54 protein-coding genes and 1 pseudogene (2 of these 55 running past the window's edge) are annotated in these 56,946 nt (G+C 61.6%); 23 read left to right on the plus strand and 32 right to left on the minus strand.

Features of this window, described 5'->3' with window-relative positions; genetic code table 11:
• Positions 1–332, minus strand: partial view of a cytochrome ubiquinol oxidase subunit I gene (locus tag V8689_RS25070; RefSeq protein WP_044268827.1) — the 5' end (the start) only. It extends 1,108 nt beyond the left edge of the window; the window shows 332 of its 1,440 coding nt (coding positions 1–332); the start codon lies at positions 330–332; its stop codon lies off the left edge, out of view.
• A 316-nt stretch (positions 333–648) separates the two neighbouring features.
• Between V8689_RS25070 and V8689_RS25075 the strand changes: the two genes are divergently transcribed.
• The gene (locus tag V8689_RS25075) at positions 649–1,887 is read left to right on the plus strand and encodes an MFS transporter (protein WP_056792022.1); all 1,239 of its coding nucleotides are present in this window, start codon (positions 649–651) and stop codon (positions 1,885–1,887) included.
• A 136-nt stretch (positions 1,888–2,023) separates the two neighbouring features.
• Here the strand turns inward: V8689_RS25075 and V8689_RS25080 are convergent, their stop codons facing one another.
• The 4 genes from V8689_RS25080 to V8689_RS25095 all read right to left on the minus strand — a co-directional run bounded on the left by V8689_RS25080 (position 2,024) and on the right by V8689_RS25095 (position 6,257).
• Positions 2,024–4,207, minus strand: a complete 2,184-nt coding sequence (locus tag V8689_RS25080) for a xanthine dehydrogenase family protein molybdopterin-binding subunit (RefSeq protein ID WP_056792020.1) — start codon at positions 4,205–4,207, stop codon at positions 2,024–2,026.
• Positions 4,204–5,193, minus strand: coding sequence for an FAD binding domain-containing protein (locus V8689_RS25085; RefSeq protein WP_056792019.1), 990 nt, complete (start codon positions 5,191–5,193; stop codon positions 4,204–4,206). Before V8689_RS25085 ends, V8689_RS25080 begins: the two co-directional genes overlap by 4 nt.
• Positions 5,190–5,714, minus strand: coding sequence for a (2Fe-2S)-binding protein (locus V8689_RS25090; protein WP_032895224.1), 525 nt, complete (start codon positions 5,712–5,714; stop codon positions 5,190–5,192). The genes V8689_RS25085 and V8689_RS25090 overlap by 4 nt, the downstream gene beginning before the upstream one ends.
• 96 nt (positions 5,715–5,810) lie before the next feature.
• Entirely contained in the window at positions 5,811–6,257 is a 447-nt protein-coding gene (locus V8689_RS25095; RefSeq protein ID WP_056792080.1) for a DUF4879 domain-containing protein, read from the minus strand.
• Positions 6,258–6,445: 188 nt separating this feature from the next.
• Between V8689_RS25095 and V8689_RS25100 the strand changes: the two genes are divergently transcribed.
• The gene (locus V8689_RS25100; protein ID WP_003194342.1) at positions 6,446–7,741 is read left to right on the plus strand and encodes an NCS2 family permease; all 1,296 of its coding nucleotides are present in this window, start codon (positions 6,446–6,448) and stop codon (positions 7,739–7,741) included.
• On the plus strand, positions 7,738–8,817 hold the full coding sequence (trmA, locus tag V8689_RS25105) for a tRNA (uridine(54)-C5)-methyltransferase TrmA (RefSeq protein ID WP_056792017.1): 1,080 nt from the start codon (positions 7,738–7,740) through the stop codon (positions 8,815–8,817). Before V8689_RS25100 ends, trmA begins: the two co-directional genes overlap by 4 nt.
• Positions 8,818–8,931: 114 nt before the next feature.
• Here trmA and V8689_RS25110 read toward each other — a convergent pair whose 3' ends face one another.
• The 9 genes and pseudogenes from V8689_RS25110 to V8689_RS25150 form a co-directional block, all read right to left on the minus strand.
• Positions 8,932–9,396: a DUF2442 domain-containing protein gene (locus tag V8689_RS25110; RefSeq protein ID WP_056792016.1), complete on the minus strand. Its 465-nt coding sequence runs from the start codon at positions 9,394–9,396 to the stop codon at positions 8,932–8,934.
• Positions 9,393–9,635, minus strand: a pseudogene (locus V8689_RS25115) (DUF4160 domain-containing protein); the annotation flags it as partial. The gene V8689_RS25110 and the pseudogene V8689_RS25115, both read right to left, overlap by 4 nt.
• Before the next feature lie 136 nt (positions 9,636–9,771).
• A complete protein-coding gene (locus tag V8689_RS25120) occupies positions 9,772–11,100 on the minus strand; it encodes a TolC family outer membrane protein (RefSeq protein WP_056792014.1) in 1,329 nt (442 codons plus the stop codon).
• Entirely contained in the window at positions 11,097–12,419 is a 1,323-nt protein-coding gene (locus V8689_RS25125) for an HlyD family type I secretion periplasmic adaptor subunit (protein WP_056792013.1), read from the minus strand. Before V8689_RS25125 ends, V8689_RS25120 begins: the two co-directional genes overlap by 4 nt.
• The gene (locus V8689_RS25130; RefSeq protein WP_056792078.1) at positions 12,416–14,164 is read right to left on the minus strand and encodes a type I secretion system permease/ATPase; all 1,749 of its coding nucleotides are present in this window, start codon (positions 14,162–14,164) and stop codon (positions 12,416–12,418) included. Before V8689_RS25130 ends, V8689_RS25125 begins: the two co-directional genes overlap by 4 nt.
• 170 nt (positions 14,165–14,334) lie before the next feature.
• On the minus strand, positions 14,335–14,955 hold the full coding sequence (locus tag V8689_RS25135) for a heme acquisition protein HasA (protein ID WP_032895212.1): 621 nt from the start codon (positions 14,953–14,955) through the stop codon (positions 14,335–14,337).
• Between the two features lie 81 nt (positions 14,956–15,036).
• Complete coding sequence (locus V8689_RS25140; protein WP_056792011.1) at positions 15,037–17,691, minus strand: TonB-dependent receptor; 2,655 nt, start codon at positions 17,689–17,691, stop codon at positions 15,037–15,039.
• A 200-nt stretch (positions 17,692–17,891) separates the two neighbouring features.
• Entirely contained in the window at positions 17,892–18,890 is a 999-nt protein-coding gene (locus V8689_RS25145; RefSeq protein ID WP_056792009.1) for a FecR family protein, read from the minus strand.
• 63 nt (positions 18,891–18,953) lie between these two features.
• Positions 18,954–19,475 carry an RNA polymerase sigma factor gene (locus V8689_RS25150; protein ID WP_056792007.1) on the minus strand — a complete coding sequence of 174 codons (522 nt, stop codon included), beginning with the start codon at positions 19,473–19,475 and terminating at the stop codon, positions 18,954–18,956.
• Between the two features lie 206 nt (positions 19,476–19,681).
• Here V8689_RS25150 and aroQ point away from each other — a divergent pair, with 206 nt between their 5' ends.
• Both aroQ and V8689_RS25160 read left to right on the plus strand, forming a co-directional pair.
• The gene (aroQ, locus tag V8689_RS25155) at positions 19,682–20,128 is read left to right on the plus strand and encodes a type II 3-dehydroquinate dehydratase (RefSeq protein WP_003194361.1); all 447 of its coding nucleotides are present in this window, start codon (positions 19,682–19,684) and stop codon (positions 20,126–20,128) included.
• The gene (locus tag V8689_RS25160) at positions 20,128–20,976 is read left to right on the plus strand and encodes a shikimate dehydrogenase (protein WP_056792005.1); all 849 of its coding nucleotides are present in this window, start codon (positions 20,128–20,130) and stop codon (positions 20,974–20,976) included. The genes aroQ and V8689_RS25160 overlap by 1 nt, the downstream gene beginning before the upstream one ends.
• 135 nt (positions 20,977–21,111) lie before the next feature.
• Here V8689_RS25160 and V8689_RS25165 read toward each other — a convergent pair whose 3' ends face one another.
• Complete coding sequence (locus V8689_RS25165; RefSeq protein WP_032895207.1) at positions 21,112–21,777, minus strand: TetR/AcrR family transcriptional regulator; 666 nt, start codon at positions 21,775–21,777, stop codon at positions 21,112–21,114.
• A 77-nt stretch (positions 21,778–21,854) separates the two neighbouring features.
• Complete coding sequence (gene quiC, locus V8689_RS25170; RefSeq protein WP_056792003.1) at positions 21,855–23,756, minus strand: 3-dehydroshikimate dehydratase QuiC; 1,902 nt, start codon at positions 23,754–23,756, stop codon at positions 21,855–21,857.
• Positions 23,757–23,982: 226 nt separating this feature from the next.
• Here quiC and V8689_RS25175 point away from each other — a divergent pair, with 226 nt between their 5' ends.
• Positions 23,983–25,317: an MFS transporter gene (locus tag V8689_RS25175; protein WP_056792002.1), complete on the plus strand. Its 1,335-nt coding sequence runs from the start codon at positions 23,983–23,985 to the stop codon at positions 25,315–25,317.
• On the opposite strand, the gene V8689_RS25180 is transcribed toward V8689_RS25175, so the two are convergent.
• On the minus strand, positions 25,318–26,196 hold the full coding sequence (locus V8689_RS25180; protein ID WP_056792000.1) for a DMT family transporter: 879 nt from the start codon (positions 26,194–26,196) through the stop codon (positions 25,318–25,320).
• Positions 26,197–26,395: 199 nt separating this feature from the next.
• Here V8689_RS25180 and V8689_RS25185 point away from each other — a divergent pair, with 199 nt between their 5' ends.
• Genes V8689_RS25185 through V8689_RS25195 form a run of 3 tightly spaced genes read left to right on the plus strand, consistent with a single transcriptional unit; the run spans position 26,396 to position 28,717 of the window.
• Positions 26,396–26,809: a lipoprotein gene (locus tag V8689_RS25185; RefSeq protein ID WP_056791998.1), complete on the plus strand. Its 414-nt coding sequence runs from the start codon at positions 26,396–26,398 to the stop codon at positions 26,807–26,809.
• Positions 26,810–26,854: 45 nt separating this feature from the next.
• The gene (gene ypfJ / locus V8689_RS25190) at positions 26,855–27,742 is read left to right on the plus strand and encodes a KPN_02809 family neutral zinc metallopeptidase (protein ID WP_056791996.1); all 888 of its coding nucleotides are present in this window, start codon (positions 26,855–26,857) and stop codon (positions 27,740–27,742) included.
• Positions 27,743–28,717, plus strand: coding sequence for a hypothetical protein (locus tag V8689_RS25195; RefSeq protein WP_056791994.1), 975 nt, complete (start codon positions 27,743–27,745; stop codon positions 28,715–28,717).
• A gap of 133 nt (positions 28,718–28,850) precedes the next feature.
• Here the strand turns inward: V8689_RS25195 and V8689_RS25200 are convergent, their stop codons facing one another.
• The 3 genes from V8689_RS25200 to V8689_RS25210 form a co-directional block, all read right to left on the minus strand.
• Positions 28,851–29,438, minus strand: coding sequence for an HAD family hydrolase (locus V8689_RS25200; protein ID WP_056791993.1), 588 nt, complete (start codon positions 29,436–29,438; stop codon positions 28,851–28,853).
• Positions 29,435–30,304 (minus strand): acyl-CoA thioesterase II, encoded by an 870-nt coding sequence (gene tesB, locus V8689_RS25205; protein WP_032895201.1) that lies wholly within the window; start codon positions 30,302–30,304, stop codon positions 29,435–29,437. Before tesB ends, V8689_RS25200 begins: the two co-directional genes overlap by 4 nt.
• Before the next feature lie 160 nt (positions 30,305–30,464).
• A complete protein-coding gene (locus tag V8689_RS25210) occupies positions 30,465–31,034 on the minus strand; it encodes a GNAT family N-acetyltransferase (protein ID WP_056791991.1) in 570 nt (189 codons plus the stop codon).
• 76 nt (positions 31,035–31,110) lie between these two features.
• Here V8689_RS25210 and V8689_RS25215 point away from each other — a divergent pair, with 76 nt between their 5' ends.
• Positions 31,111–32,037 (plus strand): histone deacetylase family protein, encoded by a 927-nt coding sequence (locus tag V8689_RS25215; RefSeq protein WP_056791988.1) that lies wholly within the window; start codon positions 31,111–31,113, stop codon positions 32,035–32,037.
• A gap of 164 nt (positions 32,038–32,201) precedes the next feature.
• Positions 32,202–33,428 carry a TIGR03862 family flavoprotein gene (locus tag V8689_RS25220; protein ID WP_056791985.1) on the plus strand — a complete coding sequence of 409 codons (1,227 nt, stop codon included), beginning with the start codon at positions 32,202–32,204 and terminating at the stop codon, positions 33,426–33,428.
• Between the two features lie 113 nt (positions 33,429–33,541).
• Here V8689_RS25220 and V8689_RS25225 read toward each other — a convergent pair whose 3' ends face one another.
• Positions 33,542–34,876, minus strand: a complete 1,335-nt coding sequence (locus tag V8689_RS25225; RefSeq protein ID WP_056791984.1) for a DEAD/DEAH box helicase — start codon at positions 34,874–34,876, stop codon at positions 33,542–33,544.
• Between the two features lie 48 nt (positions 34,877–34,924).
• A complete protein-coding gene (gene yedA, locus V8689_RS25230; RefSeq protein ID WP_003194388.1) occupies positions 34,925–35,821 on the minus strand; it encodes a drug/metabolite exporter YedA in 897 nt (298 codons plus the stop codon).
• A 160-nt stretch (positions 35,822–35,981) separates the two neighbouring features.
• Here yedA and V8689_RS25235 point away from each other — a divergent pair, with 160 nt between their 5' ends.
• Positions 35,982–36,443 (plus strand): Lrp/AsnC family transcriptional regulator, encoded by a 462-nt coding sequence (locus V8689_RS25235; protein WP_056791982.1) that lies wholly within the window; start codon positions 35,982–35,984, stop codon positions 36,441–36,443.
• A 227-nt stretch (positions 36,444–36,670) separates the two neighbouring features.
• Here the strand turns inward: V8689_RS25235 and V8689_RS25240 are convergent, their stop codons facing one another.
• From V8689_RS25240 to V8689_RS25255, 4 genes are all read right to left on the minus strand, one after another.
• Entirely contained in the window at positions 36,671–36,937 is a 267-nt protein-coding gene (locus tag V8689_RS25240; protein ID WP_056791981.1) for a hypothetical protein, read from the minus strand.
• Positions 36,938–37,594: 657 nt separating this feature from the next.
• A complete protein-coding gene (locus V8689_RS25245) occupies positions 37,595–38,206 on the minus strand; it encodes a 3'-5' exonuclease (RefSeq protein ID WP_054896175.1) in 612 nt (203 codons plus the stop codon).
• Between the two features lie 25 nt (positions 38,207–38,231).
• Positions 38,232–38,708 (minus strand): NYN domain-containing protein, encoded by a 477-nt coding sequence (locus V8689_RS25250; protein ID WP_003194396.1) that lies wholly within the window; start codon positions 38,706–38,708, stop codon positions 38,232–38,234.
• A 119-nt stretch (positions 38,709–38,827) separates the two neighbouring features.
• On the minus strand, positions 38,828–39,541 hold the full coding sequence (locus tag V8689_RS25255) for a DUF2076 domain-containing protein (protein WP_056791979.1): 714 nt from the start codon (positions 39,539–39,541) through the stop codon (positions 38,828–38,830).
• Between the two features lie 180 nt (positions 39,542–39,721).
• On the opposite strand from V8689_RS25255, the gene V8689_RS25260 reads away from it, so the two are divergent.
• Positions 39,722–40,381, plus strand: coding sequence for a YciC family protein (locus V8689_RS25260; RefSeq protein ID WP_034133780.1), 660 nt, complete (start codon positions 39,722–39,724; stop codon positions 40,379–40,381).
• Between the two features lie 41 nt (positions 40,382–40,422).
• Positions 40,423–41,511, plus strand: a complete 1,089-nt coding sequence (locus tag V8689_RS25265; RefSeq protein WP_056791977.1) for an endonuclease/exonuclease/phosphatase family protein — start codon at positions 40,423–40,425, stop codon at positions 41,509–41,511.
• A 3-nt stretch (positions 41,512–41,514) separates the two neighbouring features.
• Here V8689_RS25265 and V8689_RS25270 read toward each other — a convergent pair whose 3' ends face one another.
• Positions 41,515–42,270 carry a hydroxypyruvate isomerase family protein gene (locus V8689_RS25270; protein ID WP_056791976.1) on the minus strand — a complete coding sequence of 252 codons (756 nt, stop codon included), beginning with the start codon at positions 42,268–42,270 and terminating at the stop codon, positions 41,515–41,517.
• 190 nt (positions 42,271–42,460) lie between these two features.
• Here V8689_RS25270 and V8689_RS25275 point away from each other — a divergent pair, with 190 nt between their 5' ends.
• The 5 genes from V8689_RS25275 to V8689_RS25295 all read left to right on the plus strand — a co-directional run bounded on the left by V8689_RS25275 (position 42,461) and on the right by V8689_RS25295 (position 48,077).
• The gene (locus V8689_RS25275; RefSeq protein ID WP_032895190.1) at positions 42,461–43,363 is read left to right on the plus strand and encodes a GntR family transcriptional regulator; all 903 of its coding nucleotides are present in this window, start codon (positions 42,461–42,463) and stop codon (positions 43,361–43,363) included.
• Positions 43,364–43,749: 386 nt separating this feature from the next.
• The gene (locus tag V8689_RS25280) at positions 43,750–46,206 is read left to right on the plus strand and encodes a membrane-bound PQQ-dependent dehydrogenase, glucose/quinate/shikimate family (protein WP_434520643.1); all 2,457 of its coding nucleotides are present in this window, start codon (positions 43,750–43,752) and stop codon (positions 46,204–46,206) included.
• Positions 46,207–46,502: 296 nt separating this feature from the next.
• Positions 46,503–47,240 carry a TSUP family transporter gene (locus tag V8689_RS25285; protein ID WP_056791972.1) on the plus strand — a complete coding sequence of 246 codons (738 nt, stop codon included), beginning with the start codon at positions 46,503–46,505 and terminating at the stop codon, positions 47,238–47,240.
• Positions 47,241–47,271: 31 nt separating this feature from the next.
• A complete protein-coding gene (locus tag V8689_RS25290) occupies positions 47,272–47,706 on the plus strand; it encodes a hypothetical protein (protein ID WP_223816891.1) in 435 nt (144 codons plus the stop codon).
• Positions 47,604–48,077 (plus strand): TauD/TfdA family dioxygenase, encoded by a 474-nt coding sequence (locus V8689_RS25295; protein WP_223816893.1) that lies wholly within the window; start codon positions 47,604–47,606, stop codon positions 48,075–48,077. Before V8689_RS25290 ends, V8689_RS25295 begins: the two co-directional genes overlap by 103 nt.
• A gap of 85 nt (positions 48,078–48,162) precedes the next feature.
• On the opposite strand, the gene hrpB is transcribed toward V8689_RS25295, so the two are convergent.
• Positions 48,163–50,673 (minus strand): ATP-dependent helicase HrpB, encoded by a 2,511-nt coding sequence (gene hrpB / locus V8689_RS25300; RefSeq protein ID WP_056791970.1) that lies wholly within the window; start codon positions 50,671–50,673, stop codon positions 48,163–48,165.
• Between the two features lie 253 nt (positions 50,674–50,926).
• Between hrpB and V8689_RS25305 the strand changes: the two genes are divergently transcribed.
• Both V8689_RS25305 and V8689_RS25310 read left to right on the plus strand, forming a co-directional pair.
• On the plus strand, positions 50,927–51,346 hold the full coding sequence (locus V8689_RS25305; protein ID WP_003194410.1) for a hypothetical protein: 420 nt from the start codon (positions 50,927–50,929) through the stop codon (positions 51,344–51,346).
• Between the two features lie 9 nt (positions 51,347–51,355).
• A complete protein-coding gene (locus V8689_RS25310; RefSeq protein WP_056791968.1) occupies positions 51,356–52,249 on the plus strand; it encodes a cation diffusion facilitator family transporter in 894 nt (297 codons plus the stop codon).
• On the opposite strand, the gene V8689_RS25315 is transcribed toward V8689_RS25310, so the two are convergent.
• Complete coding sequence (locus V8689_RS25315) at positions 52,246–53,127, minus strand: DUF6515 family protein (RefSeq protein WP_056791966.1); 882 nt, start codon at positions 53,125–53,127, stop codon at positions 52,246–52,248. The genes V8689_RS25310 and V8689_RS25315 overlap by 4 nt on opposite strands.
• A 427-nt stretch (positions 53,128–53,554) precedes the next feature.
• On the opposite strand from V8689_RS25315, the gene V8689_RS25320 reads away from it, so the two are divergent.
• Both V8689_RS25320 and V8689_RS25325 read left to right on the plus strand, forming a co-directional pair.
• On the plus strand, positions 53,555–54,034 hold the full coding sequence (locus V8689_RS25320) for an Lrp/AsnC family transcriptional regulator (protein ID WP_003194418.1): 480 nt from the start codon (positions 53,555–53,557) through the stop codon (positions 54,032–54,034).
• 227 nt (positions 54,035–54,261) lie between these two features.
• Entirely contained in the window at positions 54,262–54,471 is a 210-nt protein-coding gene (locus V8689_RS25325; RefSeq protein WP_016773053.1) for a DUF2788 domain-containing protein, read from the plus strand.
• Here the strand turns inward: V8689_RS25325 and V8689_RS25330 are convergent.
• From V8689_RS25330 to V8689_RS25340, 3 genes are all read right to left on the minus strand, one after another.
• Positions 54,466–55,101 (minus strand): pseudouridine synthase, encoded by a 636-nt coding sequence (locus V8689_RS25330; RefSeq protein ID WP_056791964.1) that lies wholly within the window; start codon positions 55,099–55,101, stop codon positions 54,466–54,468. The genes V8689_RS25325 and V8689_RS25330 overlap by 6 nt on opposite strands.
• Before the next feature lie 71 nt (positions 55,102–55,172).
• Entirely contained in the window at positions 55,173–56,645 is a 1,473-nt protein-coding gene (gene amn, locus V8689_RS25335) for an AMP nucleosidase (protein ID WP_153475217.1), read from the minus strand.
• Positions 56,646–56,827: 182 nt separating this feature from the next.
• Positions 56,828–56,946 carry the end of an acyl-CoA dehydrogenase family protein gene (locus V8689_RS25340; RefSeq protein WP_056791962.1) on the minus strand. Its footprint extends 1,534 nt past the window's final position, so the window shows 119 of its 1,653 coding nt (coding positions 1,535–1,653); its start codon lies beyond the right edge, outside the window; its stop codon occupies positions 56,828–56,830.

The following is a 56,946-nucleotide window of genomic DNA, read 5'->3' on the forward strand; positions in this document are numbered from 1 at the left end:
CCAGCCTCGAGGAAGAAGGCCGTGAGCACTTCGTACGTCAGCAACGGCCCGGTGACGGAGCCGGCGAAGTCCGAGAAGCGGCTCCAATTGGTGCCAAACTGGTAGGCCATGACCAGGCCCGACACCACACCCATGCCGAAGTTGACGGCAAAGATCTTCGACCAGAAATGGTAGAGGTCACGGTAGGTGTCGTTGTGGGTCTTGAGCCACAAGCCCTCCAGCACCGCAAGGTAACTGGCCAGGCCGATGGTGATCGCCGGGAACAGGATGTGGAATGAGATGGTGAACGCGAATTGAATTCGGGCGAGATCTAGCGCCTCCAAACCGAACATAAGTCTTCCTCTGTCAGGTAATACCGGCTGCTGGCTGGGAGCCTGCACCCACTGCCCCCACGGATATGGAGTGTGGCGAATTTCAATTCGTTTCTTTTATTACCCATCGCGTGGGGAATCTGGCCTTGCGGCCGCCAGAACAATCCCGGGGCAGGTTTTGATCTGGATCAAGCATCGTTGAAAGAGTAGTCCCATTTTTGCTGTAGGACTGTGTGGTCTTTTGCCGCGTGACAGCTTGCCTCAGCTCAGTTCTTGCAACTATTTGTTACAGCTTGATGCTAATCTCGCCATTCTCCCGTTGCCGACCTGATTGCCGATGCCCAGTGAACCTGCGTTGCTGTTACGTCACCACCGCCCTTTCATCGCGTTCTGGCTGGCGCGGATCTTTACCGCCAGCGGCTTCCAGATGCTCACCGTGGCGATCGGCTGGAACCTCTACCAACTGACCGGCAACGTCTTGGACCTGGGCCTGGTCGGCCTGGTGGAGTTCGTGCCGCGCGTGCTGTTCATGCTGCACACCGGGCACGTGGCGGATCGCTATGAACGCCGCCGGGTCGCCGCTATCTGCCAGACCTTGCAGGCGCTGATTGCCTTGTCCCTGGCCATCGGTGGCCTGACCGGCAACGTGACCCGCGAGATGATCTTTATCCTCGCCTTCCTGCTGGGCGCCGCGCGATCGTTTGAAATGCCCACCACCCAGGCGCTCTTGCCCAGCATCGTGCCCAGCGCGCTGTTCCCCCGCGCTGTGGCCGCCTCGCAATCGGCCCAGCAACTGGCGACCATCGTCGCACCGGCCGTGGGCGGTTTGCTTTACGCGTTTGGCAGCGTGTGGGTGTACGGCCCCACCGTGGCGCTGTACCTGATCGCCTGCGTACTGACCCTGAACCTGCCCGCACGCCAGACCCCGCTGAACAAAGCCAAGGCCACCCTGGACTCGCTGCTGGCCGGCATTCGTTTTATTCGCAGCCGCCCGGACATTCTCGGCGCCATCTCCCTGGACCTGTTTGCCGTGCTGCTGGGCGGCGCCACCGCGCTGTTGCCGGTGTTCGCCAAGGACATCCTGCTGACCGGCGCCTGGGGCCTGGGCCTGCTGCGGTCGGCGCCGGCCGTGGGCGCGTTGCTGATGTCGTTATGGCTGGCGCGCTTTTCGGTGGACCGCCAGGTGGGCCGCGTGATGTTCACTGCCGTTGGCGTGTTCGGGGTGGCAACCATCGCCTTCGGCCTGTCGACCTCGTTCTGGTTTTCCCTGGCGGTGCTGGTGGTATTGGGCGCGGCGGACATGATCAGCATGGTGATCCGTGCGTCGTTCGTGCAGTTGGAAACGCCAGATGAAATGCGCGGGCGGGTGAGTGCGGTCAATGGCCTGTTTATCGGTGCGTCCAATCAATTGGGCGAGTTCGAATCCGGGATTACCGCCCACTGGTTTGGGACGGTGCCTGCGGTGGTGATGGGCGGGGTTGGCACGCTGGTGGTGACCGGAGTGTGGATCAAGCTGTTCCCGACTCTGGCCAACCGGGATCGCATGCATGTGCCGGTGGAAGAAGCCAAGTTATAGGCTTCACCGCCATACCCTGTGGGAGCCGGGCTTGCCCGCGATAGCGGTGTATCAGGCAACTTTCTGGTGGCTGATACACCGCTATCGCAGGCAAGCCAGCTCCCACCTTGGAACTTCATTGGTCTGACGGTTTGCGCTACAGCACCTTATCCAAGGTAATCGGAAACTCCCGCACCCGCTTGCCGGTGGCATGGTAAACCGCATTCGCCACCGCCGCCGCCACCCCGACAATGCCGATTTCCCCCACGCCCTTGGAGCCGAGTGCATTGACGATCTCGTCGTGCTCTTGGACAAACAGCACGTCAATCTCGCCGATGTCCGCGTTCACCGGGATGTGGTACTCGGCCAGGCTGTGGTTCATGTAGCGCCCCAGTTCATGATCCACTTGGGTCTCTTCATGCAGCGCCATGCCAATGCCCCACACCACGCCGCCGAGGATCTGGCTGCGGGCCATCTTGGGGTTGACCACGCGTCCGGCGGCAATGGCGCTGACCACACGGCTGACCTTGATGGTGCCCAGGTCTTCGTCGACCCGCACTTCGACGAACACCGCCGAGTGAGTAGCGCTGGCATAACCCTCGCGCTTCTTGTCGGGCTGGCTGTCGACCTGTACCTCCAGGGCTTCTTCACCGCTGTCCTTGACCAATTGCGCCAACGACACGCTCACATCACCGCTGTGTAGTTGGCCATCTTCAAACCGCACCGCTTCGGCGTCCTTGAACACCGGGTAGGTCTGCCGGGCGACCTGGAGCAACTTGGCATTCAGCGCTTCGCACGCTTGCTGCACCGCCGTACCCACCGAGGACACGGTAAACGAGCCGCCCTGCAACGGCGCGGTGGGCAATGACGAATCGCCCAGCACAAAACGCACGTCGTCCATGGCCACCCCACTGACCTGGGCGGCGATCTGGGTCATCACCGTATAAGTGCCGGTGCCAATATCGGTGGTGGCGCTGCTGACGGTGAGCTTGCCGTCCGCATCGAGGCGCGCCTTGGCGCTGGCCTTCATCTGCATGGCCTCCCACACGCCGCCAGCCATGCCCCAGCCGATCAACTGGCGGCCGTCACGCATGCTGCGCGGTTCCGGGTTGCGCTGGCTCCAGCCGAAGCGTTCGGCGCCTTCGCTGTAGCACTCGCGCAGGGCCTTGCTCGACCAGGGTTTGTCTTCGTTCTGGTTACGTTCGGCGTAATTGATCAGGCGCAATTGCACCGGGTCGATGGCCAGGGCGCAGGCCAGCTCGTCCATGGCGCACTCCAGGCCAAGCACACCTAGCGCGGCGCCGGGGGCGCGCATATCCAGCGGGGTAAACACGTCCAACGGCGCCAGCTTGTAGGTCAGTTGCACGTTGTCGCAGTGATAGAGCATGCCGCTCCACTCCACCACGTGCTCGCTGAAATCCTCGAAGCGCGACGTCTGGCCAATCGCGGTATGCCCCAGGGCCAGCAAGCGCCCATTGGCGGCGGCGCCCATCTGCAAACGCTGCAAGGTGCGCGGGCGATAACCGAAGGTGAACATCTGCTGGCGGGTCAGGGTGACGCGCACCGAGCGCTTGAGCGCCATGGCCGCCATCACCGCGAGCGGCAACTGGTATTGCGGGCGCAGGCCCGAACCGAAGGCGCCCCCAACAAAGGCAGCAAAGATGCGCACCTGATGCTTGTCCAAGCCGAAGACTTTTTGCACGTAGGCCTGGCAGTTCTGCGGGCCCTGGGTCTTGTCATGGATATGCAGGGTGCCGTCGGGCTGATACAGCACGGTGCTGGCGTGGGGCTCCATCGGGTTGTGATGCTCGATAGGCGTGCTGTAGTGCAAGTCCAGACTGATCGCGGCACCGGCCCATTCAGCCTCGAAGTTGCCTCGCGGTTTGGGTGGGGTCTGGGGCGACGGGTGCGCCGCCGCTTGCTGGGTGAGCAGGTCGGTTTCGAAGGCTTCAGGCGCGTAGTCGATCTGCACCAGCGAGCCGGCGTGCCGCGCCAGTTCGAGGTTATCGGCGATCACCAGGGCCAGGGGCTGGCCGCTGTAGAGCACGCGGTCGTTATACAGCGGGCGAAAGGGCGAGCCATCGGCCGCATCGGCATCGGCGAACGCCTCATCATAGCTGGCGATGTTCGGCCGATTGAGGTGATGGATCACGTCCACTACACCGGGCAAGGCCAACGCCTTGGACGCATCGATGCGCAGCACCCGGCCTTTGGCGATCGAACTCGACACCACGCTGCCATGCAGCAGGCCGTCCTCGGGAAATTCACCGGCGTAACGCGCTTGGCCGGTGACCTTGAGCAGACCGTCGACGCGGTCCAGGGGTTTGCCGATGGCGCTCATGGCTGTTCTCCTGCGACGGCGGCGTCGCTCAGGGCACGAATGATTGCCCGCCGGGCCAGCTTGACCTTGAAGCCGTTGTGTTCCAACGGCTCGGCGTCTTGCAGCAGGGCGTCGGCGGCGGCGCTGAAGGTTTCGCGGCTGACCGTGCGGCCTATCAGCAAGGCTTCCACTGCGCGGTCACGCCAGGGTTTATGCGCCACACCGCCCAAGGCCAGGCGGGCGTCGATGATTTCATCGCCGTCCAGTTCCAAGGCGGCGGCCACCGACACCAGGGCGAAGGCATAGGAGGCACGGTCGCGGATCTTCAGGTAATGGCTGTGGCGGGCCAGGTGATCGGCGGGCAGTTCAATGGCAGTGATCAGCTCATCGTCGGCCAATTGGTTGTCGCGTTGCGGCGCATCGCCTGGTAAGCGGTGGAAGTCAGCGAACTCGATCACCCGCGCGCCGCCACGGCCTTCCACATGCACCCGCGCCTGGAGTGCCGCCAGGGCCACGCACATGTCCGAAGGATGGGTGGCCACGCACTGTTCACTGGCGCCGAGGATCGCATGGATACGGTTCAAACCGTTGCGCGCCGGGCAGCCGCTGCCGGGCTGGCGCTTGTTGCACGGCACCGCGGCATCGTAGAAGTAATAGCAACGGGTGCGCTGCAACAGGTTGCCGCCGGTACTGGCCATGTTGCGCAACTGCGGCGACGCCCCGGCGAGGATGGCCTGGGACAGCAACGGGTAACGCTGCTCGATCAGCGGGTGCCAGGCCAGGTCGGCGTTGCTCACCAGCGCACCGATACGCAGGCCACCCTCGGCGGTCTCTTGAATGTCATGCAGCGGCAAGCCGGTGATGTCGATCAGGTGCTCGGGATGGCTGATGTTTTCCTTCATCAGGTCCAGCAGGTTGGTGCCACCGGCGATAAAGCGCGAGGCGGCGCTGCTCATCTGCACGGCCTGCTGCACATCGGTCGGCCTGCTGTAGTGGAAGGGGTTCATGACTCACCTCCCTGGCGACGGCAGGCCGGCAGCGCGTCTTCGATGGCATCGCGGATATTGTTGTAGGCACCGCAGCGGCACAGGTTGCCGCTCATCAACTCCTGGATCTGCGCACGGTCGTGGGCGCGGCCTTCATTGGCCAGGCCCACGGCAGAACAGATCTGGCCGGGGGTGCAATAGCCGCATTGGAACGCGTCGTGCTGGATAAAGGCCTGTTGCATGGGGTGCAGTTGGTCACCGTCGGCCAGGCCTTCGATGGTGGTCAACTCGGCGCCGTCGCACATCACGGCCAGGGTCAGGCAGGCATTCACGCGTTTGCCGTCTCGCAACACGGTGCAGGCGCCGCACTGGCCGTGGTCGCAGCCTTTTTTGCTGCCCACCAGGTCCAACTGTTCGCGCAGCAAGTCCAGCAAGGTGGTCCAGGGCAACACGTTCAGTTGGCGAGCCTGGCCGTTGAGTGTCAGGCGTATCGGGTGGGCGACGAACGGCTGGGCCGCCGCGCCATTGGGGGTCGCGCTCATAAACACCTCACGGGTTGGTGTACGTCCGCGGCGTTCAGGAAAATCGCCGTCTTAGGGGTACGACTTCCCGGGGTTTTGAGCGTTCAAGATGATTGATCAGCGGATATTGAGCTGGGCTTTCAGGGTGTTTTGCGGTGGGTTGATCGAGGTATTGGTGAATTCGAACCAGCCCTGGGCCTGGACGTTCAGGTCGAACACATAGATGTAGCCCATCAAGGTGCCCACGCCGTTGCACGCCTCACTGATGTTGCCGACCTGGCACACCGCGGTGCGTTGCCCATTCAACTCTGCGCCGTTGAAGCGGCCCATGGGGCTGTTGCCCAGGCCGACTTCCATCACCGAGACCTTGGTGGGCCCACGGTGCTCGCACATCTGGGTGGTGTTGACCCGTTCCTGGATCGCTTCGCTGCACTTGGCTGATTCCACCTTGAACACCCGCACCTCGCTCAAGGCCGGTGCAGTCGCGCCCCATGCCGGTGCCGCGCCCAGCCACAGGCTGATACTGGCGATCAGAGCTAGACTCCACGGGTTGGCTTTTTTCATGCTGTCGATGACCGGCTGTTGAACGTCGGCGCAGTATGCCTCAAGCCCATGCGCCACACAGCCTCGGCTGCTGGTATGATGCGCCGCTTTTTCCGATCCTCTCTGAATCCACAAGCGCTTGGCGCAGTTTGTGCTTTGACTTAGAGGTCAACAAATCACGACGCACACTAGCGTCACAGGGAGCCGGCATGCTGGAAAAGCTGTTTCAACTCAAAGCCCACAATACGAATGTGCGCACCGAGATTCTCGCGGGGATCACCACCTTCCTGGCCATGGCCTACATCCTGTTCGTGAACCCGAGCATCCTCGGCGAGACCGGCATGGACAAGGGCGCGGTGTTTGTCGCCACCTGCCTGGCGGCGGCCATTGGTTCGACCGTGATGGGCCTGATCGCCAACTACCCGATTGCCCTGGCACCGGGCATGGGCCTCAACGCCTTCTTCACCTACACCGTGGTTCTGCACATGGGCCACACCTGGCAGGTGGCGCTGGGCGCGGTGTTCATTTCGGCGGTGCTGTTTTTCCTGCTGTCGATCTTCCGCATTCGTGAGTGGATCATCAACGCCATCCCCCTGCCGCTGCGCTCGGCGATTGCCGCTGGCATCGGCCTGTTCCTGGCGCTGATCGCCCTGCATAACGCCGGTATCGTGGTGAGCAACCCGGCCACCATGGTGGGCCTGGGCGACCTGAAACAACCGGCACCGATCCTGGCCACCCTGGGTTTCGTGCTGATCGTCGCGCTGGAAGCCCTGGCCGTACGCGGCGCGGTGCTGATCGGCATCCTGGCGGTGACCGTCGCCTCCATCGTCCTGGGCTTCACGCCGTTCATCGGCGTGACCTCGGTACCGCCGTCTCTGGCCCCGACCTTCCTGCAGTTGGATATCAAGGGCGCGCTGGACATCGGCCTGGTCAGCGTGATCTTCGCCTTCCTGTTCGTTGACCTGTTCGACAACTCCGGCACCCTGATCGGCGTCGCCAAGCGCGCCGGCCTGATGGGCAAGGACGGCCACATGCCGAAAATGGGCCGTGCGCTGATTGCCGACAGTACCGCTGCCATGGCCGGTTCCCTGCTGGGTACCTCGACCACCACCAGCTACATCGAATCGGCCGCAGGCGTGAGCGCCGGTGGCCGTACTGGCTTGACCGCCATCGTGGTCGCGATCCTGTTTTTGCTGGCGTTGTTCTTCTCGCCACTGGCCGCCAGCGTACCGGCCTATGCCACCGCGCCAGCCTTGCTGTTTGTGGCGGTGTTGATGAGCCAAGGCCTGGCCGAAATCGACTGGGACGACATTACGGTGGCAGCGCCGGTGGTGATCACCGCCCTGGCGATGCCCTTCACTTACTCCATTGCCAACGGCATCGCCTTCGGTTTCATCGCCTGGACCGCCATCAAGCTGCTTTCGGGCCGCTACCGTGAGCTGAACCCGGCGCTGGTGATCCTGTCGATCCTGTTTGTGATCAAGCTGGGCTGGTTCAACGCATGACTTTTGACGCCGCAAGCTACACCGCTCAACTGCAAGACAAGGTCACGCGCCTGCGTGACCTGCTGGCACCGTTCGACGCACCCGAGCCGCAGGTCTTTGACTCGCCGCTGCAGCACTTTCGCCTGCGTGCGGAGTTCCGCCTGTGGCGCGAAGGCGGCGAGCGCCACTACGCGATGTTCTCCCAGGAGGACAAGCGCACGCCGATCCTCATCGAAGAATTCCCCATCGCCAGCCAGCGCATCAACCAGTTGATGCCGCAACTCAAGGCCGCCTGGCAAGCCAGCGCTGCCCTGAGCCACAAGCTGTTCCAGGTGGAGTTCCTCACCACCCTGGCCGGCGACGCGATGATCACCCTGTGTTATCACCGCCCGCTGGATGAGCACTGGCACGCCGCCGCAAACAAACTGGCCGCTGAGCTGAATGTGAGCATCATCGGCCGCTCCAAGGGCAAGCGCGATGTGATCGGCCATGACTACGTGGTGGAAAAACTCGACGTCGGTGGCCGCACCTTCAGCTACCGCCAACCCGAAGGCGCGTTCACCCAGCCCAACGGCACGGTGAACCAGAAGATGCTCAACTGGGCCTATGAAGCCCTGGGCGACCGCCCGGACGATTTGCTGGAGCTGTATTGCGGCAACGGCAACTTCACCCTGCCGCTGGCGACCCGCGTGCGCAAGGTGCTGGCCACCGAGATCAGCAAGACCTCGGTGAATGCGGCCCTGAGCAACCTGGATGAGAATGGCGTGGATAACGTCACCCTGGTGCGCCTCTCTGCCGAAGAACTTACCCAAGCCCTGAATGAAGTGCGCCCATTCCGCCGCCTGCACGGCATCGACTTGAAAAGCTACGAGTTCGGTAGCGTCTTCGTCGACCCGCCCCGCGCCGGCATGGACCCGGACACTTGCGAGCTGACCCGGCGCTTCGACAACATCCTGTACATCTCCTGCAACCCGGAGACGCTGGCGGCGAACATCGCGCAACTGCATGACACGCACCGGATCACCCAGTGTGCAATGTTTGACCAGTTCCCGTGGACGCACCATATGGAATCGGGTGTGTTGCTGACCCGCCGATAAACCTGCAGGGTAGGCGCGAGCTTGCTCGCGAAAAACGTCAACGATAACGCGTGCTTCCTGGATGAACGCGGTGCCTGTGGGTTTTGCGCGAGCAAGCTCGCTCCTACCGTTTATTCAAGTGTCTGTTGTCTCTGGGGGCTGCGGGACTTCCTTGCGTGGCCGCCCACCCTTCTTGCCATTGGCCCGGGCCGCTGCGGTTTTGGCCGCGCTGCTTTTGCGGCCATTGCGCGATGCCACCAGGCTGGTTGCCAGGTCCATCAGCGGCTTGCTTGTAGCAATCAGGCCAGTGATGGAAACATCCAGGTCCTGCGCCTCACAGCTAATCGCCTTGCCACCGAACGTCACTTCCAACTGCTGGAAATCCTCCGCTGAAAACCCTTCGAACTCCGGCAGGCCAGCCACCGGCAACACGACGCGGCTGCCATCGCTGAAGCCAATGGAGAGGCAGTCGTCTTCATACCGTACGTTGCTGGCGTTGGCGTACAGGCGTTTCAACTTGCGCCCACGGGCGATTGCCTTGTCAACGTCGGCTTCAGTGAGAGGTACATAAGGTGTGACTTTGGCTTTTATGATTTTCATAAATTAATCCCCACGCAATCTGGCGCTCTTACCAGATTCAAAATTGTCCGTTGCGCTACGACGTCGTGCCTGGCGCTCGCGATGACGTAGACACCTTGTCGAATGACCAACCCCGGGACCAACTCGCCAGCGTCCCAATTCCAGGAATGATTCTCCAGGCAAACCGTCTGCAGTTTTTCCCACCAAATCCTGCGTGCCCGTGCCAAGTAGTGCCGCTGCATGATCGCCCCGCGTATCTCATCGCAACCCATCCGTTAGGTTATTTTCCGCCAGGTAACAATTTCCCTCTCCCACCCGACAACCGGCTCCTATTCCCGAAGCTGTTTCACAGATTAGTCACCACAAAAAACCCGGCGAATGCCGGGTTGTAACCACTCATGCCGAGGGTTGGAAATACCCGGCCAGTGCCCGCAAGTCCTGCTCGCTCAGCAACCCCGCGTAATACTTCAACTGAATGCGCGCGAGCAGGTAGGCATGCCGGGCATTGGCCAGGTCACGCCGGGCGGTGAACAGTTGTTGTTCGGCGTCGAGAACGTCGAGGTTGACCCGCTCGCCGCCACTGACGCTTTTCTGGGTGGCGGTGACCAGTGCCGTGGCGGACCTGACTGCCATTTCATAGGCCCGCACCTTGGCCGCGCCGCTGGTGTTGAGGTTGAATTGCTTGCGCAACTCCACCAACGTGGCAGCGGTTTGCGCGTCCAGTTCGTATTGGGCCTGGGACAGTTGGTTGGCTGCCTGACGGGTGGAAGCCGAGACCGAGCCACCGGCAAACAGTGGCAGGCTGACCTGGATGCCGACGCTGTTGGTGTCGTACTTCTGGTTGTAGCTGCTTTCTGAATCGGAACGGGTCTTGCGGCTGGTCGCGTACAGGCTGACCTTAGGCAAGTGCCCGGCGCGCTTGCGCTCCACTTCATAAGAAGCCACATCGAGCGCGTGGTGCTGGGACTTGAGTTCAGGGTTGTTGGCCATGGCCAGTTCACGCCAGGTTTCGAATCGGTTGGGCTCAAGCGGAGCGATCTCGAATGGGCGCGCCAGGGGCGCCAGTTCTTCGATTTGCAGCGGCTGGCCGACAATAGCTTCCAACTCACGTAAAGCACTGTCCTGGGCATCCACGGCTTCGATCTCTTCGGCCTGGGCCAGGCTCAGTCGCGCCTGGGTTTCGAGCACATCGGTACGCGTGCCTTCACCGCCTTTGAGCAGGCGGGCATTGAGTTGCAGGCGCTCGGCAAATGCCCGTTTCTGGGCACGGCTCAGCTCAATGCGCTCTTGTGCCAGCAATGCCTGGCTGTAGGCGCCCAGCACCCGCACGGCCAGCTCCTGGCTCTTGCCGCGAAAACGCTCATCGGCCATCAACGCCTGGGCGGTGCCTTGGCGAAAACGCGCATAGGCTTCGTAATCGAGCAGAGGTTGCTGCAAGGTCAGGGCCGAGGCGTAGCTGCGGTAATTGCGGTCGCTGGTGACGTTACCCAGCGCCGTGCTCTGGGTGACTTCGGACTCATTACGCGAGTTGTTGTAGCTCCATGACAGGTTCGGCAGCAGCGCCGCCCGACCGATCACGCGGTTTTCTTGCCCGGCCTCCCGCTCCTGAATCGCCGCTTGAAAGGTTGGATCGTTGCGCAGCGCCAAGTCATACACATCCAACAACCCCAGGGCGTGCGCCGCCGGTGTACAGCTTAAACAGAGGGTGAACAACAACGCCTTCATTCTTCCACCAGGGCCATATGGGTGCGATCCAGCAAGGGTTTGAACAGGTAGTTGAGCATCGAGCGCTCGCCGGTCTTGACGAAGGTTTCCACCGGCATGCCCGGGCGGATCTGCACGCCGCCCAGTTGCTGCATGCCCGCCGCGCTGACCTGGGCCCGTAGCGTGTAATACGGCTCATCGGTGCGCTCATCCACCTGGCGATCGGCCGAGACCAAGGTGACTTCGCCCGCCACCCGTGGCGTAGTGGACTGGTTGAACGCCGAGAACATCAATTCAACCGGCAAACCCGGGTGCACCTTGTCGATCATCTGCACCGGCACCCGTGCCTCCACCAGCAGTGGCTCGCCCTCGGGCACGATATCCATCAGCACCTGGCCGGGTTGAATCACCCCGCCTTCGGTGTACACCTGCAACCCCACCACCACGCCAGACGCCGGTGCACGGACCAGGCTGTTGGCCAGTTCGAATTCGGCAGAGGCCAGGCGATTGCGCAAGTCGTCGCTGCGGGTGCGGGTCTCGGCCAACTGGCTGCGCAGGTCTTTCTGAAAATCTTCACCCAACTGACGGATGCGCAAACGCAGCTCCAGCACTTGGCGCTGCAACTGGCCGATACGCCCGACATCCTCGGCAATAGCGCCGTCGATTTGCGCATGCAGACGCTCGCTGTCGAGCAGGCGATTGCGCGGGATGTAGCCGTCGCGCGCCAACTCGCGCAGCCCCTGAAGTTGCTCATTCAACGCCGCGCGCTGCAAAACCTTGCTTGCCTGGGAGGCCCGCGTGCCGCGCAACTGCGCTTCAAAGCCGGCGATAGTTTCACGCAGGCCCGCCTGTTCGGTAGCCAGTGCCTGGGCACGACTGTTGAATAGCTGGCGTTGCAGGCTCAGGGTATTCGCGGCGTCGGGATCGGCCAGCAGCTCGGGGCTGAACACAATGGTCTGCAAGCCTTCACTCTCGGCACTCAAGCGCGCTTCGCTGGCCAGCGACGCCAGGTATTGACTGCGCAGTGACTGCATCTGCCCGCGCAACGGGGTTTGCTTCAACCGCAACAACACCTGGCCCGCGCTGACCCGGTCCCCGTCACGCACCTGGATACGCTCGACGATCCCGCCCGAAGGGTGTTGCACCGTCTTGCGATGCCCCGACACCATGACCTTGCCCGGCACCGCCACGCCCTTGTCCAGCGGAGCCAATGCCGCCCAGCCGAGGAACCCGGCAAAGCCGCCGAGCACCAGCCACCAACCCAGGCGCGAGTATTTTTTGTCATCCAGCGCCAGCACGTTAGACGGGTCACTGACCAAAATGGGCTTGCTCTGGCTCATGCGGGTTTTCCTGCACCGAGGCGGTAGCTCATGCTCATGGTCGAGACCGGTTTGTTTGCCGCAGTTTTTTGCCGCGCCTCCAGCACTCGCGCCGTGGGGCCGAAGGCCTGCATCTGGCCGTCCTTGAGGATCAGCAACTGGTCGGTGAGGCTCAGCACGTTGGGTTTGTGGGTAATCAGGATCAAGGTGCGGCGCTGCTGCTTGAGCTGGGTGATGGCCTGCAGCAACGCCTGTTCGCCCACTTCGTCGAGGTTGGCGTTCGGTTCGTCCAGCACGATCAGTGCCGGTAACCCGTACAGCGCACGCGCCAGGGCCACCCGTTGCTTTTGCCCGCCGGACAAGCCCGCGCCGCCCTCCCCCAGTTGCGTGTCGTAGCCCTGGGGCAGTTGCAGAATCAATTCATGCACGCCGGCCATTTGCGCGGCGGCGAGGACGGTGTCGGCCTCCACCGCTTCAAAACGCGCGATGTTCTGCGCGATGCTGCCGGCGAATAACTGGATGTCCTGGGGCAGGTAACCGATATGCGGGCCGAGTTGTTGCTTGTCCCACAGGGCCAGGTCGGCGCCATCAAGGCGCACCTTGCCGGCCAAGGGTGCCCAGGCCCCCACCAGCACCCGGGCCAGGGTGGACTTGCCGCACCCCGACGGGCCGATAACACCCAGTACATCCCCGGCCGGCAGGCTGAAACCCAGGTTAGCCAGGGCAGGCCGGCGGCTGCCAGGGGCGCACGCGCTGATCTGCTCCACGCTCACCTGGCCCTTGGGCACGGGCAGGCTCATGCGCACCGGCCGCGCCGGGTTGTCCTGCAGCATCAGCGACAAGCGCTCATAGGCCAGGCGCGCCGAACCCCATTGTTTCCACACGCCGATCAACTGGTCGATGGGACTGAGCACACGCCCCATCAGGATCGAGCCCGCAATCATCATCCCCGGCGTTATGTCGCCGTTGACCGCCAACCAGGCGCCCAGGCCCAGCACCAATGATTGCAGGGCCAGGCGCACGCCCTTGGACCACGCGGTGACCACCGCGGTCTTTTCACTCGCCAGGTTTTGCTGCACCAGAAACGCCTGGTGCTGGCTGAACCAACGCCCGCGCAAGGTGGCGAGCATGCCCATGGCTTCAATGGTGTCGGCATTGCGCAGGTTGGCCGTGGCCTGCTGGCTGGCGCTGATCGACAGTTGGCTGGCCAGGGCCATCGGCGCCTGGCTGACATGATGATTAGCCCAGGCCAATGCGATCAGCAGCAACGCCCCACCCAATGCCAGCAAGCCCAGCCAGGGGTGGAACAGGAAGATCACCAGCAGGTACACCGGAAACCACGGCGCATCGAAAAAGGCGAACAAGGCCTGGCCGGTGGCGAACTGGCGCAAGGTGGTCAGGTCGTGCAGGGCCTGGCCCGCCGCCTGGGTACCACCCTTGAGTTGGGCTTCATAGGCGGCGTCGAATACACGCTGGTTCAAGCGCATGTCCATCTGCGTGCCGAGGCGAATCACCACCTGGCTGCGCACCCACTCCAGCGCGCCCATCAAGCCGAAGAGGCCGAGGATCATCAGCGTCAGCATCAGCAGGGTCATCTGGTTGCCCGAGGCCAATACGCGGTCGTACACCTGCAACATGTACAGCGCCGGGGCCAGCATCAGCAGGTTGATCACCGCCGAGAACAGGCCAATGTTGAAGAAGGCGCTTTTATAGGCGGTGAGTGCAGCCAACATCTCATTCGCGCGCTTGGCACCGGGCCGAGTCATGAAGGGCATCCCATTGAAGAGTCAAGCAAGGGCCCGCCCGGTGCGTTGACAGCACCTGTGGCGCGCCCACAGAATTTGCAGCCGCCGCCGCCCTGGCCTGCAAAAACTCGGGCGGCGACGGTGTTTGAGCAAGGCCGATGAAAGAGCGATCTTTCATCGGCTTTTTTGCATCAGGCGGCCAGGGCGAAGTCGTGCGGCGCGTCCTGAATGCCCACCAGGCCCACATCGGCAGCCGCAAACGCAGCCGGCTCCTGATGCGCCACACCGGCAGCGGCCAGTTGATCGAAGGTGGAGTTGACCGACAGGCTAGGGTCGATGCCTTTGAGCAGGGTGTCGATGGCCGAGGCCAGCGCCGAACTGTCGCCGCTCATCAGGCCGTACACGACTTTGTGCACCTGACCATCGCGGCCTTCGGACTGCAGGCTCGACAGGCCCAGGTTGGTGAAGCTGACTTCCTGGTTGGCGATGGTGTAGCCACCGCTGCTCGCGCCGCCGGCCAGGGTATCGCCCAGGGTCAGGCCGTCGAGCGAACCCCACAGCGTGTGGGTCGGCGGATTGAACAGGGTGTAATGCAGGCTGCCTTCAGCCACCACCGCCGCATCGCTGACGCTGCTTGTCACGCCATATTGGGTGCCGTCGAACGGCCCCGGGTTGAAACCACCGGTGTTCACACCCTCTTTCACCGAACCTTCACGGTGGTTGAGATCACCAAAGTAAGCCGACCAGTCGTTCAGGTATTGGGCGACGGTGCTGGCGGCGTAGGTCGTGCTGTATGAAATAGAAATGCTCATGCAAAACTCCAAGTCATTGGGTGGTCACTCCCCAGCAAGCCGGTGCCTGCTGTGGTTTTGCCCGTCACTGGGCAAAAGCGGTCAGAACTGATATTCAACGGTGCCCTGCACGGTGCGCCCACGGCCCAGGGTGAAGGCCAGCACATCCCCGAGAGGCACCAGGTAGGCGCGGTCGGTGACGTTCTCCATGGCCAGGCGCAGGGTCAATTGGTCGGTGGCGCGGTAGCTGCCATACAGGTCGTAGACGGTGTAGGGCTTCCAGTCAGCGGGGTAGACGCCGGTTTGCGAGGTGGTCACCCCGGCGGCGCCCTTGACGTAGTAGCCGGCGCTGTAGCGGGCACGCACACCCACGTCCAGCTTGCGCTCAAAGAACCGCGCCCCCAGCGTGGCGGTGCCGCGGTCCATGGGCATGTGTTCGGAGGAGCCGAGGATCGCGCTACAACCCACGCTGGCATTGGCTGCGTCGTCCGGCACCATCGCGTCCACCGGGGCACGGTTACCCGGGCGTTTCTGGGTCTTGGTCACGCCGCCCAGCCACGCGGTTTTGCTGCAGAACTTATTGCTGCCAAGCATGCGCGTGTAGTTGAACTGGCCGTAGGCAAAACCGGCGTCGTAATCGAGTTGGTATTCAAGCCCCCGAAAACGCGTGGTCTCCAGGTTGTTCACATAGGCCGCACTGCCGATATTGACGTTGCCATAACCCGGCGGCTGCACGCCCAGGGCCATATAGGAAAAGTCATCGACCCGGGTGTTGAAGTAGGACACCTTCATGCCCACGCGATCATCGGAAAACAGCAGGTCTTCCTTGAGCACATTGAAGCCGGCTTCCCACGCCGTGGACCGCTCCGGCTTCAGGTAAGGGTTGGGGAAAATCGACTCCGAACCGCCGCCGTGGGGCCGGCCGCTGACCATGGTTTCGGTCACTGCCGGCGGGCGCCAGCCCTTGCCATAGGTGGCGAAGAGTTGCAGCCAATCCACACCCGGCTTGACCGACAAGCCAAACGTCGGCGAAAAACGGCCCTCCTCGCGATCCACGTCATAAGTGGTGGGCACACTGATCTGGCGAGTGGTGCCGATGATGAAGGTACGGGTGTTCAAGCCGGTATCGCCGCGCAGCCGATAACGGTCATAACGCAAGCCGGCGTTGAGGTTCAGCCAACCGTCGTAGTCGAAATCCAGGCGCCCGAACAGGCTGCCCATGGCGCGATCACCTTTGGGCGTGATGCTTTCCGCCGCCGAGGCCGTCAGCGCCGAGCCTGCCTCTACCCTCTGGTTGGAGTCCGGCCGGACCTTGTCGTAGAAAAACTCCACCCCATAATTGGCCTTGAGGGTGGCCAGATCCGTAAGGGCAAAGGTCGAGAGGTTCTGCGCCTGCGCGCCGTAGGTATTGGTTTGATAGGTGACGTCGTAAGCCTTGCTGATACCCCGGGCCAGGGTGGATTGGTCGTTGCGGGTATCGACATGGTAGAGCTTGGCCTTGAAGTCGATCAGCGGGTTGTCTGGCGCATAGCTGTAATCGAGCGCGAAGTTCTGCGCCTTGACGTTGCTGCTGCCGAGCTTTTCCCATAACTGGGGCTTTTCGGCGGTCATCATATTGACGTCGTCGTAGTCGACTTCGGTGACCAGGTAGCTCAGTTGCAGGCGCTGCTCAACCGGAAGATTGAGCCCCAGCTTGAGCAAGCGTGAACGCATCACCGAGCCCGAATAGGCAACGGTGGTGTTCTTGATCCGCTCCTCACTGGCCGGCATGTACGCAGCGCCGCTACGCAGCTCGCCAATGCTGCCCCGGGTGCCGGGGTTGTAATCACCGAGGTGACGCTCGCTGGCGGCCACCAGCATGTCCCACACATCGGTGCCCACGGCAAACGCCGAACTGCCGATAAAGTGCGTGCCGTTGCTGCGCCCACCCAGCCCCGAGGTGAGCCGAATGCGCCCGCCGATTTGCTTGCCATCCTTGAGCAGGTCAGCGGCCTCCAGAGTGCGGAAATTGGCCACCCCGCCAATCACCCCCGCACCGCCCTGGGTGGAGGTCGCGCCCTTTTCAATCACGACCTCGGACAGCAACTCCGGGTCGACATACAACGTGCCATTGCGTTGCTGGTGACCACTTTGCTGGTAATTCTGGCGCATGCCATCGACCGACATATTGACCCGGCCATAGTCCTGGATACCGCGGATATTCACCGACAACCCAGGGTCTTGCTGGCTGACAGCGGAGTAGACGCCCGGCGCCTCTTCCAGCATCTCGGCGGCATGACGCGGCGGGTTGCGATCCAGCTGTTCGCGCCCCACGACACTCACCGCGCGCGGAGTTGAATACACCCAATCCTGCGGGTGCAGGCCGGTGACCGTGGTGGTGGCCAAGGCCAGGGCACCGGCTTGTTGCTCGACCCGGGTGAGGGTGACCTGGCGATCCCCGGTAAAGCGGTACTCCACCGGGGCGGCGCCGAGCAAGCGGCCCAGGCCTTCCTGCACGTCAAAGCGACCCTTGAGCGCGGTGCTGCTCAGCCCGTGCAAGCGCTGGCTGTCGAACAACACTTGCAGGCCGGCCTGGTCAGCGAACGCCAGCACCGCACTGCCGAGGGATTGCGCAGGGATATCGAACGTCAGCACGGCGGACTGAGCCGTGGCAGCTGGAGGCTGCGCATAGGCCGGTACGGCCACGGTGAACAACCCCAGGTGAATGGCCAGGGCTAAGCGGCTGCCGGTGATACGCCCCTTGGTGAGTGCTGACATTGGTGGTGATCCCTGCGCTGAGCATTTTTTGTTTATGCGAATACTTCTCACCTAGCAAGACGTGCGAGGCGCGGGAAGTCAGTAATATTTTTTGCAGGAGCGAGCTTGCTCGCGAAGAACGTCAACGAAAACGCGGTGCCCTGGGTATTTTCGCGAGCGAGCTCGCGCCTACAGGGGCATCGGTTTTTAACGGGGGAAGGTCAGTAGATCAGGCTGAGGCCAGCCAGCTCCACGCGTTGCACTTGAAGCTCTTGGGTCAGGATGGCCAGGGCGCTGTCGAGCATGTCCAGGCGGAAGACGCCGCTGACTTCGCGCTCGCCCAGGTCCGCGTTAGCCAACACCACACGCCCGGGGCGGTAACGGTTGAGTTGCTCGATGACCTTGGCCAGCGGCTGCCGGTCGAAGATCAACACACCACGGTGCCAACTGGTGGCGCGATCCACATCAAACTGATCCAGGCTGACCACCCCGTCCTGGGGGCTGTAGCGCGCAGCCTGGCCCTGTTGCAGGACCTGCTCGGCAGGGCCGTTTCTGGGTGAAGCCGGCACTGACACTTCGACGCTGTGCTGCAGCACGCCCACCCAAGCCTGGCTCTCGCTCTCACGTTCGACCACAAACCGTGTGCCCAGCGCCCGGGTCTGGCCGCCGGCACTGTGCACCACGAACGGTCGGGTTTCTTCGCCGGCCATCGGCGCCACCTGAAAAATCGCCGAGCCCTGGAGCAGGCTGACGCCGCGCTGTACGCCGTCGTACTCCAGGCGAATGGCGCTGTCGCAATCAAGCGACACCACGCTACCATCGGCCAGGTGCACCGTGCGCACTTCGCCTTTGTGGGTGACGTAGTCGGCCTGCAGGCGCAGCAAGGCATCCGGCCCGCGTACCCAGCCGATGCCCGCCGCCACCAGCACCAGCGCCACGGCGGCCACACGTTGCCACGGCCGTCGGCGTTTGGCGCGGCGCAAGGGTGTAGCGGCCGCGCGCGGGCGCTGTCCGTGTACAGTCTCGTCCTTGTGCACCTCGCCCAGCGCCGCCCAGGTCTGCTCGGCAAACCGCAGGGCCGCTTCGTGGCGGCTGTCGCGGGCGATCCACTGGCGCAGTTCGGCTTGTTCCTGTTCGCTCAAGGCACCGGCGTGCAGACGCACCGCCCACTCGGCGGCCGCCTCGGTAATGCTGTGCTGTTGCGGTCCCTGGCTATTCACGTGTGAATCTCGAATTCTCGTTATATAGACGCTGTGACGTCTGGCCTGGCGTATTTCGGTAATTCATTCGTCGGATGGCGTCACCTCGCCTTCCTGCAAGCGCTGCATCACGTACGCCAAGGCCTTGGCCAGATGCTTTTGCACGCTGCTGTCGCTGATGTCCAGATGCCGGGCGACCTGAGCGTGGGTCATGCCTTCGATACGGTTCAAGCGGAAAATCTGCTGGGTGCGCGCCGGCAATTCCGAAAGCGCCTGCTTCAATGTCTGCCGCTGTTGCTGCGCCATTGCCTGAGCCTCCAACCCGGCCACGTCATCTTCAATCTCGGCCAGCGCCTCGTGGGGCACGGTGTCGGTCTTGCGCCGTGCTTCCTGGCGAATATGGTCGATCAGCAGATTGCTCGCCGTTCGATAGAGATAGCCCTGGGAGTTGTCGATACGCTCACCGGCCGGTTTTTCTGCCAGGCGCAGGAAGCTCTCCTGCACCAGGTCTGCGGCCAATTGCGGGTCCCGTACTCTGCGGGCCAGATACCCGCGCAGCGTATCAGCATGCTTGAGAAACAGGCCCTTGAGATCCACGTCCGACAAACCGACTCCCTGGAATGTTAAGGAAACAGGCGGGCATCTTAAGCGTTGTCGAGAATGGTTTTCAATTGATATCTAATCCGATTGAGCCTAGCGTTTGCCTTGATTAAACGTTCGATCACCGAACAGATCCGCTGCCATCCATTGACCAAATTAACCAACCAGTACATTTTGACTCCACAACCAATAAGAACTGTGGAGAAGCCTCTATGCCGCCCATCGTGCTGGTGCTCAACGGCCCCAACCTCAACCTGCTCGGCACCCGCGAGCCTGCCACTTATGGTCATGAAACCCTGGCCGACATTGCTGCCCTGTGTGGGCGCAGCGCCGACAAACTCGGGCTGACCATCGAGTTTCGCCAGACCAACCACGAGGGCGAATTGCTCGACTGGATCCACGCCGCCCGCAACCGCTGCGCCGGTATCGTGATCAACCCGGCGGCCTGGACCCACACCTCGGTCGCGATCCGCGATGCCCTGGTAGCCAGTGAAGTGCCGGTGATCGAAGTGCATTTATCTAACGTGCACGCCCGTGAAGCCTTTCGTCATCACTCGTTTGTGTCACCGATCGCCAAGGCCGTGCTGGCCGGGTTTGGCAGCCATGGCTACCACCTGGCCCTGGAACATTTCAGCCATACGCTGAAGGGACGCACCTGATGAAACCACGCATTCTCGCCGGCCTGATCGGCGCCGGCATCCAGGCCTCACGCACCCCGGCACTGCACGAACAGGAGGGCGACGCCCAGGGCTTGCGCTACCTGTATCGCCTGATCGACCTGGAGCCGCTGCACCTGGACATCAACGCCCTGCCAGAATTACTGCGGGCCGCCGAACTGATGCACTTCACCGGTTTAAACATTACCTACCCGTGCAAGCAGGCGATCCTGCCGCTGCTCGATGAGCTCTCCGATGAGGCCCGGGGCATTGGCGCGGTCAATACCGTGGTGTTAAAGGATGGCAAGCGCATCGGCCATAACACCGACTGCCTGGGATTCGCCGAAGGCTTTCGGCGCAATTTGCACAACGTACCGCGCCAACGCGTGGTGCAGATGGGCGCTGGTGGCGCGGGCGCGGCGGTGGCCCATGCACTGTTGGCAGAAGGTGTGGAGCAGTTGAGCATCTTCGATGTCGACCGCACCCGCGCCCAGGACCTTGTGGATAACCTTGCCCGGCAGTTCGGTGCCGGTAGCGCTCAAGTCGGCAGCCACCTGGAAAACGCCATGGCCGAAGCCGATGGCCTGGTGAACACCACGCCGATGGGCATGGCCAAGTTGCCCGGCACGCCGGTGCCAGCCGCGTTATTGCGGGCCGAATTGTGGGTAGCGGAGATCGTGTACTTCCCGTTGGAAACCCAACTGCTACGCGATGCCCGCGCCTTGGGTTGCCGTACGTTGGATGGCGGCAATATGGCGGTGTTTCAGGCGGTGAAGGCGTTTGAGTTGTTCAGCGGGGAAGTGGCGGATGCAGACAGGATGCTGGCGCATTTCCAGAGCATGAATATCTAGGGATGCAACCCCATCATGATCGTTCCCACGCTCTGCGTGGAAACGCCTCCCGTGACGCTCCGCGTCACGACTTTGACAGCAGACGCAGAGCGTCCATGTCGGCATTCCCACGCAGAGCGTGGGAACGATCAGCTCTCAGGCTTGCAGATAGCGCAGCACCGACTCGCAAATCATCTCCCGATGGCGCTGCTTGATCGCCTCATCCGACAGCTCGATCTGGAAAATCTCGCTGAAGGTGTGCCGGTTGGACACCCGATAAAAGCTGAACGAGTTGATCAGCAAGTGCACATCCAGCGGCTCCAGCCCTTCGCGAAACAGCCCCAACTCAGCCCCGCGGCGCAAGGTCTCCCCCAGCCCTTCCAGGATTTTGCTGTTCATCGCCTTGATGGTCTCGGTGCGCTTGACGTACTCGGCGTTGTGGATATTTTCGATGCTGACGATGCGCACGAAATCCACGTTCTGGTCGTGGTGATCGAAGGTGAACTCCACCAACCGGCGAATCGCCTCACGCGGCTCCAGCGCGGTGAGGTTCATGCGCGTTTCGGTGTTGCGGATATCGCCGTAGAGCTTCTCCAGCACCTCGACGTATAGCTGCTCCTTGCTGCCGAAGTAGTAATAGATCATGCGCTTGGAGGTATGGATGCGCTCGGCGATGGCGTCCACGCGTGCGCCGGCCAGGCCCTGCTGAACAAACTCGACAATGGCTTCTTGCAGAATATTTTCGCGGGTCTTTTCCGGATTGTTCTTGCGACTCTTGCGCGGTGCGTCTGACACAGCGCAGAGGTCAGGGGTCAGGGTCATGGTGCGCTCACGGCGATTGCTTGGGCAGGCCCGATTATGGGCCGAGGCGCTCCCCGAAGGAAGCACCCACCCTGCCCTTATAAACGGGCCTGACGCACCGCCCCGCTGCGTGACTTGGCCATCGCCGCCAGACGCACCGCCACGTTGGCCGCGCCGTAGCCGGCATAGCCGTGCTTGCGCTGGATGATCTCGAAGAAAAACCGCCCTTCGAACGGCTCGGTGTAGACATGAAACAGCTCACCGCCTTGGGCGTCGCGGTCGTACAGCACGTTGTAGTACGCCAGCTCGCTGAGGAACTCATCGTCAAAATCGAAGCGCGCCGCAAGGTCGTCGTAGTAGTTGAGCGGGATGTCCAACAGCGGCACACCGGCTTCTTTGGCCCGGCGTACCTCGGCGAAAATATCCGCGCAATCGAAGGCAATGTGGTGCACGCCCGAACCGCGATAGCTGGAGAGCGCGTGGGAAATCGCGGTGTTGCGGTTTTCGGAGATATTCAGCGGCAGGCGGATCGAGCTGCAGCGGCTGCGCAATGCACGGCTTTTCACCAGGCCGTAAGGGTCGGGCAGCACCACTTCATCGTCGGCTTCGAAATCCAGCAGGCTTTTGTAGAACAGCACCCAACTGTCGAGGCTGTCGGCCGGCAAGGCCATGGCCATGTGGTCGATGCGCAACAAGCCGCCGCTGGCGGGTGTAGCCGCCTGCAGGTTGAAATCGGTGTCGTACAAGCCGCCTTCGCTGGGGTCTACCAGGTAAATCAGGCTGCCGTCCGGCGCCCGCACGGCGGCCAATTCCAGCTCGTTGGGGCCGACTAGGCCGCGATAAGGCTGGCCTTTGTAGGCCACCGCCCGCTCCAGGGCCTTGGCACTGTCCTTGACCCGCACCGCCGTGGCGCACAACGACGGGCCATGGGCCTCGAAAAAGTTATGGGCAAAGGAATAGGGTTCGCAGTTGAGGATCAGGTTGATATCGCCCTGGCGCAACAGGCTCACATTCTTCGAGCGATGCTGGCCGGCCTTGGCGAAACCCAGGCGTTCCAGCCAATTGCTCAGCTTGGCGCCGAGGCTTTCATCCACGGCAAATTCCAGGAACTCGATACCGTCGTACTCGCTGGCCGCCGGGGTTTCAAACAGGATGTCCACCGGCGCAGCGGGGGCTTCCTGCGCCAGGCGCTGGCGGGTTTTTTCTTCCAGGTACAGCAACGAGCGCAAGCCATCCGCCGCATTCGCGCGGGTGGGCGCGGCGCGAAAGCCATCGTTGAAAATTTCCAGGGACAAGGGCCCGCTGTAGCCGCTTTTGATGATTGGCGCGAGAAAGCCCGCCAAGTCAAATTCACCCTGGCCTGGGAAGCAACGGAAATGCCGGCTCCACTCCAGCACATCCATGGCCAGGATCGGCGCGTCGGCCATTTGCACGAAGAAAATCTTGTCGCCGGGGATCTGGGCGATGGCACTCGGGTCGCCCTTGAGCGACAAGGTGTGGAAGCTGTCGAGCAACACACCCAGGCTTGGGTGGTCGACCTGGCGCACCAGGTTCCACACCTGCTGCCAGGTGTTCACATGCTTGCCCCACGCCAGGGCTTCATAGCCGATGCGCAGGCCGCGCTTGCCCGCGTGTTCGGCCAGCAGGCTCAGGTCATCGAGCAGAATACGTTCGTCGCCCACGCTGTCGGCCGAGGCGTTACTGCACACCAGCACCAGATCGGTGCCCAGTTCCTGCATCAAATCGAATTTGCGCTCGGCACGTTCCAGGTTGCGCGCCAGGCGATCACGGCGGCAGCCTTCGAAGTCGCGAAACGGCTGGAACAGGGTGATGGCGATGCCCAGGTCGGCGCACATCTGCCTGACTTCCCGCGGGCTGCCGTCGTAATACAACAAGTCGTTCTCAAAGATCTCCACCCCATCAAACCCGGCGGCGGCAATGGCTTCGAGTTTTTCCGGCAGGGTGCCGCTCAAGGACACAGTGGCAATAGAACGTTGCATGGAAGACTCCCGGCAATTGTTGTTTGTGGCAAATTATTCGCCCCCAGCCTACAGGCAGCAATTAAAATGTACGAACCGGTTAGTTTTTGGTGCGATTATCGAACACTAAGCCCCTTTGGCGAATTGACGACTTTTTAACCACTGCGCACCATCGACCGGGCAATTCGTTCACGTAACAAAGACCCAGAACACACCATAAGAATTTCAAAAAACGGGTACAAACCTCATGCCTCTGCAAAACTCAGCCCTGGCCGCGCGCCCGGGCAACCCGCACGCCGGTATAGGCGACAAGATCCGCGGTGCCCTGGCCGTGGGTAAAACGCGCTGGGGCATGCTGGCCCTGGTGTTCTTCGCCACCACCTTGAACTACATCGACCGCGCCGCCCTGGGCGTGATGCAACCTATCCTCGCCAAGGAAATGAGCTGGACGGCGATGGACTACGCCAACATCAACTTCTGGTTCCAGGTCGGCTACGCCATCGGTTTTGTGCTGCAAGGCCGCCTGATCGACCGGGTTGGCGTCAAGCGTGTGTTCTTCTGCGCCGTGCTGCTGTGGAGCCTGGCCACCGGCGCCCATGGCCTGGCTACTTCGGCAGTCGGCTTTATGGTCTGCCGGTTTATCCTCGGGCTGACCGAAGCGGCCAACTACCCGGCTTGCGTCAAGACCACACGCTTGTGGTTCCCGGCGGGTGAACGCGCAGTGGCCACCGGCATCTTCAACGCCGGCACCAACGTCGGCGCGATGATGACGCCCATGCTGCTGCCGTTGATCCTGCACGTGTGGGGCTGGCAGGCGGCGTTCCTGTGCATGTCGGCACTCGGCGGTATCTGGCTGGTGCTCTGGGGCTTGAAGTACTACAACCCGGAAGACCACCCCACCGTTAAACAATCCGAATTGGACTACGTGCAACAGGAAGTCGAGCCGGAACAACCCCGCGTGCCGTTCAGCCGCATCCTGCGCATGCGTGGCACCTGGGCCTTCGCCCTCGCCTACTCGCTCACCGCGCCGGTGTTCTGGTTCTACCTGTATTGGCTGCCGCCGTTCTTGAACCAGCAATACAACCTGGGCATCAATGTGACCCAGATGGGCATTCCGCTGATCATCATTTACCTCACCGCCGACTTTGGCAGCGTGGGCGGCGGGATCCTGTCGTCATTCCTGATTGGCCGTGGCATGAACTCGATCAAGGCGCGGCTGTTGTCGATGCTGCTGTTCGCCTGCTGCATCGTCGGCGTGATCATGGCGGCTGGCTCCAGCCAGCTGTGGGTCGCAGTGTTTGCCATCTCCCTGGCCATCGGCGCGCACCAGGCCTGGACCGCCAACATCTGGAGCCTGGTAATGGACTACACGCCCAAGCACATGATGAGCACGGTGTTCGGCTTCGGCGGCATGTGCGCGGCCATCGGCGGCATGTTCATGACCCAGATCGTCGGCCACATCCTCACGGTGACGAACAACAACTACACGATCTTGTTCACCCTGATCCCGGCGATGTATTTCATCGCACTGGTGTGGATGTACTTCATGGCGCCGCGCAAGATCCCTACGGTAGATGTTTAACTAACGCCGCCGCTGCTGCCAGGCAGCGGCCAACCCGCTCATGCAGATCACCCCGATACCCACCAGCGTGGTCATATCGGGGGTATGGCTGAACACCAGCCAGCCCAACAACCCCGCGAACACGATCTGGCAATAGCCAAACGGCGCCAGCAAAGCCGGCGCCGCGAAGCGGAACGCCTGGGTGAGCATCAAGTGCGCGGTCATCCCGCAGGTGCCCAGCGCCAGCATCATCACCGCGTGCCACAGCGTCGGCACGTGCCAGAAGAACGGCACCATCGCACTCATCACCAAGGTGTTGCACAGGCCGGCGAAGAAGTTGCTGGTGGTCGGGCTGTCGTATTGGCTGAGGATGCGCGTGAGCAACTGGTAGAAACAGAAGAACAACGCCGAGCACAGCGGCAGCAATACCGCCGGGGTAAACAACTCGCCGCCGGGGTGGATGATGATCACCACGCCGATAAACCCGCAGATCACCGCCAGCCACTGGCCACGGGTCACGTGCTCACCGAGCAACGGCACCGACAGCGCCGTCACCAGGATGGGCGCCAGGAAGTTCACCGCCGTGGCCTCGGCGAGCGGGATGTAATGCAGCGCCGTGGTGAAGAACAGGCTGGTGCCCAACAGGCATAACGCCCGCACCACCTGCATGCCCGGCCGTTTGCTGCGCAACACGCGCAGGCCCGATTGCGGCAGGAAGATCCCGGCCATCAGCAAGGTGTGCACCATGTACCGCGCCCACACCACCATCACGATCGGGTAAAACCCGGCCAGGTATTTGGACAAGGCGTCGTGGCTGGAGAACAGGAACGTCGCCAGCACAATCAGCAGGATGCCTTTGAACGGATGGTTGACGCCGGAGAGCGGGGTACTGACTGTCATTGAATTCTCTTGTGTGGCGAGCGGGACGCTGAGCACTGAACCAAGTCGCGCTCAACCCGGTAATCTAGCAGCCGGGCCGGAGTCTGCCCCAAGAGCATAACCAAACACCGGGCGAACAGCGCACTAAATCGATGGATCCGAGTCCAACGCTGCACGCTCGCCCCGGCGTTGCACACTTTTTAACCAAGGCCTTGCCGCTATGAAAAAAATCCTCTTTGCCCTGTCTGCCCTCGCCCTGCTCGCTGCCTGCGACAAAGCCCCGAAAGAAGCCCCCAAGCCCGCGCCCGCTTCCGTGCAAGCGACTCTGGTGCCAGAGACCCCGCCCACCGATCAATGGGTCGGCAAGTGGATCGGTGTCGAAGGCTTGCACCTGACCATCGCCAAGGACGACAGCATTGGCCGCGGCCACTACCTTCTCACCATGCAATACGGCCTCGACGCCGATGACACCGGCACGTTCAAAGGTGAGGCCACTGACGACGGCATCGCCTTTACCCGTCCCGACGGCCCGCAGCTGTTGCGCGCTGGCGACGGCGCCGCCACCGGTTTGAAGTGGCTGGCAGATAAAAAAGACTGCCTGATCGTTGCCACTGGCGAAGGCTATTGCCGTTAATACCGACCATAATCAATCACGGTTAGCACACAGAGGATTGCTCCCATGCTATGGAAAAAAGGCCGACGCAGCGACAACGTGGTGGATGCCCGTAATGACAGTGGCGGCGGCGGTGGCGGTATGCGCTTCGGCGGCGGCAAGGGCCTGAGCCTCACGGCCATCGTGCTGATCGTCGGCATTGGCTGGCTGACCGGCCAGGACCCGATGCAGATCCTCGGCCAATTGACCGGCCAGATGGAACAAGCGCCGTCGGTCAGCACCCAGCCGCGTCAAGCGCCGCCAGCCAACGATGAGCAAGCCGACTTCGTGCGCGCCGTGCTGGGCGATACCGAAGACACCTGGGGCCAAGTGTTCCAGGAAAACGGGCTGGCGTATAAGAACCCGAAGCTGATCCTGTTCCGTGGCCGGGTCAACTCTGCCTGTGGCGGCGCCACCTCAGCCAGCGGCCCGTTCTACTGCCCGGCTGACCAGCAGGTGTACCTGGACCTGGACTTCTTCCGGGAAATGTCGCAACGCTTCCAGGCCGCCGGTGATTTCGCCCAGGCTTACGTGATCGCCCACGAAATCGGGCACCACGTACAAACGTTGCTGGGCATCTCGTCCAAGATCCAGACGGCGCGCCAACAGGGTCGGCAGATGGAAGGCGACGGTGGCCTGCTGGTTCGCCAGGAACTGCAAGCCGACTGCTTTGCCGGCGTGTGGGCCAACCATGCGCAAAAACGCCTGAACTGGCTGGAACCCGGTGATATCGAAGAAGCCCTGAACGCAGCCAATGCCATCGGCGACGACCGTTTGCAGCAGCAGGGCCAGGGGCGCGTGGTACCGGACTCCTTCACCCACGGCACCTCGGCCCAACGCGTGCGCTGGTTCAAGACCGGCTTCGCCCAGGGCCAGATCACTCAATGCGATACCTTCGCGGCCAAGAGTCTTTAAATGATCAAACAATTGGGGTTACTGCTGGGTGTGCTCGTGTCCTGTTGCACCTTCGCGGCTGAACACGGCGTCAAGGTGGTCAGCCCCGATCGCTTTCATCTGGAGGCCGGCGACCTCAGCCTGGGCCTGAGCCAGGATTGGCGCCAACCGCTGCCCAAGGTCACCCGCGCATTGATCATCGTGCATGGCCGCCTGCGCAATGCGCAAACCTACCTGCAAAGCGGCATAGACGCCGCCGAGCATGCAGGGGTGGGCGACAGTACGCTGGTGATCGCACCGCAGTTTCTCAATCAAACGGACGTGAAGCGTAACCACCTGGACGATCAAGTTTTGCGTTGGAAGGGCAACGACTGGATGGCTGGCGAAGCGTCCACCGGCCCAGGGCAAATCAGCTCTTTTGGCGCTCTGGACCAGATCATCAAGCACTTGGGCGACCGCACACTGTTCCCGGCGCTGAAAGAAATCGTGGTTGCCGGGCATTCCGGTGGCGGCCAAGTGGTGCAGCGCTTCGCCCTCACCGGCCACGATCACCCGCTGCTGAACACTGAAGGCATCCGCCTGCGGTATGTGGTGGCTAACCCGTCGTCCTATGCGTACTTCAGCCCGCAACGCCCGGTGAAGTTCGATGCGGCCAGTTGCCCGGGCTTCAACGATTGGAAGTACGGTATGCAAAACCTGCCGGGTTACGTGGGTGACCGAGGTGCCCAACAACTGGAACAGGCCTACGTGTCACGGGATATCACTTACCTGCTGGGCCAGCAGGACACCGACCCCAACCATCCGGCGCTGGATAAAAGCTGCGAGGCCGAGACCCAGGGCGCGTATCGGCTGATACGTGGGCACAACTACTTTGATTACCTCAAGCAGCGGCATCCGCAGTTGGGGCACAGGCTGGTGGAAGTGCCGGGGGTGGGGCATGACGGGGATAAGATGTTCACCTCGCCAGAGGGAGAAAAGGTGCTGTTTACCCAGTAGCACCTGAAGGGAACCCAATCAAAATGTGGGAGCTGGCTTGCCTGCGATGACGGACTGTCAGTTGACAGAGTGTCAGCTGCCCCACCGCTATCGCAGGCAAGCCAGCTCCCACATTTGATCTCTGTCGCCTGGGTTAGATCATTCGGCGCAGCGCCGCACAATCCTCGGCATGCCAATCCGCCAACTCCGGCCAAGGGTTCTCCGGCAAGTTCACCAACACCGTCTTGGCCCCCGCTGCCCGACCACAATCCAGGTCAAAGCGATAATCCCCCACCATCACCATCTGGCTCGGTGCCACGTCCCAAGCCGCCGCCAGCTTCAGCAACCCACCTGGGTCCGGCTTGTGCGGCGCATCATCACGCCCCAGCACATCCTCAATGGCAAAGCAGTCCGCCAGGCCAATCGCCTCCAGGGTGATATGGGCCAGCTCCCGCGCATTACGGGTCAGGATGCCCAGGCGATAACCACGCGCGGCCAATTCCTGTACCAGCTCCACCGCGCCCTGCGCCGCCACCGACCCCAGGGCCAGCTCGCGCTCGTGCTCCAGCAACCAGGCATGCTTGGCCGCTGCCTCCTGCGCCGGCAAGGCCGCCAGGTGCGTGAGGATGTCGTCTTCGGGTGGAATGTTCAGCGCCACGCGGATAGCCGCAAAGTCATGCACCGCCACCGTGAGCGTGCCGTCCATGTCAAACACCCAGTGCTTAACGTCGCCGAGGCTCATGCCCAATCCTTGCGATGGCGGATCAAACCTTCCTGAGTCACCGACGCCACCAGTTGCCCGGCGCGGTTGTACACGCTGCCCCGGGAGAAACCCCGGGAGTTGCCGGCCCACGGGCTGTCCATGGCGTACAGCAACCAGTCATCGGCACGCAGGTCGGCGTGGAACCACAGCGCGTGATCGAGGCTGGCGACCTGCATGTCTTTCTGCCATACGGTCTTGCCATGGGGCAGCAGCGAAGTGGTCAACAGGCCGAAGTCCGAGGCATAGGCCAACAGGTATTTATGCAGCGCTGGCGTGTCCGCCAAGGCCCCGTCGGCACGAAACCACACGTACTTGACCGGGTCGGACGGCTGCGGGTTGAACGGGTCTTTTTCGGTGACCGGGCGCACTTCGATGGGCTTGGGGCACAGCAGCTTGTCGCGCATGTGCTCGGGGATCAGGTGCGCACGCTGCTGGGTCAGCTCCAGCTCCGACGGCAGGTTTTCCGGGCCCACTACCACCGGCATGGTGGTCTGGTGCTCGAAGCCTTCTTCGTCGTACTGGAACGAAGTCGTGCAGGTGAAGATCGGGTTGCCCTTTTGAATCGCGGTGACACGACGCGTGCTGAAACTGCCGCCATCGCGCACGCGGTCCACCGAATACACCACCGGCAAGGCCGCATCGCCAGGGCGCAGGAAGTAACCGTGCAGGGAATGCACGTGGCGCGCTTCGTCTACGGTCTGGCTGGCCGCCGACAGCGACTGGCCGAGCACTTGGCCGCCGAACAGCTGGCGAAAGCCCAGGTCCTGGCTGCGGCCGCGAAAGAGGTTTTCCTCGATCGGCTCCAGGGTCAGCAAGTCCACCAGATCTTCCAATACTTGGCTCATTGAAACTCTCCTCAAAGCAAAACGGTATCTACCTGTAGGAGCGAGCTTGCTCGCGAAGGTCGTTAACGATGACGCAGCGCTTCTGGTTTACCGCAGCGCTCTTGCGTTCTTCGCGAGCAAGCTCGCTCCTACAGGGTTTCTGTTGAGCATGACCGCCTGCTTATCCGTGCAGCGTGTCCAACCATTGGGCGCGGGTGATGCGGTACAACACGTGCGGGCGCAGCGGGTCACCGGCTGCGACTTTCGGGTGTTCAAAATCTGCCTGCGGATCGTAATGCATACCGATGGCCTGCATGACTTTTTGTGAGGGCAGATTGCTCTCGGTGGTGAAAGCCAGTATTTCGTCCAGTTGCAGGCGTTCAAAACCACAGCGCAACGCCGTCCAGGCCGCTTCACTGGCGTAGCCCAGGCCCCAATGTTCGCGAGCCAGGCGCCAGCCGATTTCCACCGCCGGGGTAAAGCCGGCTTCGAAGCTGACATTCGCAAGCCCCGTCAGGCCGATAAACTCACCGGTGTCCTTGCGCTGCAAAGCCCAGAAACCAAAGCCATATTCAGCAAAATGCCCGCGTATCCGGCCGATCAGCGCCGCGCTTTCCAAGTGGCTCAATTGCGCCGGGAAGTAACGCATCACCTGCGGGTCGGCGCACATGCGCGCAAAGTCCGGCAGGTCGCTGTCGCGCCATTGGCGCAGCACCAAGCGTGCACTTTCCAATTCCAGTATCGGCTCCATGGGTCCCCCTGCCTTGCCATGTGCGTGAGTGTACAGCGCTGTTAAGATCCTTCGCAGGTTCCCGTCAGAAAATCCCATGCCCTTGCCATTGATCTACCACGAAGACTACAGCCCTGAGTTCCCGGCGGACCACCGGTTCCCCATGGACAAGTTTCGCCTGTTGCGTGACCACCTGGTGGACAGCGGCCTGACCCAAGACCGCCAATTGCTGCGCCCGTCGCTGTGCCCGGCAGACATTTTGGCCCTCGCCCATGAACCTGGGTATATCGAACGCTACATGAGTGGCGAACTGTCCCGCGAAGACCAACGCCGCCTCGGCCTGCCCTGGAGCGAAGCCCTGGCCCGGCGCACGGTGCGGGCGGTGGGTGGCTCGATCCTCGCCGCCGAACAGGCCCTGGAACATGGCCTGGCCTGCCATCTGGCGGGCGGCACCCACCATGCCCATTACGATTATCCGGCGGGTTTCTGCATTTTTAATGACCTGGCGGTGATCAGCCATTACCTGTTGGCCAGCGGCCGGGTCAATCGCGTGCTGATCTTCGATTGCGACGTGCACCAGGGCGACGGCACCGCGCGCATCCTGCACGACACGCCGGACGCCATCACCGTGTCGCTGCACTGCGAAAAGAACTTCCCGGCACGCAAGGCCCAGAGCGACTGGGACATCCCGCTGCCCATGGGCATGGGCGATGCCGACTACCTCAAGGTGGTGGATGACGCGCTCAACTACCTGCTGCCGCTCTACCAGCCGGACCTGGTGCTGTACGACGCCGGCGTGGATGTGCACAAGGACGACGCCCTTGGTTACCTCAAGCTGACAGATGCAGGCGTCGCCGCCCGTGATGAAAGCGTGATGCGCCACTGCCTGGGCCGCGACATTCCAGTAATGGGCGTAATCGGCGGCGGCTACAGCAAAGACCGCCCCGCCCTCGCCCGCCGCCATGGCATCCTGCACCACAGCGCGCAGCGGGTATGGACGTCATCAGCTGTCATTGAACTGTGAGCGTTACCCACAATGCCTGTGGAACGGCCTGTGGATAACTTGAGCGTAAGCGGCTGCAAGCGTTTGGCCGTATGGCCTGTAGGAAAGTGTACGTTTTTTGATCAGGCAGCGGCGTCGTGGTCGGGTAGAATGCTCGGCCTATTCACATCACCGTAGCCCTGCCCATGCCTCAGACTTCTGCCCACCACGTCTCCATCATCGGCGGCGGCCCCGCCGGGCTGATGGCCGCCGAAGTCTTGAGCCAGGCGGGCGTGCGCGTGGACCTTTACGACGGCATGCCGTCGGTGGGGCGCAAGTTCCTGCTGGCCGGCGTGGGCGGCATGAATATCACCCACTCCGAAGCGTACCCGGCATTCCTGTCGCGCTACGCCGAACGCGCCCCGCACATGGCGCCGCTGCTGCGCAGCTTTGGCGCCGAGGCGCTGTGCGAATGGATTCACGGCCTGGGCATTCAAACCTTTGTCGGCACCTCCGGGCGCGTATTTCCTACGGATATGAAAGCCGCGCCACTGTTGCGCGCCTGGCTCAAGCGCCTGCGGGAGCAAGGTGTGGTTATCCACACCCGGCATCGTTGGACCGGCTGGAATGCCGAGGGCGATTTACTTATCCACAGCCCGGACGGCGACAAAGTTGTCCACAGCGATGCGGTGCTACTGGCCCTGGGCGGCGGCAGTTGGTCGCGCCTGGGCTCGGACGGTGCGTGGCTTAACCTGTTTGAAGGCAAAGGCCTGCCCTATGTGCGGCTGCAGCCGAGCAACTGCGGGTTTGAAGTGTCGGCATGGAGCGAGTTGATGGTCAGCAAATTCGCGGGCGCGCCGTTGAAAAACGTCGCCATTGGCCTGGGGGATGACAAGCCTCGGCTGGGCGAATGCGTGATCACCGCCACGGGTATTGAGGGCAGCTTGATCTACGCACTGTCAGCGCCGATTCGCGAAGCGATCAACCGCGACGGTGCGGCCACGGTGCATATCGACTTGCTGCCCAGCAAACCGCTGGACAAGGTGCAGGCCGCATTGGCCAAGCCTCGCGGCTCGCGGTCGATGAGCAAGCATTTGCACAGTCAGTTGGGATTGGATGGCGTGAAGGCGGCGTTGTTGCGCGAGCTGACGCCCGCTGAACACTTCACCGATCCGGCGCAATTGGCGGTGGATATCAAGGCGTTACCGCTGACATTAGTGAAGACGCGGCCAATGGATGAGGCGATCAGCACGGCCGGTGGGGTGCCGTTTGAAGCGTTGGATGAGCGGTTGATGCTCAAGCCACTGCCTGGGGTGTTCTGTGCGGGGGAAATGCTCGATTGGGAAGCGCCGACCGGTGGGTATTTGCTGACGGGGTGTTTTGCCAGTGGCCGGGCGGCTGGGATGGGGATGTTGGAATGGCTCCAACGCTGATCGTTCCCACGCTCTGCGTGGGGATGCCGCCAGGGACGCTCTGCGTCCCGCTTTAGCTTCGTGACGCAGAGCGTCACAGGATGCGTTCCCACGCGGAGCGTGGGAACGATCAATCACTTCTTCTTACGCGGCCCAGTGTTAAACACCGGCACCTTGCGCACCGGCTTGATCGAAGGCTCGGCCGGGGCCACTTCCCCACTGTCCACCCACTTGCCCAGGTTGCGCTTGCCGCCACCGCCGGACGCCTTAGGCTTCTTCGGCTTTTTGGGTTTCTTGACTACCTGCCCGCTGGCATCGGTGTCCGGCACGCGATGCTCCGGCTCGAAATCCGGTTCCATTTTGCGCGTGAGGGTCTGGCGGGTCAGCATTTCGATGGCCGAGAGCATGTTCACCTCATCGGCACACACCAGGGAAATCGCCTCACCGGTGTTGCCCGCACGCCCAGTACGGCCGATACGGTGGATGTAGTCTTCGGCCACGATCGGCAGGTCAAAGTTGACCACCAGCGGCAGGTCTTCGATATCCAGGCCACGGGCCGCTACGTCGGTAGCCACCAGGATCTGCACGTCGCTGGCCTTGAAGCGGTCCAGTGCGCGTTGGCGGGTGGCTTGGGGTTTGTCGCCATGGATGCCGTCGGCGTTGATGCCCAGGCCCTGCAACTTGTCCACCAAGGCGTCCACGCCGTTGCGGGTCTTGGCGAACACCAGCACTTGCTTCCAACGGCCCTTGCGCATCAGGTGCACAAACAGCTCCGGCTTGCGCTTTTTATCCACCGGCACCACCCACTGCTTGACGGTGTTGGCGGCGACGTTGCGCGGGCTGACTTCGATGCTCAGCGGGTCGTTGAGCATCTGCCCGGCGAGCAGGCGAATGTCATCGGAGAAGGTCGCGGAGAACAGCAGGGTCTGGCGCTTTTTCGGCAGCATGCGGTAGATATTCGCCAGTTCTTCGGAGAAGCCCAGGTCGAGCATGCGGTCAGCTTCATCCAGCACCAGGGTTTGCAGTTGGTTGAGCTTCAGCGCGTTCTGGCGGAACAGGTCGATCAGGCGGCCAGGGGTGGCGACCAGAATGTCCACACCCTTGCGCAGCTTCATCATCTGCGGGTTGATGCTCACGCCGCCGTACACCGCGTAAGTGGTCAGCGGCAGGTGCTGGGCGTACTCGGCAACGCTGGCGTGGACTTGCTCGGCCAGTTCGCGAGTGGGGCACAGGATCAGCGCACGCGCTGAGTTGGCGGCGACTTTCGGCCCTTCCAGGGTCAGCAGTTGCAGCAGCGGCAAGGCGAAACCTGCGGTCTTGCCGGTGCCGGTTTGGGCTGCGGCCATCAGGTCGCGACCGGCCAGCACGGCCGGAATGGCTTGGGCCTGCACCGGCGTCGGGGTCTGGTAGCCAAGCGTCTCAAGGGCGCGCAGCAAGGGTTCGATCAGGCCAAGGGTGGCGAAAGTCATGTAGTTACCGTAGGAAAAATTCAGCGCAAGGGCGTAATGCGCGGCAGTTTACCTTATTTCCGGTTTGGGCTTGCGCCATTGGGGCAGGCTGATCAGCAACACCGCGCTGATGATCACCAGCATCGCCAGGGCTTCTTCCAGGCCGATGCTCTCACCCACGAACACAATCCCCAGTAACACGGCAACGGCTGGGTTCACATAGGCATAGCTGGTCGCCGCCGCCGGGCGTACGTGCTTGAGCAAGTACATATAAGCGTTGAAGGCAATGATCGAGCCGAACACCGTGAGGTACGCCAGGGCCAGCCAGCCTTCCAGCGGCGGCATGGCCTGCAGGTGCTCGCCAGACAACGCGCTGACGATCAGCAGCGCCACGCCGGCCACGAGCATTTCCGCGGCGCTGGCCATCGCGCCTTGGGGCAGCGGCAAATGCCGGCTCCACACCGAGCCGAAGGCCCAGGACGCCGCCGCCATCAACAGCAACACCGCGCCCAGTGGGCTCGACTGCAAGGTACTGCCCATGTTGAGCATGGCGATGCCGATGATCCCCAGCAGCACCCCAGCCCATTCCAACCGCGTATTACGCGCGCCCCAGAAAAACCCACACAGCAAGGTAAACAGCGGCACCGTCGCCACCGCCAGCGCGGCCACCCCGGACGACACGCCCATATGTTCGGCCACACTCACGCCACCATTGCCCACGGTGAGCAACAAAATGCCGATCATCCCGGCCGCCTTCCACTGCGGCCAGGTCGGCGCCGGCACCCCGCGCCACCTGAGGAAGCCGTACATCAACGCGCCCGCCGTGCAAAACCGAATCCCCGCCAGCAACAGCGGCGGCCAGTACTCCACGCCAATGCGGATCACCAGATAGGTGGAACCCCAGATCACATACAACGCAAAAAAGGCGGCGATCAACGGTAAGGGAAAGCGACGTGGGCCAGGCATTGGGCGGCTCTATGGCAGGAAATGGGAGACTTATTCTAGAAACGAAGGTGGATAAACTTAAGTTACAAAACCTGTTTAAAACGCCAATACACTTCTCAAACAATGGTTATCAAGGCTATAAACCGTGCTTTCGAAAGCGATGCGCAACCGGAGCCTTATCATGGACAAATACGACCGCATGCTCCTCAGCGCCCTGCTTGAAGATGGCCGCGCTTCCTACGCCCAACTGGCACGCACCGTAAACCTCTCCGCCCCCGCCGTGGCCGAACGCGTGGCCAAGCTTGAGGCCAGCGGCGTGATCACCGGCTACCAGGCCAAGGTGGACTTGTCCAAAGTGGGCTTGCCGATTCAATGCGTGATCGAGTTGCGGCTGACCAATCATGGCAGCCAAAAGGTGTACGACGCCCTGGCGGAAATACCCGAACTGACCGAATGCCACCGCGTTACCGGCGACCCCTGCGTGATCATGCAAGCGGCGGTGGGCTCGATGCCCGAGCTTGAAAACCTGATTAACCGGGTAGCGAAGTTCGGCTTCAGCAAGACCTCGATTATTTTGTCCAGCGCCATAGAGCGGCGGGTGCCGTTGGGGCAGTTGGAGGCCAATGGGAAAAATAGTGGCTGAGCGATCGCCATCGCGGGCAAGCCCGGCTCCCACACGGACCGCGTACTGCCCGAGCGACGCGGTCAACTGTGGGAGCTGGCTTGCCTGCGATGGCGCCAGTGGCCTCACCAGTTGCCCGCCGCCCCCCCCCCCTGTAGGAGCGAGCTTGCTCGCGAAAAACCCGAGGGCGCCGCGTGCATTCAGGATGCCAACGTCACCGTTGACGTTCTTCGCGAGCAAGCTCGCTCCTACAAAGGGTTCGATCTGCGCTGGACGATCAGATCGACTATCTGCTTGATGGTCGTGATGTGATCCCAATCCTCCTGCGTCGCTTGCAGCTTGAACTGCCACTTGATCTGCATGACAAAGCACGTCAGGTCGTCATCAATGATGTCGAAGTCATGGATGAAATCGGTTTGCTCCGACACTTCGCTTCGGTCGATAAAACCAATGATATCGACGAATAGCTGGATCACTTTTTCGCTGATGTCTGCTCTGGTCAGATGATCCTTCATTTCTAGCCGCCTCACCAAAACGTTGTCCAACAAGCCTGCCACTATTGGCCAGCAAGACCCATCCCGATCAATTGCAGGACGTTTCCGAGCAGCATTTCAAGCCTTGTTCCATCAGAACGCGACCGCTAATCTGCCACGCGTCATCGACCCCTCGGTGACCGGAAGTGCAAGCCGAAATTGACGGAAGGAGAGCGTTAAAGATCCCGGAGATTCAACATGGTCAAAGCAACCTCTGCTTCAACTGAAAACAAAACCGACTTCCTCAGCGAAGACGCCCTGCTCCACCGTCGAGCCATCGACTATTGCTGATCGTTCCCACGCTCTGCGTGGGAATGCCGCCCTGGACGCTCTGCGTCCGCTCTTAAAGTCGTGACGCGGAGCGTCACCAGATGCATGCCCACGCGGAGCGTGGGGACGATCAGCGCCAGGCCTTAGAACCCGCGATGTTTCTTCAGGTGTTCATTGATCTTCGCCGCCGGCACTTTCTGCAAGGTGCACAACAGGTCATGGGACAGCTCGCGCAAGCCGTTGCTGATCGTTCCCACGCTCTGCGTGGGAATGCCGCCCTGGACGCTCTGCGTCCGCTCTTAAAGTCGTGACGCGGAGCGTCACCAGATGCATGCCCACGCAGAGCGTGGGGACGATCAGCGCCAGGCCTTAGAACCCGCGATGTTTCTTCAGGTGTTCATTGATCTTCGCCGCCGGCACTTTCTGCAAGGTGCACAACAGGTCATGGGACAGCTCGCGCAAGCCGTGGGTCTGGCGCAGTTCCTGGGCCAGGTGCGCCGTGAGGTTGGCGGCCATTTCCGCATCCGCCAGCGCCCGGTGAGCCTGGCCGGTGTGGGGCAGTTTGGCGTAGGCGTTGAGGGTGCCGAGCTTGTGGTTAGGCGCCGCCGGCATGAGGCGGCGGGCCAGCAGCAGGGAGCAGGCGAACTTTTGCAGGCGGGTGCGGCGGATCAGGCCCAGCTCAAAGTCCCAGAACTTCTGGTCGAACGCGGCGTTGTGCGCCATCAAGGGCGTGGTGCCGACGAACTCATTGACCTCGTTCATCACCCGCTCAGCCGGGGGCGCGCTGCGCAGCATGGCGTTGCTGATGCCGGTGAGTTGTTCGATAAAGGCCGGTACGCGCACGCCGGCGTTCATCAGGCTCTGGTAGCGGTCCACGATTTGCCCGCGTTCGAGGATGACCACGCCAATCTCCGTGGCCCGGCAGTGGCTGCTGGGGGTGATGCCGGTGGTTTCAAAGTCGATGACCGCTATGCGTTCCAAACCTGTTCCTACTCCGTTCAACGATCTATTTGAGCAACAACGCGCCTTCGATCGGCACGTAGTGGCTGGCGGCGCGTATCAATGAGTTGGCCGTCAGCCCCGGCACGCCGTAGGCCACGGCCCGCACGCCATGCTTGTGGATGATGCGCTCGAGCAACATGTCGAAATCACCGTCACCGGAGGCCAGCACGACTTCGTCGACATGGTCGGCGGCGTCCATGATGTCCAGCGTAATACCCACGTCCCAATCGCCCTTGGCCGAGCCGTCGCTGCGCTGGATGTACGGCTTAAGTTTTACCGTGAACCCCAGGTTGCGCAGGATCTGCTGGAACTGCTGCTGCTTGCTGTCACCGCGGTCGATGGCATAGGCGTACGCCTCGACAATCTGCCCGCGCGCGCTGATGTCAGCCCACAGGGCGGCGTAGTTGAAGTGGCAACCATAGGCCTGGCGCACGGTGTAGTAGAGGTTTTGCACATCGGCGAACACCGCAATTTTTTTCACCGCACTTCCTCATGGACAGCCAGGCGCCAGCGCCCGGAAAGGGCGCCAGTATGCCAGCCAAGGGAGCGTTTCCGGGAAAAAATCAGACCGGAGCGCCGTGGCGTTCCGGTCTGCGTGGGTCAGACGAAAGAATCATCGTCGCCAAAGGATGAGGAATCGTCCGAATAATCGCTGTCGGCGTTGTTACTGCCCCAGCTGTCATTACCGGCGAACTGTTGGTCATCGTTGCCCCAGTTGCCTTGATCGCTGGCCGGTGCCGGTTGTTCGATGATCTCTTCCACCACCTGCGGCTGCGAGTTGTGATGGAACAGGCTGCTGATCCCTTCGGCCAGCAACACCCCACCGGCCACGCCGGCGGCGGTCTTCATGGCGCCGCCGAGGAAGCCACTGCCGGCTGGCGCGGCGACCGGTGCTTGAGGTGGCTGGTAGTTCTGTTGCGGCGCTGGTTGGTTGAACGATGGCCGCGCCGGTTCACGCCAGCCGCCCCCTGAGTTGCTCGGCGCTGGCTGTGGCTCACGGGAGCCGCCGCCAAAGATGCTCGACAGGAACCCACCACCGCTGGCCGGCGCAGCTTGCGTGGCCTTGGCCCGTTGCAGCTCGTCCTGCAATTGCTGGATCTGCTGGGCCTGTTGCTTGTTCTGCGCGTCGAGGCTCTGCAGCGCATGTTCCTGCACCAGAATCGACTGGGTCATGTAGTAGCCGACGGCGGGTTGGCGAGCCATATGCTCCTTGATCCGCGCCTCGGCCTGGGCGTCGCGGGGGGCTGAGTCCGTTTCGGCTTGTTGCAACCGTGAAAACAGTCCATCGATCAGGGTTTGCTCTTCGCTGTTCATGGCGACCTCGTAGATTGCCGATAAAAATTCTCGTCCCGCCTGTGATCAGGCCAGGGGCTTTTCAGTTATGGGGATGTTACGAGTTGTTTCAATGGTCTTTACTCAAGGTTTACGTTTGCGCCCCTTTGAGCCTGATCGGTTAAAGTGTCGCCCTCTGCTTCCAGGCCTGTGATGACCCTGATGAATCCGTTAGACGTTTTGCGCGACTCCTTCCGCTTTACCCAGCGCAACCTGGGCGCCATCGTCCAGCTGTGCCTGCCATTGGTGATCCTCGAAGCCTTGCTGCAACAGGTGCTGGACCACACGCTGGGCCCGGATGCGTTTCCCGGCTACAGCGTGGTCGTGGGTTTATTGGTGTACCCGTTGTACACCGGCGCCCTGATCCTGTTTCTCGACGCCCGCACCCGGGGCGAGTCGCCGCGCACCAAGGACGTGTGGGCCATGGCCTTGAGCCTGTGGCCGCGTTTCGCCCTGCTGACGGCCATGAGCACCTTGCTGATTCTGCTGGGGCTGTCGCTGTATTTCCTGCCGGGCCTGTGGCTGATGGTGGTGTTGGCGTTTGCCGAATACCTGCTGGTATTGCGCGGCATGCCGGCGTTGGCGGCGATGAAGGAAAGCCTGCGCCTGACCCGTGGGCATTTCTGGCGCATCCTGGTGTGCCTGCTGTGCGTGATGACGCCGTTGTGGCTGCTCAAGGGCGCCAGCGTAGCGGCTTACCCTGAGCCGGCGCCGTTGCTGGGGTTACTGATGGACAGCGCCCACAGCTTCCTGCAACTGTTCACCAGCGTGGTGTTGTTCCGTTTATTCATGCTGATCGGTGGCGACGCCGACGTGCGGTGATATGCTCCGTGGCTCTTCTGACACGCATATAAGCCGAGCCGATGACCCGTTTATTGCGCATCACCCTGTTGAGCCTGTTGATCATCGCCGGCCTGCTGGCCGCGCTGATCTACAGCCTGACCTGGCGCCCTGCCGACAAAGAGACCCTGCCCGTCAGTTGCGTGGCACCCCGCGCCCCGACGCTGTTGCCGGGGCAGGCGCTCAAGGTCATGACCTGGAATGTGCAATACCTGGCCGGCAAGAACTACGTGTTCTGGTACGACATCCCGGACGGCAGCGGCCCCGACGATCGCCCCACCGTCGAAGACATGGCGTTCAGCCTCGACGAAGTGGCGCGGGTGATTCGCGACGAACAACCCGACATCCTGCTGTTACAGGAAGTCGACGAAGGCGCCAAGCCTTCCCACTATCAGGACCAGCTCGCGCTGTTGCAGGAGCGCCTGGTGGATCTGTACCCGTGCAGCACCCAGGCCTTCGACTGGAAAGCCGACTTTGTGCCCAGCCTGCCTATCTTCGGCAGCGTCGGCCGCAAGCTTGCCACCCTCAGCCGCTACCAGATCGAACACGCCGAACGCCTGCAACTACCAACCGCCGATGCCAACTTCATCAGCCGTCAGTTCCAACCCAAGCCGGCCCTGCTGCTGACGTATCTGCCCTTGAGCGACGGAGGCCAACTGGCAGTGCTCAACACCCGCCTGGACGCCGGTGCGCCTGGGCGCAGTGCCGTGCGGGAGCAAGTCACGAGTACGGTAAAACTGCTGGATAAACTCGAAGGTCGCGGCACACCCTGGTTGATTGGCGGGGATTTCAACCTGCTGCCACTGGGCCAGTTCCTGCGCCTGGACGCGAGCAAGCGTGGCCAGTATTCGCCGGACAGTGAGTTGCATCTGTTGTGGGACAAGTACCCGATGATCCCCAGCAACAGCCAATCCAGTGGCATCGACCGTGAGAAATGGCTGACGCACTTCCCCAACGACCCAGGCCTTGATGGCCCGGATCGCACGCTGGATTACCTGTTCTACAGCTCGCGGATCAAACGCCTGGAAGCCAAGGTGCGCCAGGAAGATACGTTGCGCATTTCCAACCACCTGCCGGTTATCGCCCGCTTCCTGCTACCTGCCGCGCAATAAGCCCTAGGGTTTCAGGAGCGGCTTAAGCCACTCAAGGCTGGCAACCGTGGTGCCGGATGGGCGGTATTCACAGCCGATCCATCCTCGGTAGCCACGCTGCTCCAGCGCCGCGAACAAGCCAGCAAAGTCCATGGTCCCGGTGCCCGGCTCATGACGCCCCGGGTTGTCGGCGATTTGTACATGGACGGTCCTGTCGTAAAACTGCGCCAGCACCCCGGCTGCATCGCCGGTCAACAACTGGGCATGGTAAAGGTCCAGAATCAGCCCGACACTCGTAAAGGTTTCCAGCACCTGCTGGGCCTTGCTGAAGTCAGACAGGTAATAGCCAGGCATCGCCTGCGCGCTGATGACTTCAATCAACGTTCGCAAACCCTGATCTTCAAGGTATTTGACCGCGTATTCCAGGTTATTGGTGTAGGCAACCGCGCTCTCATCCTGAGGCGTGGTCACGCCCGACATGATGTGCACATCCGAGCAGTTCAGCGCCTTCGCATAGCGGGCAGCCTCGCACAGCCCATCGCGAAATTCCTGCTCCTTGCCCTGCAAGGCAGCGATGCCTTTGGTCACACCCGCCGGCGCCGCGAACTGAATCAACGGCAGGTTGTATTGGGCCAGGTGGTCGGCGAGCAGGCTGGCGTCGAACTCATAGGGGGACGGGAACTCCACCGCCCTGAAACCGGCAGCGGCGGCGGCTTCGATGCGTTGCAGAAAAGGCAATTCGTTGAATTGAAAACCGAGGTGAGCATTGAATTTGAGCATTGGGTACCTATCCATCCTGGGAATAAACAAATCATCAGCCTGGAGCCTCCTTCGCGGCTCCAGCGCCACGCTATCGAAAGTGGTCAGTGCAAATACTCATGCTCTTCGTATGGTATTTTCCCACTCCAGTGCGGTGGGGGCATCTGCCCCGACGGGAACGGACTGAAGCTAACCATTCGGAATAAAACCTGTGATCAAGAAAGACCTCGCCCTGCAGTTGGCCCCCCGCGTCATCGACCTGGTTCGCGCCCGTTCGATGAAAGCCGGTGAGCCCTTGCGCGAGCAGACCTTTGCCCAAGCGCTCGGGGTGTCGCGCTCGCCGATTCGGCGGGTTTTTGCCTTGCTCGCCGAATGGGACCTTGCCATTCAAGAGCCCAATCGTGGCTACTTCCTCAAACAAGGTGCCGGGCAGATTCAGGAGGCCGCAGTGCCTTGCGCCAGCGATCCTTTCGAGGACTTTTACCTGCGTGTGGTCGACGACATTCTGGGCGGTGAAATACCTGCGCACTTTTTCGAAGCGCAGTTGTTGCGGCGTTACGAGGTGCCGCGGGGGCAGTTGCTCAAGGTGCTGAACCGGCTGGCCAGCGAAGCGATGGTGGAGCGTAAGCCGGGCCAAGGGTGGGGCCTCAAGGACTTCGTGCATAACACGCAGGCGCACATTCAAAGCTACCGTTTCCGGATGGCCATCGAACCGGCGGCGCTGCTTGAGCCGGGTTATCAGGTCAATCACGCCGCGTTTGCCCAGGCCAGGCAACAGCAACAGGCCCTGATCGACGGCGAGATCCAGACCCTGTCCCGCGCGCAACTGTTCCAGGTGGGCGCCCAGTTTCACGAAATGATCGTGCAGTGTTCCGGCAATGTTTTTTTCATCGACGCCATACGCCACCAGAATCAGCTCAGGCGCTTTATGGGCTACAAGGCCAACATCGATCGCACGCGTCTTAAGGCGCAATGCCAGGAACACATCCATTTGCTCGACCTCATCGAGTCTGATCGGCGTGAAGAAGCCGCACAGTTTCTCTGGCGCCACCTGGATCAAGTCGGTCGACTCAAGACTGATCAACGCGCAACGCCAGAAGACAGCCAAATCTAGAGCACGTCACTGGCAACCCGTCAGTGGCGTAATGCCGTGCAGTTAAGGCTTTTTGTAGGAGCGAGCTTGTTCGCGAAAAAATCACAGGCGCCGCGTTCACACAGGAAACACGCGTTATCGTTGATGTTTTTCGCGAGCAAGCTCGCTCCTACAGAGGGCGCTATAGGCTTAACTGCATGGCATTACGTCAGTGCCGCAGCTTCGCCATCCCCCGCCCGATAAAGGGCCAATCAGCCTAGCACAATTGTTTCTAATCGAAACACAATACAAAAAAATCACCAAACAGTTAATTTTTTCACTACATATTGTATTTCGTTACAACAATAGGCAATCATGCGCGCCGCTCGGACACGGATCCGCATCGAAATCGCACAGGGATGGTTGCCATGAACGAAAGGACGTTGGGTAGCGCAGCGGGAGTCTCAAACCTCCTGTTCGGGGGGTACAACACAGCGGTTGCCCTGCTTGGCGTGATGCTGGCCTATAAAGGCGGCGTGCTGCTGGCCGCGGGCGGGTCACCCTATTACGCGATGATGGGCACCGCGCTGTTGTTATCGGCCATCCTCTTGGGCCTGAAAAAGTCCCTGGGCCTCTACCTTTATGGCGCAGCCTCTGTGGCCACCTATGCCTGGGCGGTGTGGGAGTCTGGTTACGATGGCTGGGCCTATATTCCACGCCTGGCGTGGCTGGCGGTTCTCAGCGTGCCGTTCCTGGCGTTCTGGCCCGTGGTACGGCGTGATTTTGCCAACGCCAGAAAAAGTCATTACTTCACCATCATGGGTGTGCTGCCGCTGGTGATGGGGGCTACCATTCTGGTGCCGCTGTTCTTCCCGAAAAGCGTTCACCTTGCCGACTCGGCGCTCGCCACCACACGCCCCACCGCAACGTTCAGCCGCAGTACCGTCGCCTCTCCAGACGGCAATATTGCCGCGTCACACACCGAGACCAACTGGACCGCTTATGCAGGCTCCAACCTGGGCAACCACTATTCAGCCGCGTCGCAAATCACGCCTTCGAATGTGTCGGGCCTGGTCAAAGCCTGGGAATACCACCACGGCGACGTGAAGCAACCCGGTGAGAAAACCAAGTACTTGAACGAAGCCACGCCGATCAAGGTGGGTAACTCGCTCTACACCTGCACCCCCAAGCAAATCATCATTTCCCTGGATGCCACTACCGGGAAGGAGAACTGGCGATTCGACTCCAAAGTCGACCCGGACTACTTCGCCAATGGCGGCGCCTATTGCCGTGGCGTCTCTTATTTCGAAGTCCCCAATGCCAGTGGCTTGTGCGCCTCGCGCATCATTTGGGGCACCAATGATATTCGCCTGGGCGCGGTAGACGCCCTGACCGGCCAGGCGTGCCCCGACTTCGGCAACGCAGGTTTTGCGGATTTGAAAGACGGGCTGGGCACCTTCAGAAAAGGCTCAACCGGCATCACATCTGCCCCTCTGGTCATTCGCGGGGTGGTGATCACCGGGGGCCGCGTGCTCGACTCGGATGTACGCCCTGCCCCCTCGGGCGTGGTACGCGCCTACGATGCAGTGACCGGCAAACAGAAGTGGGCCTGGGATTTGGGCCGGCCAGACACCAACGCCCCCGCTCGTGACAACGAGACCTACACCCTCAGCACCCCCAACTCGTGGGCACCGCTGTCGGCCGACGATGAACTGGGCCTGGTGTATGTCACCACCGGCAACGCAGCGGGCGATTTCTATGGCGGCACCCGCACAGAACAAGAAGACACGTTCAGCTCTGCTTTGGTCGCACTGGACGCCACCACCGGTAAGGTCCGCTGGCGCTTCCAGACAGTCCACCATGATCTTTGGGACTACGACCTGAGCCCGCAACCCAGTCTGATTGATTTTCCGACGGCTACCGGGCCACGCCCGGCCGTGATTCAGGCGACCAAATCCGGCCAGTTGTTCGTGCTTGACCGCGCCACAGGCGAACCGCTGGTAGATGTCGTGCAAGCTCCCGTTCCACAGGGCACCGCCCCGGGCGACTACACCGCAGCCACCCAACCACTGTCCCCCGATATGCCGAGCACCATGGGGCGCCCATCGAAAACACCGGAAGTACTGACCGAAGCCAACGCCTGGGGCCTGACCCCTTTCGATCAGATGCAATGTCGCCTCGAATTTCGCCAGGCACGCTACGAAGGGATCTTCACCCCGCCGGTCGTGGGCCAGCAAAGTCTGATCTTCCCCGGCCATCATGGCGGCTTGAACTGGGGCGGAGTGATGGTAGACCTCAAGCGAGGGCTGCTGATCATCAATAATCAGCGCCTCCCTTATATGCAGGGGCTGGTGCCTCGCGAAGAACTCGATGCCATCAATGCCAAGTCGTTCCAGGAGTCGCCGGGCAATGCTCAGGGTTTTCGCGTCCAGGCCGGTTTGCCTTACGGCGCGATTAAAGATCCGTGGATGTCATCCCTTGACCAGCCTTGCATTGCGCCACCCTGGGGCTTTATTGCCGGTATCGACCTGCGCACTCGCGATGTCGTCTGGAGCCGCCCGTTCGGCACAGGCTATGACAGTGGACCTTGGGGGATCGCCTCCCGGATGCGCTTCGAAATCGGTACACCGAGTGATGCAACGGGCGTGACAACCGCCGGCGGCGTGACGTTCATCGGTGCCGCTATCGACCGGTTCATGCGGGCTTACAACAGCGAAACTGGCGAACTGCTCTGGGAAGAACGCCTTCCGGCAGGCAATCAGGCTTCGCCCTTGACCTACATGAGCCAGGGTCGACAGTACGTCGTGGCGGTGGTTGGCGGTCATGACCGGATCCCAACCAAGTTGGGCGACAGCATCATCGCCTGGGCCTTGCCCGCGCGATAAATCGCGTGCTGTTTGAGAGGCTCGCTATGACCGTATGGGTAGACATGTTCTATCCCGTAAGTCATGGCGTAGCTTATGGCGTGATGCAGTTCTCATTACTTATTGCGGGAAGGTTACAAGTAACCACTCTCACGGCGGCCCTTTAATCACGCTTCAACACTCACTTCTACGCAAGATTAAAAGCGCCTGACTCTCAGCGCGCTCGCAGGCGATTGCGCCCGGCTTATTCACCCCGTGAGAAGCCAGCGCATCGATATATACGCTTTACGCTTTATAAAATGGGACAGGAATTAATAATGCTCGAACTTTCTAATGGTTTGTATCTATTGGTGGGCGTCAGTTTTATCACTTCATTCATGACGGCTGCCATTGGTGTGGGCGGCGGGATTGGACTGCTGGCGGTCATGCCTCAATTTATCCCTATCTCTGCGGTCGTACCGGTTCACGGTTTGATTCAAATGGTCAGCAACGCCAGTCGATTCGCGTTTGACTTCAAAAGTGCAAAAGTGGAAATCCTGCCCAAATACGTAATAGGTTGCCTGGTCGGCGCCTTCATCGGCTACTTCTTCATCGGCAAATTCCCCGAGCAATACTTATCACTGATTCTCGGCTTTTTCATTCTGGCCATCACGTGGACCAAGATCGTCGCGCGCCTGGGTTTTATATTTAAAAACTTTGCCCTGGTGGGCTTCTTTCAAACCTTCCTTTCGCTGTTCGTGGCCGTAACCGGTTTGATATCGCAGCCCATCCTGATGAAGATGAATATTAATAAAAACGAAGTCATTGTCACCCACGCCATGCAAATGAGCGTACTGCACGGGCTCAAGGTCGCCGCCTTTGTGATTGCAGGTTTTGCGTTCATGGATTACGCCAACCTGATCATCATCATGATTACCGCCTCCACATTGGGTTCTTACCTGGGCGGCTTTCTCAGAGACCGTATATCGCAGCGTGTCGGCGCAATGCTGTTAAAGGCAGGGGTGACGTTTTTTGGTTTGAAGATGATCTTCGATCATTTTTTCAACGGCCTATAAAAAGTTCTTCCAATAAAACAAGGAGCGTGAAATGAGCACACGTAAGTTTGATTTTTTTGAGACCAAAGAAATCTCGAGCTTTCTGAAAGAGCATGGCTATTGCATCATCAAACCTCGAGACCACTCTCTGAGAGCCTTTAGAGAGGCCGCAGGAAAGTTCGGGCTGATTCAGTTTCATACCAAGTCCGATGAACATGGTGTGGTGGGCGGTGGCGAACCGATCAACAAGGACTGGCAACGGTTCAAGGATGATTATCATGGTGAACTGTCGAGCGATTTTTTCCCGCATACCGATGGATCATTCTTGAATGGCATCGCCTACGTCGAGGGCACTGCGAAAAAATCACGCCCCCCAAGTTTGTCATTCTTCAGTGCGTTTCAAAGCCTGAATTTGGCGGCGACAACTTCCTGGTGGATGGGCAGAAAATCTACAACGACTTGCTTGCCAATAATACCGAGACGTTAAACATATTGATGACCAGCGGCAGTGTCACCTACTGCCGCGACGATTTGTTGTCCATCGATTGCGCCGTCTTCGAAAAGATCGACGACCAAAAGTTAAGAATTCGCTACCGGTACGACAGCACCGCTTTTATCCCCGAGTGGGCCAACGCTGCGTTCAAATACATCCAGACCCACTACTCCACCAACGAGCACTACATCACCCCTGTCAGCCTTGAACCGGGGGATATTCTGGTGATGGATAACCTGCGGGTCGCCCAGTCTGAAACAGCCGAACATTCGTTCATCGAGTACACCTGCGGCATCCACGCTCAATCGAGCCAGTCGTTGCTGAACGCGCATAAGCAATTCGATAGCGCACTTGAAGCGCTTTAAGTCCTTCAAGGCAACCTTCTTGCGGTGATTACACCCTTTCAGATAACCCCCCAGTCATCAAAAAAGACTGGGGAGTTACTTATACTCAAGGTTTTCTGGGTTTGATCCTGGCCGTCGCTTCGGCCACCAACGGATCATCCGGCCAGTAATGCTTGGGGTACCGCCCCTTCAAATCCTTCTTTACCTCGGCATAGGTACTGCGCCAGAAGTTCGCCAGGTCCTGCGTAACCTGCACCGGCCGCCGCGCCGGGGACAGCAGGTGCAGCTTCACGGCCAGGCGCCCGCCGGCAATGCGCGGGGTGTCTGCCAACCCGAACAATTCCTGCAAGCGCACCGCCAGGATCGGCGGCTGTTCGCTGTAGTCCAGGCGTACCGATGACCCTGAAGGCACTTTCACATGCTGCGGCGCCAGTTCTTCCAGGCGTTGGGGCAAGGGCCAGGGCAGCAGGTTGTGCAGGTAGCTGGAGATATCCAGGTTGGCGAAGTGGCTGAGGCGCGAGACCTTGCCCAGGTAAGGCATCAGCCAGTGTTCGAGGCTGACGAGCAGGGCCTTGTCGCTGAGGTCGGGCCACTCGCTGGTGTTGCCGGCATCCAATTGGCGCAGCAGCATCACACGGGCTTGCCATTGGCGCAGTTCCGGGGTCCAGGGCAGCAACTCCAGGCCTTTGCGGCGCACCAGGTTGACCAGCGCCTGGCTGCGGGCGGATTCGTCGAGGCCGGTCAGCGGTTCACGGCTGAGCACCAGTTCACCGACTTTGCGCTGGCGCTCGGCACGCAACACGCCTTCGCGCTCGTCCCAGTCGAGTTGGTCGACATTGCGCACTTGTTCGGCCAGCACGCTGTCGAACAGCGCCGGATCAAAATCCGCCGCCAGGTAGATGCGTTCTTCGCGCTGACCCTGGCGGCTGCCCAGGTCGGCGATCACCAGCCAGGGTTGTTTCATCAAGCTGTCGGCTTCGGCAAACAGCGCCGCTCGGCCATTGGCCAGGCGGTATTCAGCGCCACCGGGGCGGCGCTGCTGGGCGACGCGGTCCGGGTAGGCCAGTGCCAGTAAGGCGCCGAGCCAGCGCGGGTGGTCGGGGTTGTCCACCGGCTGGGCCGCCTTGCCGCGCAGGTAGCCCCGGTATTGCCGGGCCAGTTGCTTGGCGCGCTGCACGCCACCTTGGGTGCCTCGCGCACGTTCTTCGCCGGACATCAGCGCCAGGCGGCTGTGCAAATCGGCACCGCCGCCACGCAAGATGTCGCGCTCGCCTAACAGGGCTGCCACGTCACAGGCGGTGGCGGCGAGGCCCAGGTCCTGGCCACGCAATAACAAATGGGCGATACGCGGGTGAGCCGGTAACTCGGCCATTTTCTGACCATGGGCGGTGAGGTTTTCTTCGTCCAATGCACCGAGACGTTGCAACAGGTCCTGAGCCTGGGCATACGCGGCCGTGGGTGGCGCATCCAGCCACACCAACTGGCTGGGCGTCACGCCCCAACGGGCCAGTTGCAAGGCCAACCCTGCCAGGTCGGCGGCGAGGATTTCCGCGCTGCCATAAGCGGCCAGACCGTCGTGCTGGTCTTCGGACCACAACCGGTAACACACCCCCGGCTCCAACCGCCCTGCCCGGCCGGCGCGCTGGGTGGCGCTGGCGCGGGAGATGCGCTGGGTGTCGAGGCGGGTCATGCCGCTGCCGGGGTCGAAACGCGGCACCCGCGCCAGCCCAGCGTCGATCACCACGCGCACGCCGTTGATGGTCAGGCTGGTCTCGGCGATGTTGGTGGCCAGCACCACTTTGCGCTTGCCGGCCGGCGCCGGGTCGATGGCGGCGCGCTGAGCATTGAGATCCAGCTCGCCATGCAGGGGGCATAACAGCACATCAGGGCGATCACCCAGGGCGTCGGCCAATTGCTGGTTGACCCGGCGAATCTCCGCCTGCCCCGGCAAAAACACCAGCACGCTGCCGGTCTCGTCATGCAGAGCTTCGAGGACGGTTTGCACCACGCGCGGCTCGATAAACTCGCCGGCCTGGTAGGGTCGCCCCCAGCGCATCTGCACCGGGAACATGCGCCCTTCACTGCGCAGGATCGGCGCGTCATCCAGCAAGCCGGCCAGGCGTTCGCCTTCAAGGGTGGCGGACATCAGCAGGATTTTCAGCGGCTGCTCGTCGCGGAACAACTCGCGGCCGTTGAGGCTCAAGGCCAGCGCCAAGTCAGCATCGAGGCTGCGCTCGTGGAATTCGTCGAAGATCAGCAGGCCCACGCCATCCAGCGCCGGGTCGTCCTGCAAGCGGCGGGTGAGGATGCCTTCGGTGACCACCTCGATACGCGTAGTGGGGCCGACTTTGCTGTCCAGCCGAATGCGGTAGCCGACGGTTTCCCCGACCTTTTCACCCAGTTCACTGGCCAATCGCTCGGCAGCGGCACGGGCAGCCAGGCGCCGGGGTTCGAGCATCAGGATGGTTTGCCCGGCAAGCCACGGCTCATGCAACAAGGCCAACGGCACGCGGGTGGTTTTACCGGCGCCTGGAGGCGCTTCCAGCACGGCTTCATGGCGATGCGCCAAGGCGTCACGCAGGGCGGGTAAAACATCATCGATCGGCAACGAATTCATACTGGCTCCAAAGCAGAGCGGCGAGTATAACGGCGAACTGCCGGATGCCGATGCGGGTCTCAAAAACACCCACGCTTTGGGCTGTGAATGCAGTCGAAGGTGGGAGCTGGCTTGCCTGCGATAGCGGTGTGACAGTTGCCGCTGTATTCCCTGAACCGACGCCTTCGCAGGCAAGCCAGCTCCCACATTGGTTCATCGGCGTCTGGCCGATCTGGCTTATAGTCACCCTTAAATATGTTCAGGAGACTTTTTCATGCGTATCGCTTCCCGTGTCATCGGCGGTGTCCTCGCCGTTACCCTGCTGAGCCAACTCACCGCCTGTGGGTCGATTTTCTACCCCGACCGCCGTGGCCAGATCGACGGCAAGATCGACCCGACCATCGCGGTACTCGATGCCCTCGGCCTGCTGTTCTATGTGATCCCCGGCCTGATCGCCTTCGGTGTCGACTTCGCCACAGGCGCCATTTACTTCGAACCGGGCAAGACCGCCCAGGTCGCCCCCGAGAAACTCCACGAAGCCATCGGCGCCGACGGCACGGTCGATAACGCCAAGCTGCAAAGCATCATCCAGAAAGAAACCGGCCGCACCTTGCCGCTGGACGACCCACGCCTGATCCAGTTCAAGGGCAGCGTGCAGCAACTGGCGGCCCTGGGCCTGCAACCTGCCGCTTAAGGACTGCCCATGACCAGCAGCCCCGAACACGCCAGGCTCTTGCGCCTGGCCACCCGCGCCTCGGTGGGCGTGGCCTGTGTGCTGATTGTGACCAAGGCCATCGCCTGGTGGCTCAGCGGCTCGGTGAGCATGCTCGCCGGGTTGACCGACTCACTGCTCGACGGCGTGACGTCGCTGCTAAATTTGCTGGCAGTGCATTACGCACTGCGCCCAGCCGATGACGATCACCGCTATGGGCATGGCAAGGCGGAGTCGCTGGCGGGGATGGCGCAGGCCTTGTTTATCGCCGGCAGTGCGGTGCTGATTGCGCTCCAGGCCTATGAACGGCTCAAGCATCCGGAGCCGGTCGGGGCACCGTGGTTGAGTATCGGCGTAATTATTTTGTCCCTGGCGCTGACCGTGGCCCTGCTGATGCTGCAACACCGCGTGGTGCGCGAAACCGGCTCCAACGCGGTGCGTGCCGACTCGCTGCACTACCGTTCAGACTTGCTGCTCAATGGCAGCATCCTGATTGCGCTGGTGTTGGCTGGGGTGGGCTTTCATCAGGTCGACGCCTGGTTCGGCCTGGGAATCGCCGCCTACATTCTGTGGAGCGCGATCCAGATCGCCCGGGAAAGCTTTGCGGTGCTGATGGATGAAGAGTTACCGCCGGACGTCAGCCAGCACATGCTGGAACTGGCCCGTGGCGTGCCCGGCGTGCTGGGTGCCCACGACTTGCGCACGCGGGTTTCCGGTAATCACTGGTTTGTGCAATTACATCTGGAATTGCCGGGTGAATTGACCCTGTCGGTGGCCCACGGCATCAGCGACCAGGCCGCCGATGCCATTCACCGGGAATACCCGAAAGCCGAAGTGCTGGTGCACGCCGACCCACGGGAAGTGGTCACCGGCAACAAGGCCTAGTACTGCACCTGATACCCGCGACTGCCCAGGCAATTGCCCTGGGCCTGACGGTAGGTTTGCACCACCGCAGGGTCTGGGGCGTAAGTCACGGTGCGCGGGTCGAAGCCACTTTGCTGCACCGCCCAGCGATAACAGTCGTAGCCGTCCTGCTGGACCTGGGCGGGCGATTGGCCGTTGGCCGGGTAAGCCACCACGTCATAACCGTTGCCTTGAGGCGCCGGCGGGGGTGATGGCACCTGCGCCGGCGGTTGTACCACCACGTATTGCTGGGTGCTTTGCTCGTAGGCGTAATAGGCGCCTGCGGCGAGGAACAACAGCGAGCCGCCTACCCACACTTCACGGGCGTAGTCCGGCAGGTAATGCACGCGAATGCCATAGGGCGGCGTCACCACTACGTAGCGAGGGCCTTGGGGCCGGTACCAGTAGCCTCCCGAGTAGAAGTAATCCTGGCCACGGTACGGCACGCGGTAATTACGTTCGGGGAAGCGGTCGATGACATAACCGGGGCGATGCTGCGGGCCTGGGCCCCAGCCATTGCCATGACCGTCGGGGCGACCTGGCCAGCGGTTATCGTTGGGATGGTCATTGCCCGCACGCGGCCCAGGGCCACCGGCCTCCCAATGCCGGTTGTCATCGGGACGTCTGGGAATATCACGGTAATAACCCTGGCGCGGCTCCTGGGTCTGGCGCACGGTATCGGGCCGGCCCTGGATCGGCAGGTTATGCTCAGGCCGCGGCCCACCTTCGGGGCCCCGCTCATGCTGCCCCTGCGGCCCATGCCCCGGGCCCGGTGAGTTATCGCGTTCGTCGGCCATCGCCTGGGAGCCGACGCTGACCACCAGCAAACCAACACCTGCCATACGCCAGATGCGCTTCATGCTTTTCCTCACTGCGGATTTGGGCTTGATCATGAGACTGGAAAAGCCTCGCCCGGTTCTGAGACAGGTTATCAGTCACGAGAACTATTTTCTGAAGGCAAAACGCGCACAAAGAAAAAGGGGTGACCCGTCGGCCACCCCTTGAGAATTTCGTCCTGGCTCAACGCTTTTGACGTTGGCTCACCTCACGCCGTCTTGTGGACAGTGTGCAGCCTGGAGGCCGGCTCAACCCTGCTGGGGCGGCGGCCGCAACGGGCCTGATTGGGCGCGTTGCTGTGGACTGTTGTCCAGGCGGTGATTCTGTTGGTAATCATAGGCGTGCCGGGCGGGCAGAGGATTGCGAAGATTGCGTCAATAAACAGTGCTTGCGCAATTTTTAACCCTTCATGGATAATTCACCGCAATAGTTACGACAAAGGCCAACCCAATGAGCAAGCTTGACCGATACGACCTGAGTATTCTGGCGGAATTGCAGCGCGACGCGAGGATCTCCAACCAGGAGCTGGCCGAACGCATCGGCCTGTCGCCTTCGCCCTGCTCACGCCGGGTCAAGCAGTTGGAAGACGACGGCTACATCGCCCGCCAGGTCGCCCTGCTCGACCGCAAGATGCTCGGCCTGAGCCTTACCGCTTATGTATTGATCGGCATGGACCGACACACGCCAGAGCGCTTCGAGAATTTCGAAGCCGCCATCCGCACCCTGCCGCAAGTGCTGGAGTGCAGTTTGGTGACCGGCATGGATGCGGACTATCAGTTGAAGGTGGTGGTGCCAGACATGGACCATTATCAGAAACTGCTGCTGGGCCACCTGACCCGTATTGAAGGCGTGACCAGCGTGCGTTCCAGCTTTGTGCTCAATCAGGTGCTCAACAGCACCGAACTGCCCCTGACCCACCTGCGCACCTGAGAACAACGATGTTCAACTGTAGGAGCGAGCTTGCTCGCGAAAAACTCACAGACGCTGCGTTCATTCAGGAGGCACGCGTTATCGTTAACGTTTTTCGCGAGCAAGCTCGCTCCTACAATGGCACCAAGCCCCCCACAGTTTGACCGTGCAGGACTCAGGTCAATGTTGCGTCTAGGATGCTGCCGTATACTGCTCGCTTGTCTTGTCGGAAGAGCCCCATGAACAACATCGATCCCGCCCTGTTTGAAGAATGGATGATGACTGGCCTGGTCAGCATCCTGATCATTTTCATGGGCTTTATCGTCTGGGACCTGGCGAAGAAATCCAAGGCCGGGCGCTTTGGTTCATTCATCCTGTTTTTCGTGCTGGGCCTGGGCGTGGCCGCGTTCATCATCAAGAGCGTGGTGATCGGCCTGATCGAATCCGGGGCGTTATAAGCGCGCCGGCACCGCCTTCCACTGGCCTTGATCCAGGCCGTCGATCGACCACTCACCAATACGCACGCGCACCAGGCGCAGTGTCGGCAAGCCCACCGCCGCGGTCATGCGCCGTACCTGGCGGTTACGCCCTTCGCGAATCACCAGTTCCAGCCAGTGGGTGGGCACGCTTTTACGAAAACGTACCGGCGGATTGCGCGGCCATAATGCCGGTTCATCCAGTTGCCGCGCTTCGGCCGGCAAGGTCATGCCGTCGTTGAGCTCCACGCCGTCACGCAGGCGTTGCAGCTGTTCTTCGGTCGGCTCGCCTTCTACCTGCACCCAGTAGGTTTTCGCCAGCTTGTGCTTGGGGTCGGCAATCCGCGCTTGTAGCTGACCATCGTTGGTCAACAGCAGCAGGCCCTCGCTGTCACGGTCCAGGCGCCCTGCCGGGTAAATGCCGGGGATATCAATAAAATCCTTGAGCGTCGCACGCCCGCCTTCGTCACTGAACTGGGTCAGCACGTCGAAAGGTTTATTGAACAGGATCAGCTTCGGCTCGGCCGGTGGCGCCTTGGCAACGCGGCGAGCGGCAGAGTACGGAGGTTTCACGCCAGGGCGACGTGAATCGGGACGAGTGGGACGGGACATGGCAAAGGAACATCTAACGGTCAGGACCGACAATGCTAGTGGCCTGACCGCTAAATGACCATCCCAACCGCTTAGCGGAACGGCGGCTCGTCGAAGCTGCGCAGTTTACGCGAGTGCAACGAGTTGAGTTCGGTGCGCAACAGGTCGACCGCCTCGATGCCGATCTTCAAGTGCTGGCTGACAGCACGCTCATAGAACGCGTTGGCCGAACCCGGCAGCTTGATCTCGCTGTGCAAGGGTTTGTCCGATACGCACAACAAGGTGCCGTAAGGCACGCGCAAACGGTACCCCTGGGCGGCGATGGTGCCGCTTTCCATGTCCACGGCGACGGCGCGGGACAGGTTGATCAGCGGGCGTTCCTGGGCCCAGCGCAGCTCCCAGTTACGGTCGTCGTAGGTCAGCACGGTGCCGGTGCGCAGGCGTTTTTTCAGCTCTTCGCCTTTTTCGCCAGTGACCTTGGCCGCCGCCTGCTGAAGCGCCAACTGCACCTCGGCCAGGGCCGGAATCGGGATGTTCGGCGGTACCACGCGGTCGAGAATCCCGTCGCGGCGCATATAGGCGTGGGCCAGTACGTAGTCGCCGATGGTCTGGGATTGGCGCAGGCCGCCGCAGTGGCCGATCATCAGCCAGCAATGCGGGCGTAATACGGCCAGGTGGTCGGTGATGTTCTTGGCGTTGGACGGGCCCACGCCGATGTTCACCAGGGTCACGCCGTGGCCGTCAGTGGCCTGCAGGTGATACGCCGGCATCTGGTAGCGGTGCCACACCACGCCGGCGGCAATGGCCGAGGCTTCGCCGTGGTCCATGCTCTTGTCGATCACCACGTTGCCGGGCAATACCATGCGGATAAATCGCGGGTCACTGCGCAGTTGCTCCAGGCCATGCAGGATGAACTGGTCCACGTAGCGGTGGTAGTTGGTCAGCAGGATCCACGGCTGCACATGGCGCCAGTCGCTGCCGGTGTAATGCACCAGGCGACGCAGGGAAAAGTCCACGCGGGCGGCATCGAACAGGGCCAGGGGCAGTGGGTCGGTGTTTTCCCAGTCGTACAGGCCATCGGCAATGCCATCGGTGGCGGCGGACAGGTCGGTACTGGGGAAGACGCGGGCCAGGGTCGCGGCGGTGACGCCGGAGCCGGCCAGTTCATCGCCCTGCTCCACCACATAGGGGTACGGGATGTTCTGCTGGCTGACGCCCACTTCCACCGTCACGGTGAAGTCGTGCATCAGCGGCACCAGTTGCTCCAGCAGGTACTTACGGAACGCGGCCGGGTGGGTCACGGTGACGCTGTAGGTACCCGGCAGTTGCACCTTGGCATACGCCCGAGTGGTTTGTGGGACTTCACCGTGGCAGTGGTAGGTCAGGCGCAGTTCCGGGTAGCGAAACAATGCGCGCTGCGCGGCGTCGGGCTCGACGCGGTCCTTGAGGTATTGCTTGAGCGCCTGGTTGAGCGCGCCAGTGGCACGCTCATGCAGCGCCGCCAGCCGGTCCACGGCTTCTTCGGCGGTTTTAACGACAACAAAAGCTTCGGTCACGGTAAGCATCCTGTGTTCTGACTTGCAGACCTTTATCTTGCCTGTATCCAGGCCTCACCGAAACACCGGAAGTGGAATGCGTTGATAGGTGGGAGCTGGCTTGCCTGCGATAGCGGTCGATCAGCTACATAATTGCTGGCTGGACCACCGCTATCGCAGGCAAGCCAGCTCCCACAGTTGATTGTGTTTATTCAGAGGGATTGCGGGGTTGAGCGGGCGACAATCGCTTCCACGTCGACGCCACGCGGCAAGGTGCCGTATACCCTCCCCGACGCCTCACCCAACCGGCTGGCGATAAACCCATCGCTCA

This window comes from Pseudomonas sp. AK181, from assembly GCF_051122975.1.
Taxonomy (GTDB): domain Bacteria; phylum Pseudomonadota; class Gammaproteobacteria; order Pseudomonadales; family Pseudomonadaceae; genus Aquipseudomonas; species Aquipseudomonas lactis.

Coding starts and splice junctions, on each gene's coding strand:
- V8689_RS25075 (WP_056792022.1), top strand. CDS start 649: ATGCCCAGTGAACCTGCGTTGCTGTTACGTCACCACCGCCCTTTCATC.
- V8689_RS25080 (WP_056792020.1), bottom strand. CDS start 4,207: ATGAGCGCCATCGGCAAACCCCTGGACCGCGTCGACGGTCTGCTCAAG.
- V8689_RS25085 (WP_056792019.1), bottom strand. CDS start 5,193: ATGAACCCCTTCCACTACAGCAGGCCGACCGATGTGCAGCAGGCCGTG.
- V8689_RS25090 (WP_032895224.1), bottom strand. CDS start 5,714: ATGAGCGCGACCCCCAATGGCGCGGCGGCCCAGCCGTTCGTCGCCCAC.
- V8689_RS25095 (WP_056792080.1), bottom strand. CDS start 6,257: ATGAAAAAAGCCAACCCGTGGAGTCTAGCTCTGATCGCCAGTATCAGC.
- V8689_RS25100 (WP_003194342.1), top strand. CDS start 6,446: ATGCTGGAAAAGCTGTTTCAACTCAAAGCCCACAATACGAATGTGCGC.
- trmA (WP_056792017.1), top strand. CDS start 7,738: ATGACTTTTGACGCCGCAAGCTACACCGCTCAACTGCAAGACAAGGTC.
- V8689_RS25110 (WP_056792016.1), bottom strand. CDS start 9,396: ATGAAAATCATAAAAGCCAAAGTCACACCTTATGTACCTCTCACTGAA.
- V8689_RS25120 (WP_056792014.1), bottom strand. CDS start 11,100: ATGAAGGCGTTGTTGTTCACCCTCTGTTTAAGCTGTACACCGGCGGCG.
- V8689_RS25125 (WP_056792013.1), bottom strand. CDS start 12,419: ATGAGCCAGAGCAAGCCCATTTTGGTCAGTGACCCGTCTAACGTGCTG.
- V8689_RS25130 (WP_056792078.1), bottom strand. CDS start 14,164: ATGACTCGGCCCGGTGCCAAGCGCGCGAATGAGATGTTGGCTGCACTC.
- V8689_RS25135 (WP_032895212.1), bottom strand. CDS start 14,955: ATGAGCATTTCTATTTCATACAGCACGACCTACGCCGCCAGCACCGTC.
- V8689_RS25140 (WP_056792011.1), bottom strand. CDS start 17,691: ATGTCAGCACTCACCAAGGGGCGTATCACCGGCAGCCGCTTAGCCCTG.
- aroQ (WP_003194361.1), top strand. CDS start 19,682: ATGCCGCCCATCGTGCTGGTGCTCAACGGCCCCAACCTCAACCTGCTC.
- V8689_RS25160 (WP_056792005.1), top strand. CDS start 20,128: ATGAAACCACGCATTCTCGCCGGCCTGATCGGCGCCGGCATCCAGGCC.
- V8689_RS25165 (WP_032895207.1), bottom strand. CDS start 21,777: ATGACCCTGACCCCTGACCTCTGCGCTGTGTCAGACGCACCGCGCAAG.
- quiC (WP_056792003.1), bottom strand. CDS start 23,756: ATGCAACGTTCTATTGCCACTGTGTCCTTGAGCGGCACCCTGCCGGAA.
- V8689_RS25175 (WP_056792002.1), top strand. CDS start 23,983: ATGCCTCTGCAAAACTCAGCCCTGGCCGCGCGCCCGGGCAACCCGCAC.
- V8689_RS25180 (WP_056792000.1), bottom strand. CDS start 26,196: ATGACAGTCAGTACCCCGCTCTCCGGCGTCAACCATCCGTTCAAAGGC.
- V8689_RS25185 (WP_056791998.1), top strand. CDS start 26,396: ATGAAAAAAATCCTCTTTGCCCTGTCTGCCCTCGCCCTGCTCGCTGCC.
- ypfJ (WP_056791996.1), top strand. CDS start 26,855: ATGCTATGGAAAAAAGGCCGACGCAGCGACAACGTGGTGGATGCCCGT.
- V8689_RS25195 (WP_056791994.1), top strand. CDS start 27,743: ATGATCAAACAATTGGGGTTACTGCTGGGTGTGCTCGTGTCCTGTTGC.
- V8689_RS25200 (WP_056791993.1), bottom strand. CDS start 29,438: ATGAGCCTCGGCGACGTTAAGCACTGGGTGTTTGACATGGACGGCACG.
- tesB (WP_032895201.1), bottom strand. CDS start 30,304: ATGAGCCAAGTATTGGAAGATCTGGTGGACTTGCTGACCCTGGAGCCG.
- V8689_RS25210 (WP_056791991.1), bottom strand. CDS start 31,034: ATGGAGCCGATACTGGAATTGGAAAGTGCACGCTTGGTGCTGCGCCAA.
- V8689_RS25215 (WP_056791988.1), top strand. CDS start 31,111: ATGCCCTTGCCATTGATCTACCACGAAGACTACAGCCCTGAGTTCCCG.
- V8689_RS25220 (WP_056791985.1), top strand. CDS start 32,202: ATGCCTCAGACTTCTGCCCACCACGTCTCCATCATCGGCGGCGGCCCC.
- V8689_RS25225 (WP_056791984.1), bottom strand. CDS start 34,876: ATGACTTTCGCCACCCTTGGCCTGATCGAACCCTTGCTGCGCGCCCTT.
- yedA (WP_003194388.1), bottom strand. CDS start 35,821: ATGCCTGGCCCACGTCGCTTTCCCTTACCGTTGATCGCCGCCTTTTTT.
- V8689_RS25235 (WP_056791982.1), top strand. CDS start 35,982: ATGGACAAATACGACCGCATGCTCCTCAGCGCCCTGCTTGAAGATGGC.
- V8689_RS25240 (WP_056791981.1), bottom strand. CDS start 36,937: ATGAAGGATCATCTGACCAGAGCAGACATCAGCGAAAAAGTGATCCAG.
- V8689_RS25255 (WP_056791979.1), bottom strand. CDS start 39,541: ATGAACAGCGAAGAGCAAACCCTGATCGATGGACTGTTTTCACGGTTG.
- V8689_RS25260 (WP_034133780.1), top strand. CDS start 39,722: ATGAATCCGTTAGACGTTTTGCGCGACTCCTTCCGCTTTACCCAGCGC.
- V8689_RS25265 (WP_056791977.1), top strand. CDS start 40,423: ATGACCCGTTTATTGCGCATCACCCTGTTGAGCCTGTTGATCATCGCC.
- V8689_RS25270 (WP_056791976.1), bottom strand. CDS start 42,270: ATGCTCAAATTCAATGCTCACCTCGGTTTTCAATTCAACGAATTGCCT.
- V8689_RS25280 (WP_434520643.1), top strand. CDS start 43,750: ATGAACGAAAGGACGTTGGGTAGCGCAGCGGGAGTCTCAAACCTCCTG.
- V8689_RS25285 (WP_056791972.1), top strand. CDS start 46,503: ATGCTCGAACTTTCTAATGGTTTGTATCTATTGGTGGGCGTCAGTTTT.
- V8689_RS25290 (WP_223816891.1), top strand. CDS start 47,272: ATGAGCACACGTAAGTTTGATTTTTTTGAGACCAAAGAAATCTCGAGC.
- hrpB (WP_056791970.1), bottom strand. CDS start 50,673: ATGAATTCGTTGCCGATCGATGATGTTTTACCCGCCCTGCGTGACGCC.
- V8689_RS25305 (WP_003194410.1), top strand. CDS start 50,927: ATGCGTATCGCTTCCCGTGTCATCGGCGGTGTCCTCGCCGTTACCCTG.
- V8689_RS25310 (WP_056791968.1), top strand. CDS start 51,356: ATGACCAGCAGCCCCGAACACGCCAGGCTCTTGCGCCTGGCCACCCGC.
- V8689_RS25315 (WP_056791966.1), bottom strand. CDS start 53,127: ATGAAGCGCATCTGGCGTATGGCAGGTGTTGGTTTGCTGGTGGTCAGC.
- V8689_RS25320 (WP_003194418.1), top strand. CDS start 53,555: ATGAGCAAGCTTGACCGATACGACCTGAGTATTCTGGCGGAATTGCAG.
- V8689_RS25330 (WP_056791964.1), bottom strand. CDS start 55,101: ATGTCCCGTCCCACTCGTCCCGATTCACGTCGCCCTGGCGTGAAACCT.
- amn (WP_153475217.1), bottom strand. CDS start 56,645: ATGCTTACCGTGACCGAAGCTTTTGTTGTCGTTAAAACCGCCGAAGAA.